Origin of the sequence: Flammeovirga aprica JL-4, assembly GCF_012844305.1 — a bacterium.
GTDB lineage: Bacteria > Bacteroidota > Bacteroidia > Cytophagales > Flammeovirgaceae > Flammeovirga > Flammeovirga aprica.
In genome coordinates, this window is record NZ_JABANE010000039.1 from 1 (window position 1) to 57671 (window position 57671).

General features: G+C 35.9%; 31 protein-coding genes and 1 pseudogene (1 of these 32 running past the window's edge). 12 read left to right on the top strand and 20 right to left on the bottom strand.

Annotated features, from left to right (window positions below):
- Positions 1-102 precede the first annotated feature (102 nt).
- The 7 genes and pseudogenes from HHU12_RS15065 to HHU12_RS15095 form a co-directional block, all read right to left on the bottom strand.
- Positions 103-645 carry a transposase gene (locus HHU12_RS15065; RefSeq protein ID WP_169657575.1) on the bottom strand — a complete coding sequence of 181 codons (543 nt, stop codon included), beginning with the start codon at positions 643-645 and terminating at the stop codon, positions 103-105.
- Between the two features lie 242 nt (positions 646-887).
- Positions 888-1703, bottom strand: a complete 816-nt coding sequence (locus HHU12_RS15070; protein ID WP_169657576.1) for a hypothetical protein — start codon at positions 1701-1703, stop codon at positions 888-890.
- An 8-nt stretch (positions 1704-1711) separates the two neighbouring features.
- The gene (locus HHU12_RS15075) at positions 1712-5149 is read right to left on the bottom strand and encodes a hypothetical protein (RefSeq protein WP_169657577.1); all 3438 of its coding nucleotides are present in this window, start codon (positions 5147-5149) and stop codon (positions 1712-1714) included.
- A 10-nt stretch (positions 5150-5159) separates the two neighbouring features.
- On the bottom strand, positions 5160-5573 hold the full coding sequence (locus tag HHU12_RS15080; RefSeq protein WP_169657578.1) for a hypothetical protein: 414 nt from the start codon (positions 5571-5573) through the stop codon (positions 5160-5162).
- The gene (locus tag HHU12_RS15085; RefSeq protein ID WP_169657579.1) at positions 5563-6531 is read right to left on the bottom strand and encodes a hypothetical protein; all 969 of its coding nucleotides are present in this window, start codon (positions 6529-6531) and stop codon (positions 5563-5565) included. The genes HHU12_RS15080 and HHU12_RS15085 overlap by 11 nt, the downstream gene beginning before the upstream one ends.
- Positions 6532-6605: 74 nt before the next feature.
- A pseudogene (locus HHU12_RS15090) lies at positions 6606-7250 on the bottom strand (ATP-binding protein); the annotation flags it as partial.
- A 10-nt stretch (positions 7251-7260) separates the two neighbouring features.
- Entirely contained in the window at positions 7261-8088 is an 828-nt protein-coding gene (locus HHU12_RS15095; RefSeq protein WP_169657580.1) for a hypothetical protein, read from the bottom strand.
- Positions 8089-8430: 342 nt separating this feature from the next.
- Here HHU12_RS15095 and HHU12_RS15100 point away from each other — a divergent pair, with 342 nt between their 5' ends.
- Genes HHU12_RS15100 through HHU12_RS15110 form a run of 3 tightly spaced genes read left to right on the top strand, consistent with a single transcriptional unit; the run spans position 8431 to position 9770 of the window.
- A complete protein-coding gene (locus HHU12_RS15100) occupies positions 8431-9126 on the top strand; it encodes an SDR family NAD(P)-dependent oxidoreductase (protein WP_169657581.1) in 696 nt (231 codons plus the stop codon).
- A gap of 6 nt (positions 9127-9132) precedes the next feature.
- Positions 9133-9294: a Lacal_2735 family protein gene (locus HHU12_RS15105; RefSeq protein ID WP_169657582.1), complete on the top strand. Its 162-nt coding sequence runs from the start codon at positions 9133-9135 to the stop codon at positions 9292-9294.
- Positions 9295-9296: 2 nt separating this feature from the next.
- Positions 9297-9770 (top strand): SRPBCC family protein, encoded by a 474-nt coding sequence (locus HHU12_RS15110; RefSeq protein WP_169657583.1) that lies wholly within the window; start codon positions 9297-9299, stop codon positions 9768-9770.
- Positions 9771-10058: 288 nt separating this feature from the next.
- On the opposite strand, the gene HHU12_RS15115 is transcribed toward HHU12_RS15110, so the two are convergent.
- Positions 10059-11165, bottom strand: coding sequence for an aldose epimerase family protein (locus tag HHU12_RS15115; RefSeq protein WP_169657584.1), 1107 nt, complete (start codon positions 11163-11165; stop codon positions 10059-10061).
- Between the two features lie 258 nt (positions 11166-11423).
- On the opposite strand from HHU12_RS15115, the gene HHU12_RS15120 reads away from it, so the two are divergent.
- The 3 genes from HHU12_RS15120 to HHU12_RS15130 all read left to right on the top strand — a co-directional run bounded on the left by HHU12_RS15120 (position 11424) and on the right by HHU12_RS15130 (position 13577).
- Positions 11424-12224: an SDR family NAD(P)-dependent oxidoreductase gene (locus HHU12_RS15120; RefSeq protein WP_169657585.1), complete on the top strand. Its 801-nt coding sequence runs from the start codon at positions 11424-11426 to the stop codon at positions 12222-12224.
- Positions 12225-12252: 28 nt separating this feature from the next.
- Positions 12253-12825 carry a Crp/Fnr family transcriptional regulator gene (locus tag HHU12_RS15125; protein ID WP_169657586.1) on the top strand — a complete coding sequence of 191 codons (573 nt, stop codon included), beginning with the start codon at positions 12253-12255 and terminating at the stop codon, positions 12823-12825.
- Between the two features lie 158 nt (positions 12826-12983).
- A complete protein-coding gene (locus HHU12_RS15130) occupies positions 12984-13577 on the top strand; it encodes a hypothetical protein (RefSeq protein ID WP_169657587.1) in 594 nt (197 codons plus the stop codon).
- 190 nt (positions 13578-13767) lie between these two features.
- Here HHU12_RS15130 and HHU12_RS15135 read toward each other — a convergent pair whose 3' ends face one another.
- Positions 13768-15444 carry a RagB/SusD family nutrient uptake outer membrane protein gene (locus HHU12_RS15135; RefSeq protein WP_169657588.1) on the bottom strand — a complete coding sequence of 559 codons (1677 nt, stop codon included), beginning with the start codon at positions 15442-15444 and terminating at the stop codon, positions 13768-13770.
- Positions 15445-15473: 29 nt separating this feature from the next.
- Positions 15474-18623 (bottom strand): SusC/RagA family TonB-linked outer membrane protein, encoded by a 3150-nt coding sequence (locus tag HHU12_RS15140; protein ID WP_169657589.1) that lies wholly within the window; start codon positions 18621-18623, stop codon positions 15474-15476.
- A 662-nt stretch (positions 18624-19285) separates the two neighbouring features.
- Between HHU12_RS15140 and HHU12_RS15145 the strand changes: the two genes are divergently transcribed.
- The 3 genes from HHU12_RS15145 (at position 19286) to HHU12_RS15155 (ending at position 34751) form a co-directional block, all read left to right on the top strand.
- Entirely contained in the window at positions 19286-20335 is a 1050-nt protein-coding gene (locus HHU12_RS15145; protein ID WP_169657590.1) for a PorP/SprF family type IX secretion system membrane protein, read from the top strand.
- A gap of 21 nt (positions 20336-20356) precedes the next feature.
- Positions 20357-33985 carry a T9SS type B sorting domain-containing protein gene (locus HHU12_RS15150; protein WP_169657591.1) on the top strand — a complete coding sequence of 4543 codons (13629 nt, stop codon included), beginning with the start codon at positions 20357-20359 and terminating at the stop codon, positions 33983-33985.
- A gap of 163 nt (positions 33986-34148) precedes the next feature.
- The gene (locus HHU12_RS15155; protein ID WP_169657592.1) at positions 34149-34751 is read left to right on the top strand and encodes a DUF4382 domain-containing protein; all 603 of its coding nucleotides are present in this window, start codon (positions 34149-34151) and stop codon (positions 34749-34751) included.
- Between the two features lie 94 nt (positions 34752-34845).
- Here HHU12_RS15155 and HHU12_RS15160 read toward each other — a convergent pair whose 3' ends face one another.
- Entirely contained in the window at positions 34846-35859 is a 1014-nt protein-coding gene (locus tag HHU12_RS15160) for an alpha/beta hydrolase (protein WP_262889398.1), read from the bottom strand.
- A 673-nt stretch (positions 35860-36532) separates the two neighbouring features.
- Between HHU12_RS15160 and HHU12_RS15165 the strand changes: the two genes are divergently transcribed.
- The gene (locus HHU12_RS15165) at positions 36533-37249 is read left to right on the top strand and encodes a hypothetical protein (protein WP_169657594.1); all 717 of its coding nucleotides are present in this window, start codon (positions 36533-36535) and stop codon (positions 37247-37249) included.
- Positions 37250-37333: 84 nt separating this feature from the next.
- On the opposite strand, the gene HHU12_RS15170 is transcribed toward HHU12_RS15165, so the two are convergent.
- The 9 genes from HHU12_RS15170 to HHU12_RS15210 form a co-directional block, all read right to left on the bottom strand.
- Positions 37334-39883 carry a carbohydrate-binding protein gene (locus tag HHU12_RS15170; protein ID WP_169657595.1) on the bottom strand — a complete coding sequence of 850 codons (2550 nt, stop codon included), beginning with the start codon at positions 39881-39883 and terminating at the stop codon, positions 37334-37336.
- A gap of 228 nt (positions 39884-40111) precedes the next feature.
- Complete coding sequence (locus tag HHU12_RS15175) at positions 40112-45862, bottom strand: Ig-like domain-containing protein (protein ID WP_169657596.1); 5751 nt, start codon at positions 45860-45862, stop codon at positions 40112-40114.
- A 1060-nt stretch (positions 45863-46922) separates the two neighbouring features.
- On the bottom strand, positions 46923-47534 hold the full coding sequence (locus HHU12_RS15180; protein ID WP_169657597.1) for a MarC family protein: 612 nt from the start codon (positions 47532-47534) through the stop codon (positions 46923-46925).
- Positions 47535-47636: 102 nt separating this feature from the next.
- Positions 47637-48203, bottom strand: a complete 567-nt coding sequence (locus HHU12_RS15185; RefSeq protein ID WP_169657598.1) for a hypothetical protein — start codon at positions 48201-48203, stop codon at positions 47637-47639.
- 395 nt (positions 48204-48598) lie between these two features.
- Complete coding sequence (locus HHU12_RS15190; protein ID WP_169657599.1) at positions 48599-49219, bottom strand: hypothetical protein; 621 nt, start codon at positions 49217-49219, stop codon at positions 48599-48601.
- Between the two features lie 12 nt (positions 49220-49231).
- Positions 49232-49753, bottom strand: coding sequence for a hypothetical protein (locus tag HHU12_RS15195; RefSeq protein ID WP_169657600.1), 522 nt, complete (start codon positions 49751-49753; stop codon positions 49232-49234).
- Between the two features lie 125 nt (positions 49754-49878).
- Positions 49879-50868: a helix-turn-helix domain-containing protein gene (locus tag HHU12_RS15200; protein ID WP_169657601.1), complete on the bottom strand. Its 990-nt coding sequence runs from the start codon at positions 50866-50868 to the stop codon at positions 49879-49881.
- A gap of 405 nt (positions 50869-51273) precedes the next feature.
- Positions 51274-51792 carry a hypothetical protein gene (locus HHU12_RS15205; RefSeq protein ID WP_169657602.1) on the bottom strand — a complete coding sequence of 173 codons (519 nt, stop codon included), beginning with the start codon at positions 51790-51792 and terminating at the stop codon, positions 51274-51276.
- A 294-nt stretch (positions 51793-52086) separates the two neighbouring features.
- Positions 52087-53499, bottom strand: a complete 1413-nt coding sequence (locus HHU12_RS15210) for a DUF4919 domain-containing protein (protein WP_169657603.1) — start codon at positions 53497-53499, stop codon at positions 52087-52089.
- 548 nt (positions 53500-54047) lie between these two features.
- Here HHU12_RS15210 and HHU12_RS15215 point away from each other — a divergent pair.
- Both HHU12_RS15215 and HHU12_RS15220 read left to right on the top strand, forming a co-directional pair.
- Positions 54048-55964: a cyanophycinase gene (locus tag HHU12_RS15215; protein ID WP_169657604.1), complete on the top strand. Its 1917-nt coding sequence runs from the start codon at positions 54048-54050 to the stop codon at positions 55962-55964.
- 21 nt (positions 55965-55985) lie between these two features.
- On the top strand, positions 55986-57671 hold the 5' portion of the coding sequence (locus tag HHU12_RS15220; protein WP_169657605.1) for a SusC/RagA family TonB-linked outer membrane protein. It continues 1281 nt past the right edge of the window; 1686 of the gene's 2967 nt are visible here — the first part of the coding sequence; it begins with the start codon at positions 55986-55988; its stop codon lies off the right edge, out of view.

Here is a 57671-nt window from a genome sequence, read left to right on the forward strand (position 1 = left end):
CTATGACCATTTTTCACTATATCGTTGCCTTCACAGTGAGGACAACGTATTTCTTTGTAATGTCTCATATACATATAACAAAGAATCAACCTAAATCATCCATTACCCAATTTTTAATGCATAGGCTCTACCAAATTTCCCATTAGAGGTTATTTCTAAAGCTACATTGATAAGCTTTTTATCTCCTTTGGCTCTACCTTGACTGCCAGCGTCATACCCACCTACAGCAAACTCATCTACTTCAACATACCCCTTCAAAGGATGCTGTAAACTACTTTGCATAGCATATTGTACTTTACGTCTGAAATTTAAACAGCTTTGATAACTCAAGGACAGTTTCTCACTTAAAGTTAAAGTGGAGATACCTTTCTTATCACAACTAACTTTAAATATGAATTCAAAAGCAGTTAGAATTGAAAACTTAAGCTTATGAAATAGGGTATGAGCTGTAACAGACTCATCATATTTACACTTTTGACAACGTCTGGAATGTAACTTTTTACCTTTCATATATTTTGTATGTTCACATTTCCTACATTTGTAATGATCACTCCACTTTAGTGTCGATAAATATTCAAGACAATCTTCTTCTTTTTGAAATGTTGAATAAAATGTTCTATCGTCAAAACCTTCAAAATTGATCATAATACATCTAGTTGTTTGATTACTTTTACACTAATGTAAATCAGTTAACCGTAACAGAAGTACGTTTTATGATTTAGGGCGATCTAAGTTCATATACCTATAAAAATATAGTCCATTCCATTAAGAATAAAACTTTCAATATCTTTTATGCTTATGGATGATGAGAGGTTGAAAATTAAAAAACACTTCCTAAAGTAACTCAAGAAGTGTTCTTATTATTCTACAATGAATATCTTTTTCGTTTATAGCTGAAAACGCTCTTCCAAAGGTGGAATCATATCCTCTTTTTCCAACTCCAACATGGCTTCTCTTAAGTAACCATAAGTCTCCCTAAGAGATTTCATACTTTCATCTGATTCATAATTATAAAAATCCTTATAGGTATGTAATTCGATCAAATTATAATCTCTTCCATCAACTTGTTTTAATAGAGTGGTATTATATAAAGCAGGCGTTTGGGATATTTTTTCAAAAGTGTAATCCTCATCAAACTTCAATTCTCCTAAGATCATCTTCCAACATATTGATATTCCTGTAAATGGAAAATCATTTAAATGACGAAACATAATTTCATTAGTATATATACCATTTGTTGTTTCATCATTAATTAAAGTTCTAAGATCATATCGAATAGGTACTGTTAATTCTAAGAATAAAGGTTTATAATAATTGAAAAGTTCTTCAAACTTATCCTCATTCAAGGCTCTTTTATCAAAATATAAATCAATGGAAGTATTTGAATATTTTTTATCATAGTCTCTTTCATCTTTGTCATCATTATCTCCTAACTTTGTAAACTGTAAGAAAAATAAATCACTTCTCAAATGAATATTAATATTACATTTTTTATACTCATCTGAACTTAAGAAGTTGATAATAGTATTAAAGTCAAATTCTTTGTTAATTACTGTTACAAATTCTCTATCAACTTCATACTTCAATTCCATAGTCTTAAATTCTTCAACAAATGGATTAATAAACAAACCTTGAAAATACTCTTCTTTGAAATGAATATCATCTAATTGTAACCCTATAAACTGCAATAAATTTTCTTTCATATCAATCTTTAATTAATTATATGTAACTGACCTTCATCGTCAAGGTAATTCACTCTAATTAGTTTATTTTCTATCACTTCAGCTTTCTTTTTCTTAGCTACCTTTTTAATTTGATCATAAGCCTTCTCCGCCGCCATTCTAGCATTATCACCAGCTTTTTTACCTACTTTATGTTCAATAAAAATATAGTCCATTCCATTAAGAATAAAACTTTCAATATCTTTTATGCCTGCGGATGATGATAAGTTGGAAAGGATTTCTTTATATCCTTCTTTTTTCTTTAATATCATATCTAAAAGGATTATATAATTTTCAATTTGTGTTTCTGAAATCCCTCCATTAGTATATCCCGCTTTCACTTCTATTAAAAATGAAACAACATTTTTATGTTTATTTCCACTAATGAAAGAACTAAATAAACCATCAGGCTGAAAATTAACTGTATTCCCTTTTAAGTTTTTGAAAGTTTCACTCTTGTCTAATATTGGTTTAATGATATTCACCTCAATATTCTTAGGAATCTTATACAATATTCTTATAATTTTTTCTTGCAGAATATAATGTTCTGCAACCGAACCAAACCCTTGTCTAAATGGTTGTAAAAACTCCGTCAATAATGATGGTTTATCGGGTATTATTTGAACATAATGTGCGTAAAACCCTTTTCTGAATTTTGACTCCACATCTCCAAGATTTTTATATTTTGAAAAGTCAAAATCATCTAAATATTTCAGTAAATCCCTGTACTTTTCCTTTACCATGGAACTTGGCAGCTTATTCTTTCTTATAAGTTGTACCAACTCGGGGTTCGTTGCCTCTATAAGTAACAGTCCCTTTTCTCTTTCAGATTTAATTCCTTTAAAAAGGTCTGTTAATGGAATATCATCTTTTACTCCGTTTAGAAATTTTTTAAGTTTTTCTGGATCTTTGATTACTGCCTCTACACTACTGATAAATTTTTTAGCCTTTATATCTTGTAATTTTTCTCCTTCAAACTTTTTTAAATATTTAGGTATATCTTCTACTGCTATCGTTTCAAGATGTCGAATAATCTTATCTATATCATCAAAATCTAATCCACCCGCTCCTTCTGAAATATTAATAATCAATTTATGGAAAATCGCAGAAAAGCTGACTTTATTTTGTTCAAATTTTGAATTTTCAATAAGCCCCTCAAAAGCTTTAATACACCTTTTCACTTTTTCATTATCAGCATTTTTTAATGCTATAGTCAGTTTTTCTATTTTATAATTAAACTCTAAGAATACTTCTGTGATGTGTGTTAATACATCTTTTTTCACATCCGCTTTAAGTAAAAAGTTTATAAAATCAGTAATACTTTCTTTATCATGCTTAATTAAGAATTCTTGATGTTTCTTCACCACTTTTTTAAATAGTTCAGCTGCTTCCGCACTAAGTCCTTTACAGATTTCATCAGTATCATCAAGAAGATTATGTTTGAGAGTGAAATATTGGCTTCTCTCCAGTTTATTAAGTAGTACATATAACTCTTCTTTAATAACCTGAGGGGCTTTCTCTTTTAAGATATATTTTAGTGTATCTTGATAAGCACTTCTCCTAACATTTACCTTATGTAAAAGTTCTTCAACAAATTCTGATACATTGTGTATCTTACCTTTATCTTTTAATACAGTACCTAACTCTGTAAGTTCACTACTGATTGATTTACCACTTCTTAAAGCTTTTGATAATTTAGGCAATACCTTGATGACATCATATAAATCTATAATGGCACCTGCATAAGCCACTAAAAGCCAGCCCAGTGCTGGATCTTTTTGACTTAAAGCTAGTTCTGGGTCAATTGACGTATTGGCGATTGCTTTATCTTCAAAATACTCTGTATGAACATAATATAGGTCTATACCAGTTACTGCAAGTGAGCTAGCTCCAAGAACTCCTGCCAAAACTGGGTAACCTGCACCTCCTGTGTATGCCGTTAATATTCCTGCTCCAATACTTAATAAAGCTAACCCAAGATCTCTAAATAGTTTATCGTCTTCAGCATTCTGAACTTGACTGTCTATATATTCATTATAATGACTTAAGTTTGTAAAATTACAATTGAGTTTTGCCTCCTCAATGACAAGTTCCATTGCTAATACTTTCTCAGGTTTAGAAAGTACTGTTTCACGAACATCTTCTATATTTTCAAGGCGTTCAACAATATGTTCTTTAAAATGCTGTGCTAATCCCTGAGAAGAATTTTTATCTTTTACATACTCTTCATAGAGGCTCAGAAGATTAATTTTAGGATCAAGAAAAATTGGGTGGTTTGAAGCCAGTTTATTTCTAATGCTATTACTGTATGCTATGGTATTTTGTTTTGCTTTATGATACAGTTCATCAGCTGGATTATCCTTAGAAATAGAAGTACCATATGATGAGCTTCCTCCATCAATAAGTGCTTTAGTCCAGAAATATTTATTTTCTATACCTTTTAATTCAGATAAGTGTTGTAACTCTTTTTCGTAAGAGCATAAAGATTCGAAATGATTTTGAGCATTATTCTTTATGATCCCATTGTATTCCTGAAGTAATTTACTTTCACTTTTAGCTAACCATAGCTCAACTATTTCTACTGCTTTTGGAAGGAAAGTTCCATTATAAAATTTTTTTGATGTCTTTACTAAATGTTCATTGAATGCATTTTCATTAGCAAAACCTTGATCATTTAAGGCTACTTTATATTTTTGCTTTACTTTTTTTAGTTCCTCATGTGATGCACTTTTACTTGCTTTATCCTCAAGATCATTTTTAATTTCGAGTAATTCAGATATATCAAGGTCCTCTTCTAGTTGTTGGTCAACTTTTTTATTCTTAGTTATCACCGATGCATAAGATTTTGTAGAAAGATCTTTTAAAAAGAATTTAAGTTCTTCCTCCTCGAGCTCTCTGTCATAATCAAAACCAGCACACTTCCTTTTAATAACCTCCACATTAGGATGATTCTTAATCAACTTTAAAAATAACCAATAAGGTATTTCACCTTTGACTTTTAATACCCAATATACTTTCTGCATTAATGAAATTGTCCTCCAATCTTGAATTCCAATAATAAACTCCTGAGTATTTAAATTTTGCACAACATATCTTACTAAAGATATATCATTAAAAAAATATTTTTCATCATTAGGGGTAAATAAGCGCATTACTTGAGGAGCTATTTCATCAAAATCAGAAAAGAAACCATGCTCATCAATTAGAACTTTTTTTAATTCATAATAGAAAACAGGGGAAGCCTCAAACTTAGCGTCATTATTCTGAGATTCTAACAACATCCCTTTTAATCTATCCAACCGTTCTCCATTAACTCTTCTATCATTTGCCAAATATTGCTCTTTTGACTTTTGGGATATCGGCTGGCTATCATGATTATTATCTTCCTCATGTTCATAATCATTACTCTGAGATTTATATTTTTGCATGTTAGTTCATTTAATAAAGTTTAAGCATAAAAAATGATATAGCTAGAGTATCATTAATAGTAATTAATTCATTTGGGAATGAAATTACCTTCACTTTACATTTAATGGACTCATCAATAACCTTTTGAGAACAATTAGATAACGAATCAAAATAAGGTCTACCATGTTGATCGAGGATAGCTAGTACTTCTCCATCTTTTTCTATAAAACTAAGCCTAGTGATATAAAGTGTTGATCCTGCTTTTTGATCAATATGTTTTATGCAATTTGTATAAGTATTCATAAAATCAGGTTGTAACACAATCTGAGCATACAAGTTTGTATTAGTATCATCAAACCCAACTTCAACTTTTCTAATATGATCTTGACCAAAAACTGAATAGGTTGTTAGAAATATAAATAATAGGAATACTCTATTTTTCATTATTTGCGAAATTATTATAAGCTTTGGGTACCTTAGAAGAAACATTTCCTTTGTAAAAAGGATTGTCCTTGTTTTTATTATAAAATGATTTTAGATAATTCTCAAAACTAATCCAATAGTCTCCATTTTTCTTTATTGATTTATCACCATCATGAAAATTTAATAAGTAAGACAAAGACCCCTTTTCCATACTAGGAATCGCAAGTTCTACCATATAATCAGGAATTAATGATAATTGTTTATCTGCTGAATTTATTAGTAACATGTCAAATATCTTAGCTTCTGCTTCAATTTCTGCTGTGCTTCGGGGAGATGTTCCTGCTTTTTTATTCTCTTGAGTTATCCCATAGAGATAAAACTGATATTGGTGAAATAACTCTTCACCTATAGCCATCAATCTTTCACTTAAAAAACCTTCATCCTCATAATTATTCATTGGTTTAAAAACCACTAAACCTCCATTATTACTTTTTTTATCTTCATAGGGTGCCCTAGCCATAGCATTTCCCTGTCCTTCAGTAACGTTCAATATTGCATCAATATTAATAGCTATATTAACTTCAAAATCTTGGAGGTTTTCCAATGTAGTATATAGATTATCAAACACTATTGATTCATTTCTATAATTATGAATTACTGTTAGTAACTCTTTATAATGCTTCTCATTAAGATCCGCACTTCCAATAATTCGAGCATTATTATCTACTAATACAAATTTTATATTAGATTCATTATCAGGATTTTGTTTTATATTTTTATTAATACTCTGATTACTTTGCTTTTGTTTTTGAAAAGAAAGTAATTCTTCTTTTAATTTATTCAGCCGTTCTCCATTGACTCTTCTATCATTAGCCAAATATTGCTCTTTTGATTTTTGGGATATTGGCTGGTGCTGGTTCTCATGATTATAATCTTCCTCATGTTCATAATCATTACTCTGAGATTTATATTTTTGCATGTTAGTTTTGTGTTATATCAAAGCATGCTTAAGTAAAATAAACATTTCCTAAACATGCTTTCCATTATTTTAGTCTACATTCTTTTACCTGAATGTACAGAAGACCTACCTAATCGTTGTTCCATAAGTGCTGGAGCAGGTGCTGAATCTCTACAAATAACAAACTGTGAATCACGCTTAAAATACTCTTTTTCAAGATGTTTTTCTACAATAATTTGGTCCACATCATATATATCTTTGTCAAGGCACTCTATCATAACATTAGACATACATGATGCTATGTTTGCTCCTGTAACTTGAAATTCTTCAGCCAATTTCTCCGCAAGATTTTCTTTATACACAAAAGGAGGTGAAATAGCGTTTTCCCATAATTTTAATCGCTCATTTTTAAGAGGAAATCCAAATTCTATTATTTCAGATACCCTTCTAAGCATTGCTTTATCAAAATGAGTTCTTATATCTCTAACATTTGTTGCAAGAATCACAATACCATCAAATCTTTCTACCCTTTGCAAAAGATAACTCATTTCTTGATTTGCATACTTATCCTTTGAATCTGTAATTTCTTCACTACGCTTTGAGATGATAGAATCAGCTTCATCTATAAATAGGATAGCATTTTGACCATGCAGCTTTTGAAAAACTTTTTCCATTTGCTTTTCAAAATCACCAATATATTTAGATACTACTCTAGAAATATCAAGAGTATAAGTATCTAAGCCATATTTCTTACCTAAATGTAGTTGCTGTTAGCGTTTTACCAGTACCTGGGGATCCAGCAAAAACATACATCTTATTTGTTTTGATCTTCTTGAAAAATGGTTGATCCTTTTGCTGTTTAATATTTTGACATATCCTTAACCAAGTGACAAAAGGTTCTAAATTTTCTAAAGTTCCAGAAGTGAGAACTACCTCTTCAAAATCCATCTTAGAAGTCGTTAAGTTTGCAGGAAACCCAACTTCACTGTCTAGAGGTGGATATCCCCCTCCATTAAGGTAAACTAAGAAATTTTCGCTAAGTTTTACAACTTTATTTCTAACACCTAAAACATCACCTTTTGTAACAACTGATTCAAATGTAATTACAGCATTTTTTATTAGAGGATGTTGAGGATCTGTAAAATAATTATACATTACCCAATGACTATCAGGATAATACATAGTCAAAAAAGTATGAAATGAAGGGGTAAACCTTTTCTTTGTCGATTCTAAATGTCCCTGATACTTTGCATGTAATGATACATTATCACCATGAATAAAAAAAGGAGTGAAAATTTCATGGTAGTTCTCCCAAGCATAGGCGAAAACAACAAGTGCTAGATCATCATGACTCAATGATAACCTTTCAATTAATTTGTATAGGTTACTGCTTCTCAACCCTTGCAATATCATATCGAATTGATATGTTTCCAATCGAAGAACACTAGAAGAAAAATCACCTTCATTCACTTCCAGATCAATAATGCTCTTGATATGTAGATCTAAGACATCAATTATTGGTCTAAGATCATTTTTTTCTGCTTTTATATCAAGAGTCTCGTCAATAGTTGTCTTCATTTAAATTGTTCAATAGTTTCATGCTTTCACTAAAAATAAATTCAGTTTGAGAATGTAATGTTAGTTTAAGCTAAATTTTTTAAATTGAAAAATAGTTCCCAAATATAGCTATTTTTGTTAATGTATCTATACATAAATTGTGTTTTATCAATTGACAATTAAAACTTACTAATATAGATATCATTAATACAATTATCAGACCATCGACTATTTACAGATTATTTCTCAGCTAACCTAAAATCTATAATTAAATATTCTTTGTAGGTGTTTTTTTCTGATTTAAATCGAAAACAAAATTTTCTTTTCTGTGTTATCCAATTAACATATTACAATAATACAAAAATGAAAAAAATTTTAGTGATTGGTGGTTCATCAGGAATCGGTAGAGCAGTTGTAGCACAGCTTTCTAGTCAAGGACATGAGGTTTTTGCTACTTATAATAGCACTGCCCCGGTGGATGATTACAGCAATGTTCATTTCTTTCCCCTCAATATTCTAGACGAAACACTTGACTTTTCTGTTATTCCTAATGAATTAAATGGATTGGTTTACTGTCCGGGGGCAATTGATCTGCAACCTTTCTCTAAAATAGCACCACAGGCATTTATTGATGATTTCAATTTGCAGGTGGTGGGTGCGGTGAAAGTGATACAGGCCAATATTAATGCACTCCGAAAAGGAACCGGTTCTGTTGTGTTTTATTCTACAGTGGCCAATCAAATGGGTTTTAAGTATCACAGTTTAGTCGCCGCCTCCAAAGGAGCAATTGAAGGACTTACCAAGTCGTTAGCTTCTGAATATGCACCTAAAGTTCGTTTTAATGCTGTGGCACCTTCATTGACTTCTACCCCACTCGCTTCTAAGTTTTTGAACAGTGATGCCAAGGTGGAAGCAAATGCTAAAACACACCCTTTACAGAGAATTGGCAGTGCAGAAGACATTGCTAATATGACCACTTTTTTATTATCAGACCAGTCATCATGGGTTACCGGACAGGTGATGCATGTGGATGGTGGTTTATCAACCCTAAAAATGTAAAAAGCTATGTTCGGATTATTTAAAAAGAAATCGAAGAAAGAAGTTCTAGAGAAAAAATATAGAAAACTGTTGGAGGAATCACACCGTCTGTCGACTGTCAATAGAATAGAGAGCGACAAGAAAATGTATGAAGCCAATCAAGTTTTAGAAGAAATTGAAAAATTATAAATATGGGATTTTATCAGTTTAAAGCATCACAGGATATTCCTGCATCTGTAGACGAAGTTTGGGACTTTATTTCTTCTCCCAAAAATCTTAAAGAAATTACACCCGATTATATGGGTTTTGATATCACTTCTGAACATGCTTCCGAAAAAATGTATCAGGGCATGATCATCACTTATAAAGTAAGTCCGCTTTTAGGTTTAAAAATGGACTGGATGACAGAGATCACACATGTGAGAGAGGGCGAATATTTTGTAGACGAACAACGTGTGGGGCCTTATAACCTATGGCATCATCAGCATATTTTGGTACCAACTGAAAACGGCGTTACGATGAAAGATATTGTCACTTACGCACCTCCTTTTGGACCTCTTGGTGATATTGCTAATGCGATCATGATCAGAAGTAAGTTGAAAGAAATTTTTGCTTACAGAAAGAAAGTGATTGAAGAGAAATGGGGCGTATTATCTGCCGTTTAGATTAAAAAAAATAGCATAAGAAGCTAAGAATTCATTCTTACTTTAAAGAAAATCATAATTGTAATTATCCTCTGTTTAGGAGACCATAATTAATTATTTCTTGACCAATAATTAATCCCTTGTTGAATACTTTTTCTCCAAGGGATTTTTTGTAGTATAAGGAAATAGAATAATGATTTGCTTTGTATTATTTGTGGTGATTCTTAAGTCACAAGGCATTGTGCACTACAGGTGTCGAAACCTTTCTAATTTCAAGCTACCTCCAAAATATAAAACAAACGGACCACCCTAACTCTTAACTCTTAACTCAACCTCCTCAACACTCACTTTATAGATTGTAGAATGCTGATATGTTTCTTCAGGTTGTAAAACTACACTTGGGAAGTTAGTATGCTGTGGTGAATCAGGATAAAACTGTGATTCAAAACAAATGGATTCTCTGGCTTTGAACGCTTTTCCAGTATCGCTTTTATCATTTCCAGAAAGGAAGTTGGCGGTATACACCTGAACTCCAGGCATCGTGGTATGCATTTCCATTTTAATTCCAGATTGCGGATCTATGGCTGTTATTAATGGTAATTTATCGTTCTTCTTGACAAAGTTGTGATCAATGCCATTCGCTAATTTGATTTGTGCATCTGAAGTATCAATAGCACTTCTTACTGTTTTCATTGTTCTGAAGTCAAAAACAGAATAATCTACCGCTTTAATTTCGCCAGTTGGCAAACCACCACTGATTAAAGGTGTGTATTGATCTGCATTAATTCTTAAGTTCAAATCTAAAACACTGCCGTTTCCTGCTCCTTTTAAGTTAAAGAAAGCGTGATTGGTAAGGTTCACTACAGTTGCTTTATCAGTTACGGCATTGTAATTCATTTTCAGCTCATTATTTTCTGTCAATTGATACTCAACCACCACTTCCAAATTTCCAGGAAAACCTCCTTCTCCATCTTTTGAAAGGTATTTCAATTTCACACTACTTTTAGTTACAGCTTCAATGGACCAAAATTTATCATGAAACCCTGCCTTCCCTCCATGCAAAATAAATTCATCTTCGGTCAAGTGAATCTTTTTTCCTTCTAATTCAAAATTCTGAAGACGATTAGCATATCTCCCAACGATGGCACCATAATACTGGGCATCTGCATTTTGATATTGTTGTAACGTAGAGAATCCTAAAACTATATTTCTCAAGCTGTCATTTTTATCTTTCACATACCAAGACACCAACCTTGCACCATAATTGGTAATTTCCACTTTACAACCTTGCTCGTTTTTCAACTCTACTATTTTAAAAGCATTGCTTTCTGTTCTTATTTCCTCTTGTTTATGTGTATGAGTAGTGCCACATCCTATGATAAATAGTAGCAGGAAAGATAGTAGTTTGTTTGCCATAATTTTATTTTAAAAATGTATATAAGTAATGTTTAAAGCTAGCGGTTTACAGTAAATAGCAGGGTGGGCAAATTGGGCAAAAAAAGAGGTAGTTTCAGATATTTCATCAAATAATATGATCTTGAAGAGTGGGAATTCAATTTTGTGCTATTTTTTTAATATGATATCATAACACTTTGTAAAATCATTTGATAAAAAGGAGTTTATAAAGTAGATTAACAATAGAAATCCATTATGGAATCATTTTAAAACTAACTGATGAAATATTACTCCAATAAAAATGTCTTTATTACTGGTGGAACAAGTGGCATAGGCTTGGAAATGGGTAAACAACTCTCTTCTTTCGGTGCGAATGTGGTCCTTTTTGGACGGAAAAATTTAGAAGAAACACTAGATGCGGTAAGTGATGCGGGAACTGGAAATAAAGTGCATGCTTTCTTTATGGAAACTACAAATTTAGGTACGGTGCAGCTTGGGTTTGAACAAGGTATTCAAACGGTAGGACTTCCTGATATTGTAATACATTCGGCTGGTGTTGGCCGTTGTGTTCCTTTTGAGGATTTTTCTAAAGATGAATTTGAGCAGGTTACAAATGTAAATATCTATGGCACCCGCAATGTGGCGGAAGTTGCTTTTCCTTACCTCAAAGCGACTAAAGGGCAACTTATGTTTCTGATTTCATTGGCAGGAATAGTGATCAACTATGGTTATGCGGCTTATTGCACTTCAAAATATGCTACCCTGGGTTTTGCAGGGGTGCTACGAAGTGAATGGAAACCTTATGGTATAGGAATTACTGCTGCTTGTCCTCCTGAAATTACAACACCTTTAGTGGAAACTGAAAATCTGGAATCTCCCGAAGTGGCCAAAGTATTGAAAAACTTTGCTGGTAATTTACCATTAAAATCCGCATGCAGGTATATGCTTAAAGGACTTTCAAAAAGAAAATACATGGTTATTCCTGGTTTCAAGGCAAAGTTTGTGGCCCTAACACAGCGCTTCGCTCCCTCATTAAATAACTTAATTAGTGATTTAATTATCGCTCGATTTATCAAATAACTAAACACATCTATTCTTCAATATTAATATGCTTCAACAACTCCTAGAAGAACTTAACAGTATCTCAAAATTAAATGAGCAAGAACAACTATCGATCAAAAACCTTATTTCTGTCAAACATCTGGATGAAGGGGAATATTGGTTTTATGAAGGGAAAAAAACGGATCAAGTGGCTTTTGTGGCGAAAGGATATTTAAGAAAATACTTTATGGTTGATGGAAACGAAAAAACAGATTTTTTCTATTTCGAAGGGTCTTTTACAGGTGATTTGCCTTCTATTATTTCCAACAGGGCCTGCAAATCTTTTAATATTGCTATGGAACCCACCACTCTATTAACTCTTTCTTATTATGAAATCGATGAACTGGCAAAAAAATCCATCAATATTGAACGCTTATTAAGAAAGGTGACAGAAAGTGGTTTTGTTATGTATTATGAAAAAGCAACCTCATTTGTATTACAGTCTCCAAAAGAGAGATATGATGAGTTATTGCGTCAAAACCCTAAAATAATGGAGAAGGCAACACAGTATCATATCGCCTCCTATTTAGGAATTACCCCTCAGCACCTTTCAAGGTTGAGAGCGTCTCACCGAAATTAACAAATGTGAATGCGTAAGAATCTTTCATAGTGCTTCTTTGTGATAAAGATTTTGAATTGAGAATGTAGAATTAAGATAATTCGTCAACAGCATAAACACCACACGAACTATTGAAATTCTTCATTCTGATTTATTCATTTTTCAAATAAAAAAACATCATGAAGCACTATTTTCAATACGCAAAAGACAGAAATATCACTACACTATTTTTTATTTTCTTAGCCTCCTACTTATTTCTAAATGTGGGGCATCACCCCTTTTCTATTCCTAGCATCGTCAAATTATCAGGTGGTTTTAGTATCCTCAATGTCATTCCTTATTATAATGCTGAAACTGCTTATGTCTATTTGAATGCTTACAATGAAACGGCAATCGCCATCTATAATAGAATTCTAATTTTTGATTTTCTTGTTTTAATCCCCGTTTATGTTTCCTTCTTTTCATTATCCCTTTTCTTTCTTTTAGAAAGATTGACAGATCTCAAGAATTCAATAGTCCAAAAAATTGCATTGCTTCCGTTTATTGCTGGATTTTTGAATATGGTAGAGGATATCATTATTGCATTATTGCTATATACCCTTCCTGAAAAATGGAATTTCTTAGCTGAAATATGTGGGATTTTGACCTCTTCTAAGTCATTGATTACAGTGATTTGTATGCTCGCCATTTTTGGGCTTTATATCGTTTTGGGGATAAAAAAAGTACAAAAGAAAAGGGCCAACTCCTATCACAAAGCTGGCCCTACAAACTAAACTGATCGCTAAAAATTGTCTTTTTTGCTATTTCAAAAGAGGTTGAATGATGAGTTAAGAGTTAAGAAAAATAATTGGTGTTGTGATCCTATTTAATATAAATACCATTGGTAGAGACGAAATACTAAATCGTTTTCACATACTACCTTAACTCTTCATTCTTAACTCTTAACTTATTTCACCCTATTGATTAATAGCCGTCATTTTGTTTAAATCCTGCATTGAGGTCTAGTTCTCTCTGCGGAATAGGTAAGAATTTACGTGTCCAATTAAAAGGTACTTCATAATCTGAAGGGACACCCACGTCACCCGTTAAGTTTTGATTATTTCTGATGTAGATAGGATCATCATGTGTTGGAGGCACCAACTCATAATTAGTTACTGTTAATTCCTGATCTGCATATCCGTTTCCTCTTCTGATCACATCAAAGTAACGGTGGCCTTCCATTGCTAACTCCAATCTTCTTTCAAGGTAGATATCATCTAATGATACCCCTGATTTTGGAGTAAGACCTGCTCTGTTTCTGATCATATTCACATACTCATCAGCTTTACCTTGGTTGCCAGCTTGTAAGTACAGTTCTGCTGCAATCAAGTAGATATCTGCTAAACGAATATAGTGGTAGTTTTGATCGTAGTTCAATTCAGGAGTACCGTTGTCCGTTCTTCTGTAAGCATGCGTTGTATACTTATAAGTAAACATGCCTGTGAATGTATAATGTGCTTCTAATGATGGGCTGAAGTCTTCAGGGTCATTACCCATTTCTAAGTGATTTTCATACTCTTTGTCTACCAATTCTTTTGCATAGATAATAGTAGACGCTTTTCTTATATCACCTGCAGTAAATAAAGACTCAAGCTCTCTTGTAGGTCCACCAAAACCCCATCCTTGTGCAAGAATATCACTGTTATGACCTCTTGGGCCAGCCATTGTACATTGGTAGTTACCTAGCTTATTATGTGACCAGTCACCAGTTCCAGTGTTAGCGAAAGGAATTTCAAATAATACCTCTGCGTTATAGTTGCCATTTTCGTTGAATAAGTCTTCGTAATTTGCCAACAAGTGAGCTCCTGAGTTCAAAATGATGTCTTCTGCCAATTCAATTGCATCTTGCTGTGTAAATTCTGCACCGTCTTCTACAGGTAAAGATGATTTGTTGTAAACACCTGTGTAGAACATATAGACCTTTAACAACTCAGCTTTTGCCGCATATTTTGACAATCTACCTAATTCATTTTCTGGCAATTGATCCGCCATCAATGGAATCGCATCCAAGATATCTTTCGCTACAAAAGCATATACCTCTTCTGGTGCAGACTGCAATACATCCTCCCAGTTTTCACCTGTCAGTGTCTCTCTGATCAATGGAATGTTTTCAAACAATCTCAATAACTCAAAGTAATAGTGCGCACGTAAGAATAAAGCTTCACCTTCAAAATTAGATTTGATATCTTCCTCATTTGATCTGAATTCAATCTGCTCATAACTACCCAAAAGCGTGTTGGCTCTTTGGATACCCACATAACATTTCTTCCACGTTTTTTCACCTTGCATACTCACTGATCGAGCATCAAAACGCTGCATCTGTTGCCAGCCCAACATATCTGTGTTGTTCGCTCCACCTGTGTACACATCATCTGACATCACATCAGCAGTCAGTGCTTGAGGCATAGCTTGCCAGTCCAAATTGTCATTTCTCAACATCTCATAAGCACCCATCAACGCTTGGCGTGCCTCTGTTGATGTACGGAAAAACGAATCTTGATCTTGTGAATCTTTTGGAGTAATATCCAGGAATTTTGAACATGAGCTTGCTCCAATGCAAAGCATCAAAAGTGCTCCTATATATAAATTGATTTTTTTCATTTCTAGTAAGTTTCTGATGGATAAAAGAATTAGAATGTTACGTTAAGTCCTACTAAGTAAAAACGTGCTTGAGGGTAAGATCCCATGTCAAATCCTGAACCCATTGCACCACCATGACCCATTTCAGGATCTAATCCTGAGTAATCAGTGAATGTTAGTAAGTTGTTGCCTGACACATACACTCTTAAACGTTGTGTACCAATTTTCTTTGAGATATGACTTGGTAAAGTGTAACCTACTTGTACGTTTTTCAATCTTAAGTAAGAAGCATCTTCAATATGTACCATATCATTCATCCACAAGTAGTTGTTGTTCGTATCATCATGCGTGAATCTTGGCATTGAGTTCGAACCGTTTTCTGGCGTCCAGCTGTTTAAGTAACGCGTGTCATAGTTTTGATCACCTAATAAGTCTCTACGCGTAGAAGCATTCATCATCTTACCGCCAGCTTGTCCTTGCCAGAACATCGAGAAATCAAATCCTTTGTACTCCGCACGGATCGTTAAACCATACGTCCAGTTGTGCACTGGCGTACCAATATCAGTACGGTCATTTTCATCAATTACACCGTCTCCGTTTGTATCTACAAAACGAATATCACCAGGTTTTGCATTTGTACCGAACATTTCATTGTAACGGTCAGCTTCTTGCTGGTTTTGGATTACTCCGTCAGTTTTGAAACCGTAGAAGAATGGAAGTGAATGACCTGTAGCCATTGCCATGTTACCTACTGTATTGTGCAGACCGTCACCGAAGATAAAACCATCTGTGTTGTTTACTGCTGTTACTTTGTTGTCATTGTAAGCAACATTACCTGTGATAGAGTATTTGAACTCTCCTTCATTATTCTGGTAAGTCAATGCCAATTCAATACCTTGGTTTCTTACTGTACCTAAGTTGGTGATTGGATCTTCCTGACCTGTGTAATCTGGCACTGGCTTGTTACCCAATAAATCTTGTCTTTCTCTTGAGTACAAATCAACATTGGCTTGTAACATGTCATTGAATAACCCAACGTCAATACCTAAGTTGAATTCTGCTGCTGCTTCCCAACGTAAATCAGGATTGGCCATTCTTGTAATACCGTAACCCGGCTGTGGCACACCACCTGGCCCTAGAGGGTAAGAAGCTGTTGAACCGAAAGCAGACATGTAACCGAATGGAGGAATGTTTTCGTTACCTACTTTACCCCATGAACCTCTTACTTTTAAGAAGTTAACTGTTTCGTTGTACTTCAAGAAATCTTCGTTTGAAATCACCCAACCTGCTTGTAATGATGGGAAGAAACCAAACTGATGGTTAGGACCGAAGTTAGAAGATCCATCATAACGCATAGTTGCGCTGAATAAATACTTCTCTTTGTAATCATAACCCAATCTACCAAAGAATGACATCAAACGGTGATCATAGAATCCGCCATCTGTTTTTTGAGTGTTATCATCAGCACCGTTGCCGATATAACCATAATCCCATCCTGGAAGCTGTAAGCCATTACGCATACCCCACATATCTGTACCAGTACTTTGACGCATTGTCATACCGCCTAATACTGAAATTTTGTGATCCTCATTGATTTTCTTTTCATACATTGCTGTATTCTCCCACTGCCAAGTGCTGTATTCGTTCATACTTTGATTGACAGAACTATTGGCCACTTGATTTACAGAATTGTAATATACTTCAGGACTGTAACCTCTGTTGGCCCATGAACCTACGTCCACACCAAAATCCGTTTTCATTGTCAGACCTTTGATACCTACAGGCTTCACTTCTACGAAAGCATTACCAATAAATTTATTGGATAAGTTAGTTTCATACGTATTATGGATTCTTGCCATTGGGTTGACAATCTCTCTTAGTTGTCTTTCAGAAATACCATAGTAAGCACCATTTTCACCTGTTAAAGGATTGTATACACCTGGATTGTAAGCAGGTCTTACTGGGTACGTATCATATTCAGCATTCTTATCGTAAGCATATACTGGCGTTAGAGGATCGTGCAATAATGCATTTTGGATTGCACCACCAAACTGTTCGTGCTCATTGATACCTCTTCTTTCTTCTCTTACAAAAGTAGCATTCACACCCACTTTTACTGATTCAGAAACTTTATGCGATGTATTCAAACGGAAAGTATAACGCTCGAACTGTGATTTTTCAGGGGCTACAATACCATCTTGTCCAAAATAACCAAAACTTGCTAAGTAATTTGAATTTTCATTTCCTCCCGATGATGAAATACTGTGATTCTGGATCGGAGCACTTTGGAATAATTCGTTCTGCCAATTTGTATCATGAGCAGGATTGGCAATCTGAGCATCACTGTAAATTGGACTTTGCCCTGCGTTCACAGCTCCTTGGTTATGCAATGTCATGTACTGTTGTGCATTTAATAACGGTGACTCTCTCCATGCATTCTGAACACCATAGTAACCATCATAAGTAACCGTTGCTTTGCCAGACTTACCTTTTTTAGTCGTAATCATTACTACACCATTGGCACCTCTTGAACCGTAGATTGCTGATGAAGCGGCATCTTTCAGTACTTCCATCGACTCAATATCGTTTGGATTTAAGAAGTTGATGTCGTCCATTTGCATTCCGTCAACAACGAATAACGGAGAGTTATGTCCGTTTGAACCTGTACCACGAATACGGATATCCACACCTGCACCTGGCTGACCTGATACGTTAGTCACTAACACACCTGGCGTACGACCTTGAAGCGATTGAGCGGCGTTTCCTACAGGTGTTTCAGTAATTTCTTCTGATTTAACTGATGCAATAGCACCCGTTACCACACTCTTCTTCTGAACACCATAACCTACTACAACAACTTCCTCTAGTTGTTCTACATCTTCTACTAGTTCAATTGTAATGTTACTTTTTGAGCCCGCATTGACTTTTTGAGTGACGTACCCTATAAAAGAGAATACTAGTGTTTTCGGCCCATTTGTCTCATCGATCATCAGTGAGAATTTTCCATCAAAATCAGTAATGCTACCGATTGAGGTCCCATCAATAGAGACGTTTACTCCGGGTAAAGCGGCACCATCTTTTGCGTCTGTTACAATACCTGTAATTGTTCTTTCCTGTGCGTGGACGTTCGAAATAAATAATAGTCCCATTAAGAAAAACAATCCCAGCACCTTAGTTAATTGTATTGGTTTTGTTTGCATAAATGTAAGTTTAGATAACAAATTAGATTTAAGTTTCACATGCTAATCAGTAATATTTCTGCAGAAAAAATTAGGTTTTAGCTTCATTTCATAGTGCAATACTAAAGGGATTAAGTGTAAAACAAAACATTGTCAAATATCCATCAATATTTGTTTATACTGTTTAATAAAATCAGTAGAATACTAATTTTCAGCCTTTTGTTTTTAATGTGTTTTTTGTTGGATTTTAATTTTATCAAATAAATAAAAATAGGATTTTAACAAGAGTTATAAATAAGGGGTGCTTTTTAAGAATTTTAAAAGAAAGTTAATAAGTTTCATGACCTGAAAGAAATACAGAAAAATGAAATGCAAACACTTAACACACTATACAACAAAGGTAAGTTCATCATACTTTATGATAAAATAGATATTATGATCCTAGTATTTGTTGTATATTTTGTTACGTTACTATTTGAATAGTTAATGCAAGATTCAGAGTATACTATAACTATTTTAATAAAAATTATAACTATTACATTTTCAGGGTAAAACTTACATCTGTTAGAACTTTTTTACAATTGGTATTTTTTCAATGGCTTATTGGCATGAATTTATCGTATACCAATATTAGACTTTTTGTACTGACGATAACTTTTTACATTAGAATAATGCAATACCCCATGCAGAATAAGGCGTTATTAATTTTATTAATAATTACCTTTTCATCATTGGTAGTGCAAGCTCAAGACCCTCAATTTTCTCAATTTTATGCTGCACCCTTATATCTAAATCCGGCTATGGCTGGAAATACATATGATGGTAGGGCAACATTTAATTATAGGAATCAATGGGTAGGCTTACCTGCCAATTTCGAAACATATATGGTTGGCTACGACCAATTCATTCCAAGCAAGAATATTGCTTTGGGTGGTACTATCCGTCAAGATCGATCGAGTATCAATGGCAATAGAAGTTTCACGAATACAAGCGTGGAAGCTATTGGGAGCTACTTATTAAGCATCAATAAAAATTTGAAAGTCAATTTTGGACTTCAGCTTGGTGTGATGCAATCCTCATTGGCCTTTAATGATATTATATTTAGTGATCAGATTGGTCCTGGAGGTGGAATTAGTGGCCCTACGGCGGAAAGACTTCTAAATGAAAATGCTTTTGTACCTGATATATCAGCAGGTGTTCTTGTATTCGGTAGAGGTTTTTGGGGTGGAATGTCCTTCCATCATATCAACTCACCTAACGTAACTTTTATGAATGGAAAGCAAAATTACCCTATGAAATTTTCATTAATGGGTGGATACGTTATTCCGTTAGAATATGTAAACAGAAGAAGAACTGTAAAAGGCTATAATGGTAAATCTATTTCCCCAGTGGCTTTATTTATGCAGCAAGGCGGTTATTCTCAATTGAGTCTTGGTGCTTATGCCAATTTAGAGCCTATGCTATTTGGATTATGGTATAGAGGTCTGCCTGTCATCAAAAATAATGATGCCCAAACCATAAATCATGATGCTATTATCGTGATGGTTGGTACAAAAATCAAAGGTTTTAAATTCGGATATAGTATGGATTGGACATTGACTCGCCTTCCCCAAGTGGGTGCAATGTCACATGAAATATCTCTAGGCTATGATTTAGATATATATAAGGACTATCGTAAAAAGAAAAAACATAAAGCTGAACTACTACCATGTTCTACTCCTTGGGTAAACTAATTTTTTGAATTGAAAGACATTATGAAAAGATACTTACTGTGCATTTTTATCATTTGCGTTACTAGCTTACTATTCATTAATGAAGCACAAGCTCAGCCTCCTATTGAGATTGATGATATTTTGCTTTGTGGAAAAACAAATAATGGTAATGTAGATTATGAGATTCCTAATTATGATGGCAATGGCTATAATAATGATGGAAAGTCTTACAATTTCTTATGGACGATGGATGTCGTTGAAGGAGAGATTGAAGTTAAAAACGGAGAAACTACTCCTTCTGTAAAGATTCAGTTTAAAAAACAGATTGGAGGTTTTGCCATTGCAAATCTTACTATTGAAGTTTGGGAAGATGGCTGTAGTTACACACCAGGAACACCCAATGCATGTTATAATACCAAAGAAATAACGGTTGGTTTTTATGTTGCCCAAGCCTTTGGTTTAAGTGTTTTGGAAGATCCTATTGATCAATGTGCACCTGCTACCCAAACCATTAATGCTGGTTTTGATAACCTTCCGATCGATGTATCTTTTGATCCACAATGGAATTTAGAAAGCACTACGGGATTGACCGTAACTAAAGTTTCTGACCTTACCAACCAAATCAATCAAGCCACTACCAACAAAGAAACAGATCTACCTATCACGGTGGAAAATATAGATTTTGAACCCACTGCAAATACGGCAACGATAACACTTACAGCGACCTCAGCTTGTGGTGGTACTTCTGCAACATCAGATCCTATTGTCTTAACTTTTTACAGAACTCCAGAAATCACAGTTGGTGCTTTAACCGAAGTCTGTGCTACTAACGGTCAAAACTTAGGACAAGTAATTGCAGAAACGACTGATCCATTTACCTACGCTTGGGATATTGGAGGAGTCAGTTCAGGAACAGTGAATTTGACTGGAGGTTCATTTACTTTCAATACTTCTGGCACAAACAACAGTGGATTAGTAGTCACGGATGTACAATTCGATACCGATGTTTTACAAATGTCTGCTACGTTTGATATTTCTGCCAGTGGTGCATTAGGAGGTTGTGGTGGAGCCACAGATCAAATAGTCGTTACGTTTATCAATAGTGCTTTAAAAACCGTTACTTCTCCTTTTTGTTCACTTCAAAATGGTGGAAACTTTACAGTAGCAAATGAAAATACAGCCTCTTACGGTTATGATTATCAATGGTCCATCAATTCGATGACAGCAGGAGCCAATGTGGATCTTGTGGCTTTTGGTAATGACAACTCAGGTTTACGTTTAGATAATATCGTTTTCAATGGTGATGAATCAGTCATCAACCTTACTTTAGATCTTACAGTTAGTGGTTTAAATACGACATGTAATACTCAATCCTATAATGTTGTCATCAATAGAACTCCTCCTCAATTATCAGAATCAGACATTACTTTTTGTGCATTGGATGGTAGTTCTGGAAATGCGGGTGTAGCAGAAGACGCTTCTCCTATTAATGGATATACTTACACATGGAGTAAAGTAGGTACACCTTCTAACGGTGATTATGATATTGTTCCAAGTGCCAATGGTACAGGATTTACGATTGACAATGTTGCATTTAATAATAAGGAAGAGACAATCACTGGTGTTGCTCGATTGGATATTACGGGCTTGGATCCAACGTGTGGAGACTCATTCGTAGAAATCAATATCACAATCAATAGACTACCTTCTGCACAAGGTTTGACTTCAATTGTCCTTTGTGCGGATCAGAATGGAAGTTATAATGTAATCCCTGCCAATGATCCTCAAGATGTAGTCAATGGGCAAACGTATAATTGGAGCTATACATTAGATGATCCTTCATTAGGTTCTCTTACTTTATCTCCAACCACCAACTTAGATCAATCAGGGCTTGATTTTAATAATGTCACTTTCAACGGTTCCAATACATCACTTACGGGTTTTGTTCACCTTCAAGTCACAGGATCGATTTGTGGTGCGACCAATACTGATATTCCATTTACGATTTATAGAAGACCGAGTGTGTTGGATATTACTTCGGTTGAATTGTGTGCAACCCAAAATGAATCTTTATTAGAAATCATCACTGCACATACTGATAATTTTAGTGGATATGATTTCAATTGGACGGTAGGTGCAATCAATGGTGGAAACATTACACCAATTATTTATGGAAATAATAACAGCGGTGTTCGTTTTGAAGATGTCGTTTTTGATCCTAATTCACAGCAAATCACTACCACCCTCGATTTAGTCATCAATGGACTAGCTTCTGATTGTGGAAATACAATGTCGATTCCAGTAACAATTGATAGAAACCCTGATGTTTTAGCGAACCTTACGGATTTTACCACTTGTCAATTGGACCTTGCGACTCCTGGTATTTTTGTCGTGACACCTTACACTGAGGATTTCCCAACTATCGAATACGATTGGATCAATAAAACAGAAACAGGTGGTACTACTACCCTAACGAAAACTGGAAACGACTTTAGTGGATTACGCTTAGATGATGTTGATTTTGATAATGGGTCATCAGTGATCAATGGTAGTATTGAGGTAACAGTTACCGGAGCTGGGGCAGGTTGTACGGCAACTACTCAGACTTTAAACTATACGATTTATAGAATTCCTGATGGTTTACAATTTACGGCTCCTCAAGCTTGTGTGACCAATGGTCAAAATAATGTAGTGCTTATCCCTGCCAATACGGAAATCGTTTCAGATTTTAATTACACATGGCAATTATTAAGTATCAACAACGGTACAGCTGATTTTAGTGGAATTGACGCAACTGACAACTCAGGTTTATCAGTAAGCAATATTGCATTCAATACCAATCAATCTCAGATCACAGCCACAATTAGAGCATCTGTAACAAATGTAGATGGAAGTTGTAATGCCTCTTCCGTGGATTTTACAGTGACCTTAGATAGAACACCTCAAGTCACCAATATTGGTGATCAAACCTATTGTTTTGTAGAAGGTGTCATTGATCAAGAAGTTTCTCCTGAAATCTTGGATGTACTAACAGGATATACTTATACATGGTCTATTAACAACATTACAAACGGTACACTGATAGGAACAACTTTCGGTAATCAAGACACCGGTTTTAAGCTGACAAATGTGACATTCAATGATAATCAAGAAACTGTCACTGCCGACGTTGATGTAGAAGTACAAACGGCTTCTTGTGGATTAGTAACGCATACCATCCCTGTAACGATCAATAGAATTCCAGATATCATCAACCAAAGCAATATTGCACTTTGTGCTTTTGACCTAGAAACTAATGTTCAAGCCATTACTGCAAATGCAGGAACTGATGTGATCACAGGAGCAACTTATAGCTATACAGTCAATACAACTGACGGTGTGATTACTACTTCTCAAAATGGTAGTGATAATTCCGGTTTGGTGTTTACTTCTATTGATTTTAATGGAAATAATACAACGATCAGTGGTACTATTGATGTAGAAGTGACTTTACCGCAATGTGGTACGGTAACGAATAGCATTCCATTTGTGATTTATAGAAAACCAGATCAACTTGCTTTAACAGCAATTGATTTATGTGCTGAAAATGGTTTAGCTTCGATTACTGCTGTCACTGCCAATACGGATTTCTTTGCTGGCTATACTTTTGATTGGACACTTACCGTGAATTCGGGTGGTACAATGGGTATGACCACCAACGGAAATAATGATAGTGGAGTAGATTTTACTTCTATTACTTTTAATGCCAATTCAGAAGTCATCACAGCCACATTGGATTTAGAGGTTGTTGGCTTGGACGCAAGTTGTGGAAACACAGTGAGTATTCCAGTCAATGTCTATAGAATCCCTGATGTATTTGCCAACCTTACGGACTTTGAAACTTGTATTCTAAAAGGAACTACAAGCGTAGATGTCGTGGGTACATCAACGGAAGATTATCCAAATATGACTTTTACTTGGACAGAAAAAGTAGCTCCAAGTAACGGAAGTACCATTACTTTAGATCCTTATGGAACGGACGGTGAAGCCTTACGTTTTATCAATGTTGATTTCGGTAATGGAGAATCAGAAATCACTGGAACAATCACACTAACGGTTAATAACCCTGCAGGAGGATGTGCTACTACCAAAGATTTTAATTACATCATCCACCATCTTCCTGACGGTTTGCAGATTGGTGATCAATTGATTTGTGCATTAAATGGCGATACCAATATTCAGTTACAAGGCTTAAATGCGGAGATTGTAGACAATTACTCTTACCAATGGAGTATCAGTAATTTTACAGGCGGTACGGCTACTGTTTCTTCTACTGCAGTTGGTGTAGGATCAGATGGATCTGATTTATACCTCAACGATATTAATTTCAATACGGGTTCATCTACGCTTACTGCAACGATTAGAAGTACTGTTATTGGAATGGACAACAGTTGTGCAGGTGCAACAAAAGATATTACGGTCACTGTTCATCGTATTCCAGATGCCTTCAGATTAACGGACCAATCTTTCTGTTTGCAAAATGGTGCAGTGACAGAAACATTAGCTTCTCCTGAAACCGATGTGATTGCAGGTTATACGTATACTTGGACACACAGCGTTACTGGTGGTACAATTTCTACTTCAACAACAGGGACGAATAATTCAGGTTTAGACCTTACCAACGTTGCTTTTGATCCTTCAGCGACTCAGATTACAGGTACGGTTACTTTAACAGTAGCAGGTATTGATGCGAATTGTGGCACAAATTCTCACTCCTTCACTGTCACAATCAACCGTTTACCGGATAACCTTAGTACTTCGGCTGTCAATCTATGTCAATTGGATGGAGACACTGATGTGAATGTTTTCAATCCAAATGCTGTTGCGATAGGTACTTTTGCTTATGTATGGGAATGGGAATCGATCTCAGGAGGAACAGTTACATTGAGTGGCTATGGGAATAACAATTCTGGTTTAGAATTCGATAATATTACTTTCTCAGGAAGCTCAAATATCATTCAAGGTACTTTAAAAACGACTGTCAATAATGTAGATGCTTCTTGTAGCCCTACCCCGATTTACACTACGGTGGAAATACATAGAGTACCTGATCTGACAGGGCATACTGGACCTATTGAGTTTTGTGCCTATCAAGGCGATACAGATCAGTTAGTTTTAAATGAAATTGCTCAAGCAATAAATGGTTATGATTTCAATTGGAGTATTGATAATATCAGCAATGGTACTATTGTTTTAGATCCTAGCGGAAATAATAACAGTCAGTTGGAGTTTGATGATATCACTTTTGATGCCGGTGAGGTATTGATTAATGGAGATTTATTGTTGGAAGTGAATAATGTAGATGCATCATGTGGTACTATTTCACAAACGGTACCTTTCTCTATTCATCTACTTCCTGATGTATTAAAACTTACTGGCTACAGTATTTCCCTTTGTTCTTATGCGGTAAATATAAATCAGTTGATTGATACTGGAAATGACACTGCACTTAATGGATATACTTATAATTGGAGTTTTCAAACTGCTCCTTCAGGAGGTACATTCGACTTACCAACTGCTACTGATCATACCAAAACAGATCAGTCTGACCTTAATTTTTACAATATCAATTTTGATGCAAGTAGTACTGTCATCAATGCTGTAATCCGTTTGACGGTCACAGGCCTATCAACAACTTGTGGTATTACGGAGAAATTGATTCCTGTAGTCATTGACTTGGAAGCTGATGATCTTAACCTAGTAGATCAAGTAGTTTGTGCTGAAGAGGGTGAAACTAACGTAATGGGTTATGCTGAGGATCTCAACCTATTTGCTGGTGTGACTTCTACATGGACGATTTCGAATGTATCGGGTGGTACTATTTCAGGCATTACACAATACGGTAATCTTAATTCGGGAGTATTATTTGATCAAGTCAACTTCGATGCTGACTCTGAACAAATCACTGGTGAATTGACTTTAGTACAGATGACACCAAACTGTACAGATAAAACAGAAACCATTGATTTCACTATCAATAGAACCTTCGACCTTGGAAGCTATACTTCTATTGAGCTTTGTACAACGGTTAATGATACAAACACCACTCAGATTTTTGCTCCTATTAGTGATAACTTCCCAACGATCACTTACGCTTGGGCGAAAAATGGAACCTTTATTGATGGTGATTTCGAATTAGTACCTTCAGCCAATAACACTGGACTTTCAATTAGAAATATTCAGTTTGACGATGGAAAATCAATCATCACAGGTTCGGTTACTCTTAAGGTTACGACTCCTGATTGTGGTGTGATTACTCAAGACATCCCTGTCAATGTCACTAGAAAAGTAGAATTGGCAGATGTTACATTAAATGATCTTTGTGTAACGGAAAACTCCTCAGGACATATTTTACATGATGAGGTTTTAGAGAATATTGCAGGATTTAGCTACGATTGGAATGTAGTGACTGCAACTGTAAATGGCGGTACTTTTGATTTGGATATTTCAGGTAATAATAACTCCTTATTGACGGTCAATAACGTTGTATTTGATAATAATTCCATAGAAATCACAGCCGATATTACTTTAAGAGTAAACGGTTCTTGCGATAACAGCACAGTTACAAAACAAATCAGAATCCAACGTATTCCTGATCTTACAACTTTGACTGATGTAGTGATTTGTGCCTTGCAAGACACCGATGGAGAAACGATTGTTATTGAAAATACAGAAGATTTTGGAAGTGGTGTTACTTACAATTGGAGTATTGCTACTGGAACGCTATCAGGTGGAACGGTCACTTTAGTACCAAGTACTACCAACAACAATTCTGGTCTAGTGCTGGATGATATTCACTTTGATGATAGTATTGATCCTTCTTCCTCTTCCATTTCCTTTACGGTAGATTTAGAAGTGACAGGACTTTGTCAAACCTTGAATCAGTCCTTCACCGTTCAGATTGACCGTGCAGTGGACATGAGTATTTTCCCTGCCTCTATCACAGAATGTCAATTGGATGAAGCCACTGATGTAGAAGTAATCGCCGTTACCACTGAAACGATTGATAACTTTAATTATACATGGAGTATCGTTTCTATCAGTGGAGGTACTTTCAGCTTAGATCCTCAAGGAACGGACGCTTCAGGGTTACAATTAGATGCCATTCAATTTGATGATTCAACGACTCCAAGTTCAGCGACAATCAATGCAGTAATCAGAGTTCAAAACACCAATGGTTGTGCGATTGATTCTAAAGATATTCCGGTTACTATCAACCGACTTCCTTCTATCAATGATGTTGTTTCCATTGAAACTTGTGTGGAAGAAAGTGCTACGGGTGTATTGTTGATCGATCAAGCTTTTGATGAAATAGACGGCTATGTATACTCATGGTCTTATGATAATACGACATTTACAGGTGGTTCTGCAGACTTTGCAGGTGCCAATACGGATGGATCAGGTTTGGAACTGACATCGATTACATTTGATGCCAATAGTGCTACAGTTTCAGGAATCGTTACAGTCAATGTTTCCAACTCTTGTGGTATTGGTGACAAAGACATTCCATTTACTTTACATCGTATTCCTAATACCGCCTCAATCACTTTAAATACAGCTTGTGCTCCTTCAAATAACGGTACAGCAACTTTATTCAACGGACTTTCAGAAACACTTACTGATTGGACTTTTGAATGGGATTTAATTGAAGGTTCAGTTAGTGGTGGTTCATTGACATTAGGTGCAACTACTACTCAGAGTAACGAAGCATTAATGGCTGAGAATATTAATTTCGATGCCAACGAAAAAACCATCACAGGTAATATTACTTTAATTATCACATCGACATCATGTAATGATCAATCGATCACACTTCCATTTACTATCAACAGAGAAATTGATTTGGATGCGATCATGTTCAATGAACTTTGTGTGGTACAAGGAAGTACATTGCAGATCTTGAATGCGGAATCTACTGAAACACTTGATGGTTATGCTTACAATTGGACTAGCCTTAATATCATAAGTGGAGGAAGTTTTACAGTATCATCTGATGGAAATAATAATTCAAGACTATTGGCTAATGATATTACATTTGACGCCAACTCTTTAGTCATCAATGCAGAAATCACATTGGATGTCACAGGTAGTTGTAATACTGCTTCAAGGACGATTCCGATTACAATCAATAGAATTCCAGACCTTTCAAGCATCAGTAATCAATTCCTTTGCTTGGTTCAAAATACCACTGACGAGATTTTGGTCACTGCATCTACAGAGACCTTAGAAACTATCGATTATACTTGGACGATTGATGCTTCAACATTAACAGGAGGTTCGGCTACTTTACAAGCCTATGGAAATAATAATTCAGGAGTAAGACTTCAAACGGTCACTTTTGATACCAATTCTGATGAAATCACCTTCACTGTCTATGTTTCATTAAGTAATGCTTGTCAAGGGAGCACTACTTCATTCAATGTGACGATCAACAGACAAGTTGACTTCTCTTTATTCCCAGATACCATAGAGGAATGTTTGGTAGACAATAGTACGGGCATTACAGTGATCGATCCTCAAACGGAACAAATCAACAATATCACTTTTGATTATGAAATCGTCACTGCATCATTAAATGGCGGTAGCTTTACTTTAGAAATGAGCGGTGCTGACAACTCAGGATTGATCTTGAATGACATTCAGTTTGACAATACTTCTGATCAGATTCAAGCCAATGTAAGGGTATTTAATGAGGCAGGTTGTTCATTGGATGATAAAACAATTGCGGTGACGATCCGAAGAATGGCAGATCAAACGACCTTAACAGGCGTGAATTTGTGTGTAGAAAATAATGCTACAAATACTGAAGCCATTGCTGAAAACGAGTTTGCGATTGACAACATGGTCTACAGCTATCAGGTCATCAATGTAGTCGGTGGACAGATTCCTTCATTTACTCAAAATGGCAACAACAATTCTCAGTTAGTATTAGATCAGGTTATTTTTAATGCAGATCAAACGAACATCACAGCTGACATCGTACTCACAGTCAACAACTCTTGTGATGCGACTCCTGATACTATACCATTGAGCATCGAAAGAACAGTAGATTTATCGTCAATCACACTCAATGAACTTTGTGCTACTGATGAAGATGGAAGCACGATGGAATTATACGCAGAAAGCACTGAAAACCTTCCTTCATGGTCATATACTTGGACTTTGCTATCAAGTACCATGACAGGTGGTTCATTTACTATCGCTCCAAAAGGAAATCAAAATAGTGGTCTTGATGCTTCAGCAATCAACTTTGATGAAGGAAGCAACGAAATCACTGCTTCAGTAAACTTGACTTTAACAGGAAGTTGTAATGATGCTACTCAAACGCTTCCGATTACGATTAGAAGAAATGTAGATCTTCAAAGTATCACACTCAATGAACTTTGTGTGATTCAAGGAAGCACAGCACAAATTTTAAATCCAGAATCAACAGAAACAATTGCCGGTTATACTTATAATTGGACAAACCTTACGATCACCGACGGAGGTAGTTTTACAGTTTCTTTTGACGGTAATAACAATTCTAGACTGTTAGCGAATGACATTACATTTGATGCCAATTCTTTAGTGATCAACGCTGAAATTACATTGGATGTCACAGGAAGTTGTAATACTGCTTCAAGAGTAATTACGATTACCATCAATAGAATTCCAGACTTGTCGGTGATTAGTAATCAAGTACGTTGTTTAATTCAAAATACGACGGCCGAAACATTGATTACAGCCTCTACAGAAACTTGGGGTACGATTGATTATACTTGGACGATTGATGCATCAACCTTGACGGGTGGTACAGCCACTTTACAGGCTTATGGAAATAATAACTCAGGTGTAAATCTTCAAACAGTCACTTTTGATGAGGGGTCTGATGTAATTACTTTCACTGTCAATGTCACACTAAGCAATGCTTGCCAAGGAAGCAACACTTCATTTGATGTAACAATCAACAGACAAGTCGATTTCTCATTATTCCCAGATACAATTGATGAATGTTTGGTGGACAATAGCACAGGCATTACGGTAATCGATCCTCAAACGGAACAAATCAACAATATCACTTTTGATTATGAAATCGTCACGGGATCATTAAATGGTGGTAGTTTTACCTTAGAAACAAGTGGTGCTGATGACTCTGGACTTATTTTGAATGCTATTCAGTTTGATGACACATCGGATGAGATTCAAGCCAATGTAAGGGTATTTAATGAGTCTGGTTGTTCATTGGATGAGAAGATCATCGCGGTGACGATTCAAAGGGTTGCTGATCAAACGACATTAACAGGAGTAGATTTATGTTTGACAAATAATGCGACCAATGTTGAAGCGATTGAGGAGAATGAATTTGCGATTGACAATATGGTTTTCAACTATCAAATCATCAATATCAATGGCGGACAGATTCCATCCTTTACACAAAGTGGCAACAACAATTCTCAGTTGGTATTAGATCAAGTTATTTTCGATACGGATCAAACCAATATCACAGCAGACATCGTACTCACAGTCAACAACTCATGTGATGCGACTCCTGACACAATTCCTCTGACAATTAATAGATCAGTAGATGTAGCGTCTATTGATTTGAATGAGTTGTGTGCTTTTGATGAAGATGGTAGCACATTAGAATTATGGGCAGGGAATAGTGAAAACCTTCCAGCATGGACTTACACTTGGATTCTTTTGGATGGAACAACAGGAGGTTCTTTTGATTTATCAACAAAAGGAAATCAAGGAAGTGGTTTGGATGTTTCATCTATTAATTTTGATGAAGGAAGTGATCTCATTACAGGTTCAGTGACTTTAAATACAACCGGAAGTTGTAATAATATCGTCCAGACCTTCACAATTACAATTAGAAGAAGTGTAGACCTTTCGAGTATCACGGATTATGAAAATTGTGTGGATGGTTTAGAAGACCTGGAACTTTATACTTCCAACGATGAAGAACTAGCGTCTATCGATCATACTTGGACTTCATCTGTAACAGGCGGTTCATTTACATTAATTCCAACAGGAAATAATAACGCCGGTCTTACTTTACAAGACATCACATTTGATAATAACAGCTATGCCATTACAGGTACGTTGACCATCAATCAAACGGGTTCTTGTGACGAAAGAAGTCAAACCGTCGATATCAATCTTTATAGAGCACCTGTATTTACCAATAGTGATACGTTGGTATACTGTCAAGATGAAATCAATACTATTGAAGGAATTTCTTCTGATGCAGGGGTATTTAATATCCGATGGGAAGTGGCTTCAATTGATGGGGCAAGTGCATCGGGTATCAATAAAATCAATGCCTTCAACAATTCAACTTCAAATACGCTGACCAATGTTCAGATGACGAAAGATGATTTCGACGCTTCATCTGGCTTGATCACGGTGACATTCAACCTTATCACGAGTAATTCACTTTACAGCAGTTGTGAAAGCACTCAGGAGGTGGTAGTACAATTTACTCGTATTCCTGAAATTACGATTCCTGATGCAGAAGCAGAAGGTTGTTCAGCTGTTCCGGTAGTGCTTATGCCTTTTGGAGGTGAAGACTTCTCTGAAGATTACAACTATGAGTGGAATTTGGATGTTGCTTCATTGGTTGGAACTTCAGCTGATGGATCTACAAGAATTCAAGGTTTAGTACAAAGCTTTACAGGTCAAAACTTATCGATCACGCTTGAGGATACGGATTATAATAATGTCAATACACAGCAGATCAATTTTGATGTGACACTGACAGTAACGAATAAAGTAAATGCAACTTGTAGCAATACAGGAAGTACGAAGACTTTCAGTTTTACCATTCACCGATCACCTTTGGTTGGTCTTCCTACAGATACTTTGGCCGTTTGTAAAGCTGAAACGATTTCAATTCAGTCGTCTTATGATGAGCAAAGCAATATTGATTACAGTTGGGAAATCTTAAATGTGGTTGGTGGTCAGCTGTCCAATGACGGTGTGAATCAATACAGTGTTAATGTACACTCCCCTGTATTTGATAACGATGTTTATGATATTTACGCAGACGTTGTTTTAACGACAGTCAACAAATTGGTTCCAGATGTTTGTCCAGGTATTGATACTGCAAAAGTTCATTTCCAAAGAACACCAACTTCGAATTTTACTATTCAAAATACGGTGGGTTGTGCTCAGCAAGTATTGACATTGGATGCTTCAACTTCAGGTATTCCAAACGGAGAAAATACTTACGAATGGGATTTCAATTACAATGGTACTTTCTCAGCTGATTCTTCCTCTACCCTTCCAACAATGGATAAAGTTTATGAAGGAGAAGGCACGTATACCATCGCATTGAGAATCACATCAGTACTTGGGTGTACAAGTAGTATTTACTCTGAATCAATCACAATTTACCCAAGTCCTGTCGCCAACTTCAACATTCCTGATCTGATCTGTTTGGATCAAGAATTTGAAGCACTTAATAATGGTTCAACTGCAGGAAATCCTGATGGGGAAATCACTTGGGAATGGTATATGGATTATGGTGGAAACAATACCGTATCTCAAGGAAGTAATTCGTCAATCAATTACAGCTATCCTCAAACGGGTAATTATCAAATTGCCTTAGTGATCACGAACAGTTCAGGTTGTCAAGATGTAATGATCAAGGAAATCGATGTTATAGGACTTCCTGAAACGACTTTTGATCCATTAGTCTATATATGTGAAGGTGAAACTGCCACACTTAGCATCTCTGGAGGTGAATCATGGGAATGGTCTACAGGTGAAACGACTTCCACAATCAATGTTACCCCAACTGAATCTCAGAAATACGGAGTGAAGAGTTTCAATCAATTGGGTTGTTTCAAAACAGACTCAATTGAAGTGGTTGTTCTTCCAAACGGATCAGGAAGCTCAATTATAGAAGCTTGTGATTTTGCAGAAGTGACCCTTTCAACTATCATTGATGACCCTGCCGTAGTAAAAGGTATTGAGTGGAGCACTGGTGAAACTAACTCTTCAATCATCGTTACTGAAGCAGGCACATTCACTTATACTTTACTTGTACAAAGTGATCCAAATGCTGATCCATGTACCTATACGCACAGTATTACGGTCAATAGAGATCCAATTCCAGGTACACTTCTTCCATCAGATACTACGTTCTGTTTTGAAGACGATGCAAGAATTGAATTAGTAGCTACTAATGATCCAAATGTTGTGGTGGTATGGGAAGATACAGAGGAAACAACGCCAACAGTGACAAGAGGTGAAGAAGGCATTTATGCTGTAAAAATCATGGATACCTCTAAAGAAACAGCTTGTTTTGAAGAATACGAAATCAATGTTGTAGAATTATGTCCTCCAAGAATTTCAGCGCCAACAGGCTTTACGCCAAACGGTGATGGATTGAACGACACTTTCTACATTGAGGCTTCTGATTTATTCAATATCACTTTGACGGTTTATAACCGCTGGGGAGAAATTATTTTCTACAGAGAATATGCGGATGAATATGAACTTAGAGATCCTAAAAAAGGTTGGGATGGTACGTATAGAGGTCGAAAGGTGTCGATTGGTGATTATGTGTATACATTGACTTACGAAAGTGAATTGTACCCTGGTGAGAAGTTTAGAAAGGATAGTGGTATTTCAGTCATTTATTAATCCATCGTCAGTCCATAATTAAATTATGGGCTGATGATGTGAGGAAAACGACATAATTAACACCTCCATTAGAATTTTTTGAATTAATTTAATAAAACGGTTTGTCCATATTACTCGGAAAACTGTCATCTTTGCAAGACTGTTAAAACGATAATTTACTATTATGAATTCAAAATTTGTACTTTACTCATTACTAGCTGGAGCTATTTGCTTTGGCGGATGTAACAATGATGATGACAATTCTACTGCCTCAGCAAGAGCTGACGTAAGCTTAAGATCTGGTGGAATTTCAGACTCAAATTTAAGAACTACAGCAACGGATATCCCCGGCGTTGACTCAGTAGTTGTATCAGTGGCTACACTTACAGTACAAGTAGGTGATCAAACGGTAACTTTCAACAAAGAAGAAGGAAAAGGTTATGTAGATTTACTACACTTCGAAAGCAAGGATACACTTATCTGGTCTGATGAAACACTTCCTATCGGCGAAGTAGAAAGTGCTATTCTTGGTTTAGATAAAAACGAGGACAGCTATGTGATCGAAACAGGTTCGGACACTCCTGCTAATTTAAAAGTAGCACACAAAGAGTTATCTTTTGATGTAGAATATGATTCTGCTTTAGCTACTAACACTAAATATATCCTTAAGTTGGATATGGACGGTAGCTTAAGATTAGTGGCTAACGGAAACGGCGACTATGTACTACAACAAGGTACAGCTGGTGCTCCTAAAGAAGGTGTTTTATATATCGAGAAAGTGCAGTAAGCTCACTTTTTTGACATAAAGATATTTTTGAAGTCCCTCTTTCATTGATTCAATGGATGAGGGACTTCTATTTTTATAAGAGATACTGCCTATTTTATTTTGAAGATTTATCCACTATTAACTGTTGCTGTTCAACAATAAATTCATACGATAAGTCCGCTAAACTTTTGCCATTTACAGTTGCTTTCCAAGCACCATGCCCTGCTCCTTCTAAAGGAATTAATTTTGCTGTTAATCCGTTGGCGTCATACGTTTCTTTTAGTGCTTCGGCTTCACTAAACAGCGTATTTTTATTCTGATCTTTGGTACCATGCAAAATCAACAAGGATGGATCTTCACTATCAAAACGGCTTTTCCCATCTAGTTTTTCAAGAACATCTACCACCGCTTTTGTTCCCCAAAGATCAATGATCGTATTCACTTTGTATTCTTCATCAAGATGAGTAGTCGATAATGTAGGGTCTGTTTCCAATCTAATTTCTTCTTTATAATCTTCAAGGTTTGAAATCCCTACACCAACTGCTGTCAATGCTCCCGCTGATGCTCCTCCTACAGTAATATAATCTGTATTGATTTTATACTGTTCTTTATTAGCAATGACCCAACGCATCGCACTTTTTGCATCACGTAATGCAGGGTAAATAGCCAATGCTTGTGCTCTTACTTGTTGAGGGTATTTTTGGGCGACCTTTACCCACTTTGGAGGCACTGTACCTTTATCTTTCAGTACTCTATAATCTGCCGAAATAAATACCCATCCTCTTGAAGCAAAATACTTACCCATCGTCTCAATATGTACCATCTTTCGAGAGCCTCCTTTAAAGCCTCCTCCATGGAAAAATAGATAGACAGGTCGATTTTTATCTTTATTTTTTGGTAGATAGACATCCAATTTTAAGGGAATAGTTTCTGCATTTTCACTATTTAAAGTTTCGTGACTGAGTCCTTCACCATAAACAATATCTTCTTTGATTTCTACCTTATAGGTCGCCTCTGATTTTACTGAGGGCGTTTTATCTTTTCCGTTGAAAGACATCAGTAGAATAAAAAATAACGGAAGGAAAGAGAGTTTATATTTCATACTTTTTTTGTTATGTAGTAAGTACATTGTAAACTAAATCATCATCAACTTTCATTCGATCTTTCTGCAAGACTTTTATGTTCTACTTCCAAGCTTCTTTCTTCTTCATTTTTCCATTGATGAAAAACGAAGCAAAAAATCTAGGCTTTGAAGTCAAAAGCTAAATTCCATTCCTTTCGCCTAAATGATTTTAAACTCGCTGCGCTCAAACAGCAAAATCATTTTTAACGGCTCAATACATGAAATTCTTGACGCTTTTCCCTTCAAGGCCGGGGAAGTGCTACCAAACGAATGAGGTAGAAAGCCCAATGGCGTAAATGTTAAGCGTTAGCGTAATTTGTACCCTAAAGATCATCAAGGATCTCCTGATTTCTAAATGCTTTAATTTGCAATAATTTAATTTACAATGTAGTAATCTTATCCAATAAAGTTAATACAATGGATTGGGCTTTGGTAATTTATTCAATAAAGGGTCCCCTATTTTCAACGAATGAAAATTTCGACATAATTTATCTCCCATCGATAGACTCTATAAAAACCACTGAAGTACGTTGTTATTATAACACTATACAGAACCATATTTCAACCAAACTTAAATTCTTGTGAATGAGTGAAAAAATAAATAGATTTGTGTGTTACAAACGTATTTTGATGACTAAGTAAACTTATAATGAATTCTCGAATACCGATAGTTACCAAGATGGTATTAACCCTCAATGGTATTTATGGTATAATCGCAATTGTATCTTTTCTTACTGCCTTTTTTGCCTCCTACAACACTTTACGAACTTTTGACCTTAAGGCATTTTTATATCTTCAGAATGATATATCCACTGGCAATGGAGAAATTATCAATGTGTTTTATACTAATACAATTGAAAACGGTGTACCTATATACAGATATGATTATATTTTCCATTCAAAAATGGGTGATTTCAACTGGTCTTCCTATCATAAAGCAGGATACTATAAAGTAGGCGATAAAGTGATCATTGAATATCATAATCAAAAACCTCATATCAATAGAATTAAAGGAGTAAATCATTCTGGTATTGATCAGCTTTTCATTCTTGCATTAATTGTTACTGCATTTATGTTGTTTATTAATTTTTGGATTGGAAATAACCGGATTAATATACTATCTGAGGGAGAAATCACTAGAGCCATTCTATTAGAAAAGGAAAATACTTCAAATCCAAAAAGATGGTTGAAAAGAATGCAACTATCCTATATTACAAGCAACTGTCAAATTCGTCAAACTTCAAGGTTCGTCTTAAACCAACCTTCAACAACTGAATACACCTTGATCTATCATAAGAGTAAACCCAAAAAGACAATCATAGTGGAACATCTACCGTGGTATATTCAAGAAGATGTGAAAGACATTTATAACCTCTATTCTTTAACAAAACAGTAAAAAACGAAGCCAGAAGATCCGACTCCGTTTATTTTTACTTGTATGATATTATACATTATTTGAAATTACCAATTGTGGTAGGTACTAGTTCGTCAAAACCACTTTTATCTTATCCGATTTATCATCACCAATAATATTGATGAAGTAAATTCCTTTAGGTAACGTACTCAAGTTCAATTGATGTTTATAGTTGAAATCTATTGTTGTGTTTTGTACTTCTTCTCCATTAAGGTTATATACCAAAATCGTATATTTTCCTATTTCTAAACCATCTATATTCACTACTCCTGTTGAAGGATTAGGGTAAGCGTTTACTTTTTGGAACGTCTCATCATTGGAAGCTATAATTTCTCTAGCTCCACTTCCTGTTGAAAAGTTGACTTTATCTAAATTCCATTGCCAATCATTACTACCCGATGCTGTAATTCTGAAACTGTGTAATCCTGATGAAAGGTAAACGGATGAGCTTGCCGTCAATGCTTCGAAATTATTCCATCCTCCATTGGCAGGAACAGCATCCGTTGCCACTACGGTTCCATCTACTGAAAGCTGAATTCCTGTACCCGTTGTCATGGGAGTTGAGATCATATACTCAATGTTATAATCACCTGCATTAGGAACATTGACACTGTATTCTGTCCAGTCTCCACCATTGACGTAGTTAATACCTACACCTGTCATAATGCTTACTCCATAAGGAACGAATGCGTCATTAAATGTTCCGCCTGTGTTCGTAAAATCTTCGGCTTCTATACTGAAGTTGGAAGATGTTGGAGGGATAGTCACCTCCTCTTCAGGAGTGAAGACTAATTTATCTAAGTTCCATTGCCAATCATTACTTCCTGATGCCAATATTCTCAAATTATGATTACCACTGAAAGTAACCGTACCTGTGGCTGAAAGTGATGTAAAATTGCTCCAGCTTCCATTATTCGGAACATTGGTGGTGTTTACCGTAACGCCATCAACTAAAAGGCTCACTTGTGTTCCTGATGTCATAGGTGTTGAAATCAGATATTCTAAGGTGTAAGTACCAGTCGCATTGATCGAATATTCTGCCCAGTCACCCGCATTTACATAATTCACGCCTCCTGTCATAATATTCATACCGAAGGGTACTTGACCATCATTAAAAGTACCGCCTGTATTAGTAAATGATTCTGCTTCTACTGTAAAAGCTTCTCCTTGAACGGGAGGAGTGGATGAATTGCTTACGGTCACCGTTGAAGTAGCTGTAAATCCACCATCAGTTGATGTGGCAGTAATCACCGCCGTACCTTCTCCTACTGCTGTTACCACACCCGACTGATTTACAGTAGCCACATCCTCATTATTAGAAGCAAAAAGCATTGTTTGATCCGTAGCATTGGCAGGAACAACTTGACCGGTAAGATTACCTTGAGCACCTGTTTCTAATGCCAAAGCGGAAGGTGTCACCATAATATCAGTTACGCCTACAGTTCCTCCACTGGGCACCGGCTTGTACACTCTTACCCAATCCACTTCCATTGTATTTTTTGAATCAGCTAACAAATCTGCATTTGAAGGTGTTTCACCTCTACTTACCAACCAACTTTGCGATTCTACATTAATGATAATGTCCATCTCTTTTGTAAATCCATTACCATTTTGGTAAGCTCCTGGATCAATCACATTGATGCCATTTGAATTATCACTTGCTGATTGTAATGTATTCATATTAAATGAAGTACTTGTAGCGTAAAGCGTTACTTCAGAATAACCGTTTGAAGCATTGACAGGCATTCCACCCACATTATTTCCCCATGAATCCACCGTATTGGCAGGATGCTGACTGTTGTAATACGTATACTCCCAAGTGCCATTCATTAAAGTGGCAATGGCATTATGATACATCACTCTCACTAATTCTCCATCGATATAATACTCAAAATGATTTGGTGTTTTCCAATAAACGCCCAATCTTAAATACCTACGATCTCCATTGTTCCAAGCCCAATCACCCCAACCGTAAGAAGTATTTACACGGCTATCAGGCCACCAACTGTTCCAATCTCTTGGCTGATAATCATGAAATGGACTTCTAATAAAAGAGTGATGAGAAATGTGCGTCAAGTGCTTAAAGCCATTCACTCCACCGTAGTTTTCGATGATGTCAATTTCCTGCGTATCATCTGGACTCAATAACCAAAAACATGATGCTAAACTGATATTCGCCACGCTAATAGCAGATTCCACATAAACAGGATATTGCACTCTCGCGTTGGAAGTCACACAACCTGAGTTCACCCCATTATTCGGCAATCCCATTTTTGGAGCATTACCATTCCAAGGGTTGGCTTGATTGTTTTGATCCCATCTTGAAGCATTGATAAATAAGCTCCCGTTTTTCACAGATACATTTTGATATTTCCAATAGGTAGTACCCGGACCATCCCAAGCATTATGGTAGAAATTGTACCATTTTCCATCTCCAAAGTTGGTCTTTGCATTGACAGGGTTAAAAGTATAATTAAAGTCATCTGATACGTTGTCTTGCAGTTGCCAAGTGTTTCCTGATCCCGCATTGGCAGGGACGGCAATACCGCTCCAATCCTGTGCTGAGGTATTGAAAAACACCAAACAACCTAAAATTAGTAAGAGTAATTCTTTCATTTCTATAAACTAAATTGATAGTAAAAAATTTGATTTAAGGGTGTATTGATAGGAATGAAGAATGCAGAATGAAGGGTGAAGATTAGATCCAAAATGTAATTATAAAACGACTTCATAAATTACATTACAGACCAGATCATTCTTCACTCTACATTCTTAATTCTTCATTCCTTCAGATACTGAAAAAGTGCAACACTTCCCGAAGGAAGCATCACACTCCTTTTATCTTTATTTCATCACTGAAATTCTTACATTTTTCTCCACGCCTTCCCCTACAATTCTCATAAGGTAAATGCCTGAAGTAAGAGCTTCTACATTCAGTTGGTGAATGTATTTGAAATCAATAGCTTTATAATCCACCAATACACCATTGATGTTGTACAATGCCACTTGATAAGCACCGTTAGGTAAACCTTTAATATTGACAACATTGGTCGATGGATTTGGATAAAGTGATAATTCTTCTGCTAGATCTACTTTAGATTCCACTTTTCTTGCTGTTGAAGAAGCAGGGCTGAAAGTCACTTTATCAAGATTCCATTGCCAAGCGTTAGTTCCAGAAGCAATAATTCTTACGGTATGAATTCCTGCTGAAAGATTGGCCGTACCTGATGCTGATAGTGGTTGGTAATCATCCCATTGTCCATTGTTTGGAACGGCATCTGTTGACACTACAATTCCATCAATCTCTATTTGGATAGCCACATCACCACTCGTTGGCGTTGAAATTGAATACTCCATCTCATACTCACCTGCACCTTCTACATTCAAACTGTATTCAGCCCAGTCACCTGAGTTCACCCAGTTGATTCCTAATCCTGTCACACGATTCACACCCAATGGCACATTGCCATCATTGTAAGTACCGCCTGTGCTTGTGAAGTCTTCCGCTTCAATCACCAATCCGCTAGGAGGCGTCACAACATCTGTGACTGTAATTGTTGAAGTAGCTGTAAAACCGCCATCATTTGAAGTGGCAGTGATGATCGCCGTACCTTCAGCAACTGCGGTTACTAAACCGTTATTTACAGTAGCAACTGATGCGTTATTTGTGCTCCATGTATAAGAAGCATCTGTAGCATTGGCAGGGAGAATAGAAGCCGATAATTGTGCTGTTTCATTCACTAATAATGCGACATTGGCAGGAGTAACATTGATACCTGTTACAGGAACGGTTGGAGACGTTACTGGCGTTAATACCACTTTATCCAAGTTCCATTGCCAAGCATTGGTGCCAGCCCCCACAAGTCTTAATGTATGACTTCCATTGAGTACAATTTGATGTGCTGATTTTAAAGGCTGATAATCATCCCATTGTCCATTACTTGGCACATTATCTACACCTACCGAACTGCCGTCTAAGACTGCTTCAATCGAAGCTCCTGACATTGGCGTTGAAATGTAATAAGTCACTTCATAGGTACCATTTCCACTTACGGTATATTCTGCCCAGTCCTCACTGTTTACATAATTGATACCGATATTATCTACTTTATTTACTCCCAATGGAACAACACCGTCATTGAATGTACCACCTGTAGTTACAAAGCTTTCTGCCTCAATCACAATATCACTACCTTCTACTATTTCACTAACAGTCACTGTCGTCTGCGCTTCAAAACCACCATCTGCAGTAGAAACTGTAATAGTAGCTGTTCCCTCTGCCACTGCACTGACCACACCATTATTTACAGTGGCCACTGATGTATTAGAAGAGGTCCAAGAAACATTCTTATTCGACGCATTGACAGGAATAACCTGAGCCGTCAATTGAGCAGTGTTATTGACATATAAACTTAAAGTAGATGGCGTCAACGTTACACCCGTTACAGCTATAATATTGCTTGTTACTGTGATATCAATTGATGAAGTAATACCATCGGCTGTTGCTGAAATAGTTGCTGTTCCAACACCTATTCCTGTCACTACTCCACTGTTATTGACCGTCGCAACATTAGTGTTATTACTTGACCAAGAAATCACTTTTGGACAAACATTAGAAGGAAGAAGTGAAGCCGTTAGAGCCACTGTTTCCGCTTCTCTGATCGTTGTTGTGGAAGCATTGACCGTGATACTTTGCAGGTTTTCATCACAAGTAATTTCTCCTTCAAAGTTCATTTGGAAGTAATCCAGGTTCCATTGCCAATCCGATGTTCCTGCGCCTACTAAACCAATCGTTACATTTCCTTGAGGGAGATTAACTCTTTGCCCCAAAGCAACCGTTGCATAAGCATCCCAATCGTTCATTGGCACCTTCACGGAACCTTGGCTTTCACTATTGACGAACATCTCAATCACACCATCTTCTACAGCTGTTCCTGCAAAGAAAGCGACTGAATACTCCCCTGCTTGAGGAATAAATACTTCGTACTCTACGAAGTCGCCAGCCTGTACATTATTGATGCCTTGACCGCCTGTCGGAATATCATAAATAGCGATATCACCTACAGTTCCGCCCATATTGCTGAAAGATTCCGCTTGAATCACCAAAGTAGTTCCCACCGTAAGGTTACTTGTAGCCACCACTGATGCATTGGAAGCAGAAGTTGCCGTTAATGTCAGTGTACCTTCTGTTGTTGAAGCTGAAATTAAGCCGTTCGTATCCACAGTAGCCAATGCAGAATTGCTTGTTGACCAAGTGATGTTTTTCTCTGTGGTCCACTCCGGCACATACATAGGCGTCACTTGCATATTTCCGCCAGGGAAAACCGTGATGTCCGATGGAATAATGATTTGCGTAGGCTGTACCACCACTTGTGATTTCACACTTACATTGGCCTCAGCATACAAACCACCATCTTGAAGCGTACCTCTGATCACTGTATTTCCTAAGCTTACACCCGTCACCGTACCGTTGTTATCTACAGTGGCAACACCCGGATTCGTTGAAGACCAAAGTACTGTTTTATCAAAAGCATTGGTAGGTAAAACTTCTGCCGTTACAGGCAATGTTTGTCCAACTTCCACCTCTCTTAACCAATCCACCAAAGTGATGCTTTGCGGTCTGATTCTGTCCAGAATTGATAAATCAGAAGCACATTGACTGATGATTTGATTTCCGTTTAATGCAGAAACTCTTAATGAATAATTCCCTACTGCAGGTACATTATTCAACACTAAATCCACTGCTACAACATCTTTTCCTTTCACTTCTGTAGTGGTCGTTCCAGTTCCCAAAACAGTGTTTCCTTGCATTAATTCTACCTTGAGTGTTCGTGTACCCAAAAGATTCACAAATACATCAAAAGTATAATTGGTATTACCAGTGACCTCACTCACCATGGCATCACAATACACTTTTTCTTCTCCTACAATTCCCACATTGACAGTTGTAGAAGCAGTGATTACATTGCCATTATCATTAATTGTCGCTGTAATTACCGCTGACTCACCAATCGCAACACCTGTTACACTACCTGATTTTGGATCAACTTGTACTGCTTGATCATTCGAAGAAGACCAAACTGCCTCTTGATTTGTCGCATCCAATGGTAAAATATTCAATGTTAGAGGAGTAGTAACATAGAAATCCACATCTACACTGTTTCCTTCTTCAATCGAAAGACTTGCTACAGGAGTATCAGCATAAGGAATTGCTGAAATCACAAATGAAGAAGAGATGGTTCCATCTGTATTTGTAGCGGTAATTGTAGCAGTTCCTGAAGAAGCCACACCTGTCACCACACCGTACTCATCTACAGTGGCAACGCTTGTGTTATTAGAAGTCCATACTAACGCTTTGTCAGTTGCATTTACTGGAGAAAGTACTGCTTTTAAAGCCTCTTTTTGACCTTGCATTACTTCCGTATCTCCTTCAATTGAAACGCTATTTAACGCCACTGCATTTAAACCTTCACGACCTGGAGCTTTTGAGAAATCCCATACTTGAATTTGAGTCGTTGCCCAGTCCGTTGGTGCATTCGTTTTACATTCAATCGTATTTGAAGCCTGTAATAAACCTGCTGGAATATCTACTTCCAAAGTACCTAACCATTGGTTTCTTAGGTCTCCCATTGAACCTCTCCAATTACCATTGTGCTCTAATTCAACACCATTTAGCTTTACAACTACTGAACCTAAGTGCGCTTTAAAAAAGGCTCCTGAAACTCTTAAAGTTGCTTCATAATCTCCACTTGGAACTACAACACCATTGACTGAAGTAGTCAATGTAGGACTTGTTGTATGAATTAATTCACTTCCAAATTCATGGTAACCAGAACCAATCTTTTCACCCATAAATTTCGTTTCTTCAGAAGTTTGATCTAACGTCACAGCGTTTTCGAAAGTATACTCTAATACCATCGTAGCATCTTCGCTTAATGTCACCGATCCAGGTGCTGTAGCTACTGTAAACTCATCCAAAGCAGGCTTACCAAACTGCCCTTTGTTGCTATCCAAGTAAAGGTTTTTAACTAGCACGCTTTGAACAGGGTTTTCATAATCATCGTAAAATGAAAGGTTGATGTCTTTTGTATTATTTTCTAAGTTATTCAAGATCAAATAGATCTTATTACCATCTACATAAGCATCTACCTGTACATCACGGTTGGTTGATTTTGTATCGATACGAGTACCTTTTACATTACTCCATAGCTCAAAGAATTTGATGTACTCCGACCATTCCCATTCACCATCACCGTTTTCATCACGCATCATTGCATAAGGATAACGTAGGTCTTGATCTGGAATATCTCCCCAAATCGCTTTGATAGGTGTAAAAGGCATTGACTTCGTGATGTAATCCGGACGCTCCAAGAATTGCATAAACATAGCATTGAATGGTTTCAGGTTCTCCCAGTCCATTCTTTGCTGATCATAAACTCCCGGTCTGTTATTGTCATTGTACTGACCATTTACAGCTCCAAACTCAGAAACGATCAACTCTTTACGTGTTCCTGTTTTATGCAAATCATACCATTCGATAATATCCAACATCGCTTCAGTATGACCACCTGATCTCGTTGCAGAAGGGGCATCATTTGCATTCAGATTCCAACCCGGCCAATCATAAATGTGAATCGAGTAGAAATCCATGTTCGGACCACAAGCATCCATAAAACCTTGCCACATAATATCCCACTGATACCAAGGGTTAGATCTGTAATTGTTCGCTTCAGAATCCATCATGTTATGGTAAGTGATATACCCATCACCGTCCAGCCATTGATCCAAATAGTTTTCATCATAACGAGAAATACCATCCGGTAAGTGGAAGTCATGTAAACCCCAAGTCATACCACCGATTTTAGGGCGGTAAGGGTTATCCGCACCAAAACGCTCCTTTACGCCTTGAGCAACGAGGTTATGATATTCCCAGATTTTCTCTTGAGAAGTACACGTCATATGCCCTGTCATCATTGGCATATCAGGTTCGTTGATCACTTCCCAATAACCAGGTAACGGTTCACCTTGTCCACCTTCTGTTTTTCTAAAGAACATGTCCAGGTAATTCACCACCCATTCTGCAGAAACATCCACATCCATCGGTTGCCAACCTGTCCAAGTGACACCGTCGCCATTCCAAGACAACGTAGGATATGTAGGGTGAGGATTGGTACCGCCGATCAGTTCTCGGCTTTTTTTCTCATACTGATGTGTGAGATAATCTTTTTCATATTCCCCTTTTAACCAAGTCCCAAGCTCATTCATGTGCTCTAAACTAGGGCGGTTAGGACGATTGGGGTCTTCTTCAGTAGCACTGAATTTCCAAGTAGCAGAACCTGTATCTCTACCAAAATACGTATCGAGTTTATTTAAGAGATAGTCAAGTTTGTCTTCTTCTCCGTCCCAGTCCGTTTCGAAAGCGGTACCATGAAGGGTCATGTATTTTTCCCTTTCAAATTCGGATACACCGTTGACAGAGTGCTTGATATTTAAATTGACATCCACGTTGACGTCTTGTGCTTTACTGAAGTAAGCACATGAGAATAGTATTAAAAAAAGGGAGAGCCTTTTATTAATCTGTAAAAAATAGTTCATTTTTAAAATTTCATTTCATTTGATTTAATGTGTCGGAACTACAGTACTTAAAATAAGGCTACTGCAGTATCAAAGGACACTTAACTAAGCTTGGTTTCTTCACTACCTCTAGCTGATAAGGCATGAAGATGCATTTACACTAGAAAAAATCTAGAATAGATTAGAGATTTAATAATAATTCATTCATATTGCAGTTTGAAGTTGAACATAATTTCAATTTAGAGTCTACCACGATTAAGATTGCCGTCTTGTTGGTAGGCTCTTTTTCATTTAAAAGGAGGGAAGTAAATAAACACTTGTGGTGTTTGGTTTCGCGTTCACTAGTTATAAAAAAAGTGGTCACCACAAGTGTAATATCTACATTAGCAAATATGGAGAGTTCAAAAATCGGAATCAATTTTTCCGACTAGACAAAAACTGTATACCAGCTTTTTATTCTCAACAGCAACACCATCGCGAATCGTAAAATTTTACTAGACATTCAAATAAAAAACTAGACAAGAACTGTATAAAACTGGGCAATTGACACTACATCAAGAGTTTTTTGATGTTTTTGTTTAAGATTTGACTATTCAAAAACTGAACAATCAAAACTCCAAAAAAATAAAAATCTCCCCTAAAAAAAACGCTATTTATAGACCTTTTTTCTTTATTTCTACCAATTTCCCAGAAAAATATACAATTGTTCAATATTGAAATATTGATATCAACAACTTTACTTTAACTTACAAGGCATAAAAAAACACCTTGACGATATCATCATCAAGGTGTTTCATGAACTTAACTCTCTCAATTTTTTTTATCACTTATCTACTAAGCGCATTCATCTAACTTCTGATATAATAAACTGATATTAGAAGATTTTTGTTTCAATTCAAACTAATTTAATTCAAAACGATTGTTAAGAGTGTTATTGTTCGGTATTGAGTTAAGATTAAGAGGGAAGAATTAAGAGAAATATACCTGATTGTGGACCGTTAAATCCTTTTTATTCGGGTTATTTTGAAATAAATCAATTCGTTATTAAAAGTCATAATCCTTAATTATATTCTTAATTTGACTAATGATTAAAAAATGCACTCAATCCCATCAATATATGATTGACTGCTACAGCCGACAGAATTAAGCCCATTACTCTACTTATTAATGCTGCACCACTGTTTCCTATTTTATGAAATATTTTTGTGGAGAATAACATGAAAAACCAGGCAATTGCCATTACAGTAAGCATAATCAATGAAGTGATGAATTGTTCCTGAATGCTATATTTGCTTTTTTCTGTTAAGAGCATAACTGCCAAAATCGCTCCCGGACTAGCCAAAGAAGGAATAGCAATGGGAAAGATGGCCATATCGTCTTTGTTATCTACATGAGAAAGTTCTTCTTCTGGTTTACTTTCTCCAAAAATCATAGTCAATGCAAACAAGAAGAGAACGATCCCTCCAGCAATTTGGAAATTGGATAGAGGTATCTCTATCACTTCTAAAATCACCTCTCCTACAGCAATAAAAAACAGTAATACTCCACTTGCGGCAAAAGTAGCTTTCTTTGCAACGGACACTTTCTGTTCGTTCGTCATATTGGAGGTCATTGCTATAAAAACGGGTATCGTACCAATGGGATCTATGACTGTAAAAAAGGCAATGAATTTGGTAAAAAATAGTTGAAACATATATATTTTTAATAAGTATAAAATGGAAAGAAAACTACAGGCTCAGTTTGAGTTTATCAAAAAATTACACCTGTAGTCTGTCTTCCTATCTTGATTGTGAGACTATTTTTGTAGTAAACTGATGTCTTTCATTCTTATTTCAGTATATGAATTGTCCTCACCCTTTTTGTAATAAGCTGCTGTCATTTTCTCTTCTTGCATTAAAATCACTTTGTAGATTTCATTTTGATCTCCTGCCTCTGCTGTAACTACAGACATCTTATGTACTTTGCAAGCAGGAATCACTTCAGTGTAATTTCCGATTATTTCTTCCGGAAATGTAAACTCATTATGCTCTGTAATTTTAAGAAACTCCTGTCCCATTGCATTGTAATACCTTGTCTCTATGGTTTCATCTAAGATAAGAAGTACCTCATACGCATCTTCTTCAAGTAAAAACTCTGACGCCTCTTTATACACTGAGAAATAATCTTCTTCTAGCTCCTCAAAATTCACCAAAGAAATACTTTCTAAATAAGCTGAAGGTTCAGTTTTAAAAATGCCCTCCGCAATCTCTTCTGCTATTTTTTCTGAATCGTTTATCTCTTCATCAGATAAATACCTTTTCTGGGCAAAAATGCTATTGGACAGCAATAAAAGAAGTGTAGTAATTTGAACTATCGTTTTCATAATGTTTAAAATTTGTTGTTGATGAGATTATAAACGATAGTGTGAATTCAATTTTATATAAAAAACAGTTTTAAACTACTAAAAAACAACTGCACTTTACTGTCATTCCAACTACTCAAAACAAATGAATAGAACTTTAATAACTCAATACAATTATTACTGCTTACAAATAAAAAAGTAACCGAATCCTATGAGGAGACGGTTACATTATTCCAACTAAATGTGATCTGCTTTTATTATCAGTACCAAAACTTTTTCGGGTTATTGTAAGTACTAGGACAAAAGTAAAGGTACATTTTATCTTATCTTTTTTATCCTACTCTTCGTTAGATTTTTATCGCGTAACTAAGGCTATGCTCTGCAAATCTGCCTCGATTAGAATAAAAAATATCAAACTAAAACCTTCCCTTTTCTTCTGTCCTAGTACTTAGTGGATATAAGAACATCATTCCGTTTTGATACTGTTTTTTTTTCTGGGATAAAGAATACGTTCCATCCTTATTTTCAGTCACTTGAAGACTATGCATAAAGTCGAGTTTGATACCATACTTCGATGAAGGTTCAATTTGTGTTTTAGAAAACAGCAAAAAGTCTAAACCTGATTTTTCCAACCTTAAAGGGTACTTCACTCCATTGACATCCACAAGGTAATTATTACCTAATTCTACCTCTAATATTCCTTTCCTATCCAATTTCCCACTTTTGACGGGCACCTCATTCCAAAGCACTGTGTCTTTTGAAACAAAGCTCAACAAATCTATTTTTTTATTTTCCAGAGGATAATACAAAGTGTCACCACTGACCGATAACTGAAAGGAAATAATGTTGATCAATACAGAATCGAAATCTAGAAATGCCTGTCGGGTATTTCCCCGAATATCTTTACTTTCCAAACCGGTCGATTGAATATCAATAACTACACCTGAAGCGGGAAGAATAAAATGTTCTTCTTCGTAAATTTTGCAAGCGTATGCCAGTAAAATGAATACAACTAATAGAGCATAAAATTTCTTCAAAACAATATGCTTTTAGAACTGAAATCGAACCATCAAAGCGAAATCTCCTGAATCAAAATAGGAATGATTGGCAAGCCACCAAGTAGGTCTCCAATCAAAGCCCACTACAATTGGTGCTCCCGAAAAAGCATATTGAATACCTAAATTACCGCCAATACCAAAAGGAGACCAATCTTCAAATCGAACAGCCATACCAGCACCACCATAAACTGCTAAACCTGGTGCAGAACTCACATTAAACATCCAATCATAGTACATGTTCAACTGGAAATTGTGAGTGAATGTACCTGTAAAATGAAGTCTATTTTTATTGAGGTTATAAGTCATATCAATTCCCACATCAGAAAGAAAACGGAGACCTAATTCTATTTTCCCTTTCTTTCCTGCATTGACATCAATGGTGCCTTGGGGAGTTTGAAACAAATACGTTTTATCAATTTCTCCTTCTACATTTTTCAAGTTCCCAATATCTCCTGCTTTCACAAAATGGACAACAGAGGTCAATAAAATTAATAGGGTAAATCTGATTTTCATTGTTATAGTGTTTTGTTTGAATGAATGAGTCACTACTGCTGAGTGACATTATTCTTAAACTCTATTTCTGATTGTCAGACTTTTAAAAAACAACTCTATTTCATCAAAAATTGGTTATTTGTATTTTAATGATCCCATAGATAACGGTCTTGTTTGTAATCTTTCGGTGTTACTTTGAATTTCTTTTTAAAGACCATTGAAAAATGACTTGAACTAGAAAAGCCCAACTCCATTGCAATCATTGACATTGATAGTTTCCCTTCATGTAAAAAATCTCTCGACCTTGTTAACCTCACATCTTGATGGTATTGATGTATTGTCGTACCGAATACTTTTTTGAATAAAAACCGCAAACGGCTCTCGCTCAAACCACATTCTCTTGTAAGAAAATCTATATTAACGGGGCGGTCTAGAATATTCAGCAGAATTTGCCTTGCTTTCATAACAGGCTCAATATTAAAAGGGTATTTATTGGTCTCTATCATGCTTTCCCTTTTATTGATATTTTCAAAATAATGCAATACGAGATTACTGGCAAAAACCTGTGTCAATTCTTGTTCAAAAATATCTTCTTTTTTCACTTCATAGATACGATGAAAAAGTAATTTCATCTGAGGATCAAACTCTTCAAAAATATAAAAAGTATCATCTTTTCTAAACAAGCTTTGCAAGGTTTCTGAACGATTTACCAATTCATTGAAATAATCTTTTTTTAAGCGAACACTTACAAATCTCAACCTCTTCCCTTTTGGATAGGTCCAGCTGATTTCTCTCTCTGTATTTGTACATAATGCCCCATTTGAATTGAAAGAATAATCTTGGGTAATTGCCTCCCCGTTTTCATAAGTCACCTCTTTTACCACATTATCCTCCACAGGTTCACCAAAAAAGATCGGCTGATATTCCATCGGAATCGTGATTTCATCTCTATGAATATGAAGAGGTTCTTTGAGTATAAAATTAAATTTGAAGATTTCAATAGTGTCAGAACATTTATATCCCCTCACTTCTCCTTCTCCAACTGTTTTATCCAAAATAATGACATCACCTCTTCGTTCGCTCTTAAATGCTAATGACCATAAATCTAAATAATAATCAAACTCGTATCTGCTCATTTTGTAATTGTTTTTGCAAGTTATTGCCTTCCGAAAATTGACAACTTAAACCTTTACTTTGCAGTATTTTAGGTTGACTATTTTCAGTGTTTTATATAAAATAATTCATCTCTTGAAAAAATAATTCTTTTGAGGATTTGAAAGACAAAATAATTCTAGTTTATCTGATAATGATGAAATTATCGTTATTGAATGAAGTTTAATTAAACAAAAAATCAGTTCCCAAATGAAATTATTTCCATTCAGAAACTGATTAATATTGAAAGGCAAAAAAGACTTTCGTTTAAAGCGTATTTGTAATATATTTTAGAAGTGAAAATTATTCATTTCTGGTTGTGAGGAAATTAATAAACTCATGTTATGAAAGGGTGGATTTTTACTAAAAGAAATATTTCAAACATGCGGTTAATGCTTCATTTTGAATCCTTTATTCGCTTGAACCAACGGTTTTTTGTAATAATTCTTTTCCCATCGCAACTGTACATCCGAAGGAATCAGTCTGTAGTATACCCGTTCTAAAGGCGCTACATTATGCATTGAAAAAGGCTCACCGATCTTAATACCTACCTCTTTCATCTTTATCAGCATTTCTTTATTTCGAGTCAATGTTTTTTTATTTTTCATGATCAAAGAAAGTTCTGTAAGGAATTCTTCTAGTGAAAGAGATTTTACCTTCTCTATTGGTGAAAGTAATATTGATGATTGTTGCACAAAGTTGATCTCACCCTGTTTCGTTTTTTTTTGATTCGATTTTTGAGAATAATAAAGCAACACAATTGGAAAACCATAATTATAGATCTCAGCAATTTTTTGGGCATTATCCGTTACCTGTTGAGTAGACTGCTGAATTTCCTTAAAAGCATTAAATGAAGTCAGCACACCTATAAAACCTAAGATCACGAACAACCGATTATTAATTTCCATGATATAAACCACATCGTTTAAAGATTAAAGCACCAAATATTGAAGAGAACAATGATCTGGTATGAGTTAATAAATAAAACGACGTTACCAAGTGTCCGTTTTTATAAATTCTGGTTTTATGTTATTAAAATACGGTTAAAGTGCTCAGTCCAAAATAATGAACTGCTTTTGGCTGAGCACTTATATATTAGTAAAATATTAGAATGAACGCTACATGAATATCTTAGAGAAATTCGCTGTTCAAATTATACAACTGACAGGAAGGGTAAAGCCCTAAAAGGCAAGTAACTGCCTCTACTTATTCTTACGCTTCTTCTTCTTTTTCTTTCCTTTTTTATCTGTTTCCGTAAATGAGGCATGCAGATTTTCCATTGGGATATCAATATTGAAATACACATCTTTCTCCTCACCGTCATTATAAGCGGTTGTCAGGATATCATAGCTATGTTCATCTTTATGTACTAAAGCTTGACTCGACGAATTTAATCCCATATAATAAATTACTTCATACTCATCAGAAGCAGATACCACAAGGTAGGCTGATTCGAATTCGGTACCATTACCTGTGGCTATAATACCTTCTAAAATACCAAAGTAAACCGCATAGTACTTTCTGAACTCAGTTATATTGCCTAATGCAAAATGTGCACTACATACTTTGAACAACTCTGAAATTTTCAATGGCACCGTATTGAAAATCTCATCATCATGCTTCACCAATTCTTTAAAATTCTCCTCTTTCCAATACTTTTCTATATTAGGGTTAGAGGCAGTAAAGTAAGGAGAAAAGCCTTTTTTGTGCTTTTGAGAAAGATAAAAACGTAAATAATCTTCTAAAGAAAGGATCTCTCCTGCTTTCACCCTCTTGAGGTATTGATTGTAATCCTCTTCCGTAATTCCAGCTAAAACTTCTTTCAGATTACTGTTGTTGTAATCCACGAACTTGTTTTGGTAGTCAATCTTACAAATCTTTTTGGGATCTGTTTTCTTGAGCATAACCGATTCTATATACAATTTGTTCAAGTCAAAATCAGTAGAATCAATTTCAAATGCTTCCTCACATGCTTTGATTACTTTATCATAATTACCTACTGCACTTTCTAAGGCACCTTCAAGGACATAGAAACTAATATCATCGGTTTCCAAAGCTTTACCTTTTGCTATAAAGGCTTGAGATTTACTGTAATCTTCCTCATAAAAGTACTCTTGTGCTAGCGTGTAAATTGCATAAAGATTGGTAGAATCAAGTGCATAAGCCTTATCATACAGGTATTTGACACTGTCTTCTTTACCTTGACCTCTAAGTGTATACCCCAGCCTTAAATAAGCATCCGAATCTGTGCTGTCTAGTGTAATATACTTTCTGAAGAAAATTTCAGCACTGTCCATTTTATTTTGTCGCTCATAACCATTGGCTAGATTGAAATAAGCATTTTTGAAAAGAGAATCCATCTCAATTGTCTTCTGATAGGATTCCATAGACAATTTCGGTTGCCTAGCATAGTGGTAACAGCTTCCTCTCAAGAAATACAATCTAGCACTTACAGAATCCATCGCAATCAAGCTGTCAAGTATACCCAGTGCTTCGGTATATTTCTTTTCGTCTCTCAGATCAGATACCTTGTCCAGTTCAAGCGTCAAATTCTGAGCAAAAGATAGGGTGGCAATAAAGCTATTCAAAATGAAGAGTAACGTGTATTTTTTCATATAAAGTTTAGTTTAGCTCTTTTGATAAGAGACCATTATAGTAATGTACTGTTTGCTTTAACAGATTATTTTTTAAGTTAAATCAACATTTTATGAATTACTAATTAAATAACAACAACACTCTTAATATTAGAATTATTTAAGTATGGAATTCTCATTGTGGTAAGAAAATGAAATTATTCCCAACAAATTATAATATGGAATTATCCGCCTACTCTATTCATTTACAATACCATACCGCTCATAAAAATGAATACATATTCAAAAACCTGCGTTTTAACAGAATAAAAATTAGATTTTAACAAGAAGTTATAAAAATTTAAAGGGGAGCTTGTTTCGTTAAATTTTATTTACTTAATTGCGATAAGCAACAGAGAAAATGAAATTATTTTTAATAAACATATCGCCAAAATGTTTGCCTTGTAAAGACCTCGGACTACAAGGATTACAGCCCATATTTAATTGCTGATTCATACCCCCTATCTCATTTTTTTAGATTTCATATTTTTTATAATCTCTCGTTTTTATCCTATTTCATAATTTGATTCATGAGACAGTATTACTATCTAATGCTTGCTGTCCTTGTCTCTTCTATATTTAATTCATCGTTATTCGCACAAGACATTCCACTTTTATTAGTTGGGGGTGGTAGTGAGATAAAAGGAGGATGGTCTGATGAACCGTATCAATGGTTTGTAGATCAATCTGAAAACAAAAAAGTAGCAATTATCTCTTATGCAGAAGTCGATGATGACTGGCTGAAAAATTACTTTCTTGCTTTAGGAGCTGAAGAAGTCAAGGACTTTAAAATTGATCGAACAAACGCCAATAATGCTGATTTAATCAGTGAATTAAGGGGTTATACAGCCTTCTTCTTTAAAGGAGGCGATCAAAATAAATATTACTCTTATTATAAAAACTCTAGCTTTCATCAATTATTAGAAGATAAAATTACAGATGGAGTAGTGCTTGGCGGTACATCTGCTGGCATGGCAATTCTTGCTTCTATTGTTTATACAGCCGAAAGAGGGAGCCTTTATCCTGAAGACGGCTTCAATAACATGGATGCCAAATATTTCACGTTCCAAAATGACTTCCTTAATGTATTACCTAATACTTTAGTAGATACTCATTTTGCTGAACGAGGTCGGTTGACTAGGCTTATGAGTATGTTAGCGTATTGGAATATTCACAATTCCAACGATAATCCTATAGGTATTGGTGTTGATGATAGAACTGCACTTTGTATCGACAAAACTAAAGTGAGTACTGTATATGGTACGGGAGCAGTGTCTTTTATAACACTCAACTCAACGCATAACATCGCTCCTTCATCACCTTTACAGCTCAAGAACAATCAGATTACAAGCTGTATTCATGGGCAACAATACAACCTTACGAATCAGTTGAAATTGAGTGCTGACAGTATTTCAAAATTGAACAATTCCAAGATACATCAGAATAAAGTATCATTGATCAACGGTGGGGAATTTGAGGATTATCTTCAAAATTCTTCCAAAAAAACAATGGTTATCTATGATCAAACAACTTCAATTGAAAATACTTGGGGAGAAAATGTTACGCTACTCAACTTAAAAGACCTCCCTACATCCCAGCTTGAAGATTTCAAAAAAACACTACAAGAAAAAGAAGAATTTCTATTACTCCCTTTTGGAAGTCAATACATCACTGACTTTTACGATGAAAATTCAATCTTGAATTGGGTATTGAATCAGATGAAAAGCAGTACAACGCAAGTATATGTTTTTGATGAGGCTATTCCATTCGCAGGAGCTATATATGCTTCAAATCTCTATGCTAATGCATCAGCCGCTTACAACGGTAACTTGAGTTACAAAGAAGGGTTAGGTCTTATAGAGAAAATGTTGATTGTCAATGATATTTTCAAAGAGAGTGATTATAGTGAGAATTTGCTTGGAGTTTTACAGGAAGGATTGATGACACAAGACCTTCAGTGGACAGTAGGAATCACTGAAAAGTCAGTCACTACTTTTCAAGTGAAAGAAAAGCAATGGGAAGTAGATTACAGTGGTGAAAGCTCTTCCATTGTATTCGAAAATCAATCTGACCACTACAGTTTAGCCAACAGCAAACGTGCAATAGTCGGTTATCCTTCTATCACGTCGCATGTTATTTTCAACAATACAACGCTCTTAAAAGAAGTTTCATTTGAGGAGTACAAACCAACATTCAATTCAATTATTATCAATGATTTAAAAGAGACGAACGGTATTCACTTCCAATGGAAAAATGATCAGTTGATCTTTCAAGATTTGGGTGATCGGAAAATTCAACTCATCGACTTTCAAGGAAGACTGCAAAATGAATTCATTAGTTCTGCTCAGTTTATTGATTTACCAATTCAGTCTAATATTCCAATGATTATCAGAGCCATTGATCTCAATTCTGGTGCTCAAAAAACATTGAAAATCAAAAGAAACTAAAGACACCCAAGTACAATTATTATGAAACATATTCGACTAATTTTTACTGCTATTCTAGTATTTAGCATAAGCTTAGCCTATTCCCAAGATTTTAAAATTGAAGGGGAAGTTATAGGTGAAGCTGACGGGTTACCGATTCCTGGCGTAACTGTTTTTATCAAAGGAACTACTCATGGTACGGTTACAAACCTGCATGGCAAATACTCTTTGTTGGTTACAGCACAAGACAAAGGTAAACTGCTCGTCTTTAATCATATTGGAATGGTCAACCAAGAGCATACAATTGGTGATCAGACAACACTCAACATCAGTATGGTGTCAGAATTAGAGGAATTGGAAGAAGTGACTGTGGTGGGTTATTCATCAACAAGTAAAAAGTTGCTTTCTTCTTCTTTGCAATCCGTGGACAGTGAAACTTTAAAAGATCTCCCAGTGGCTACTTTAGATGCTGCATTGGCGGGCCAAGCTTCTGGTGTTCAGATCAACTCCAATTCAGGAACTCCGGGTAGTGCGCTTTCCGTTCGTGTTCGTGGCGTAGGTTCTGTCAATGCGGCCAATCAACCGCTTTATGTGATTGACGGTATTCCTGTGATTACAGAAAACAGTTCACAAGTGAGTTTCAGTGGTCAAACGATCAGTGCTTTATCGGATTTATCTCCTTCGGATATTGAATCCATTACAGTGCTGAAAGATGGTGCAGGCGCGGCTATTTATGGTTCGAGAGCGGCCAATGGTGTGGTTTTGATCAACACCAAAAGAGGAGCTACAGGCAAAACAAAGATCTCATTTAATGCTTATGGAGGTATTCAGCAAGTATATAAAAGATTGGATTTACTAAACAAACAACAGTGGTTTGAATATAAAAATGATCAGCTAGGGATTGAGAAATACACGCAAGAGTATATTGATAACTTTCCGCATGATACGGATTGGCAAAATGAAATTTACAGAGATGCACCTATCGCTTCTTATGACCTTTCTTTGCAGGGTGGAAATGAAAAAACGAGCTTCTACTTATCGGGAAGTTATTTTGATCAGCAAGGTGTAATTAAAGGCAGTGGATATGACAGAACAAACTTAAGAGCCAACATTGACCATCACTTCTCTGAAAGAGTGAAAGTGGGAACGAGCTTGCAATTTGGAATGTCGGAGAACAACAGAATTGAAGGTGATCAATCACTCAACGCTCCCCTTCCCAATGCTTTATCATTACCGGCCATTTACCCTGTGTACAATGAGGACGGCACTTATAATGAAGACGGTCCGTATGCAAACCCTGTCGCTATTGGTAATGAAGCCATCAATAAAGCTTACACTTATAGAGGGTTAGGCAATGCTTACTTAGATGTAGCCATTATGAATGATCTGACTTTCCGCACACAGGTTGGTTTTGATTATTATAACCTTAGAGAACACAGCTATGATCCAGTAACCACACGCCAAGGAGCATCTTACAATGGTTTGGGTTTTAGTGCCAATAATACTTCCATCAACACTACCGTCAATGCAACTTTACAATATGTAAAATCAATCAACAATCACCGCTTTGATGTATTGGCAGGTTTTAGTTCTGAAAGCTATGAAAATAGAAGTAATTACATCAGAGCTCAAAACTTTTCTAGACCTGAATTTGAATACATTACTTCCGCTTCAGAAATCATTGAAGCCGACAGTTACGGTTTGGACCGAGGCTTGAATTCATTTTTC

Bases quoted from the DNA above. Each gene is read 5' to 3' on its own strand.
- HHU12_RS15185 (WP_169657598.1), bottom strand. From the start codon at position 48,203: ATGAAAACGATAGTTCAAATTACTACACTTCTTTTATTGCTGTCCAAT.
- HHU12_RS15135 (WP_169657588.1), bottom strand. From the start codon at position 15,444: ATGAAAAAAATCAATTTATATATAGGAGCACTTTTGATGCTTTGCATT.
- HHU12_RS15215 (WP_169657604.1), top strand. From the start codon at position 54,048: ATGAGACAGTATTACTATCTAATGCTTGCTGTCCTTGTCTCTTCTATA.
- HHU12_RS15065 (WP_169657575.1), bottom strand. From the start codon at position 645: ATGATCAATTTTGAAGGTTTTGACGATAGAACATTTTATTCAACATTT.
- HHU12_RS15165 (WP_169657594.1), top strand. From the start codon at position 36,533: ATGGTATTAACCCTCAATGGTATTTATGGTATAATCGCAATTGTATCT.
- HHU12_RS15120 (WP_169657585.1), top strand. From the start codon at position 11,424: ATGAAATATTACTCCAATAAAAATGTCTTTATTACTGGTGGAACAAGT.
- HHU12_RS15085 (WP_169657579.1), bottom strand. From the start codon at position 6,531: ATGCAAAAATATAAATCTCAGAGTAATGATTATGAACATGAGGAAGAT.
- HHU12_RS15080 (WP_169657578.1), bottom strand. From the start codon at position 5,573: ATGAAAAATAGAGTATTCCTATTATTTATATTTCTAACAACCTATTCA.
- HHU12_RS15175 (WP_169657596.1), bottom strand. From the start codon at position 45,862: ATGAACTATTTTTTACAGATTAATAAAAGGCTCTCCCTTTTTTTAATA.
- HHU12_RS15115 (WP_169657584.1), bottom strand. From the start codon at position 11,165: ATGGCAAACAAACTACTATCTTTCCTGCTACTATTTATCATAGGATGT.
- HHU12_RS15070 (WP_169657576.1), bottom strand. From the start codon at position 1,703: ATGAAAGAAAATTTATTGCAGTTTATAGGGTTACAATTAGATGATATT.
- HHU12_RS15100 (WP_169657581.1), top strand. From the start codon at position 8,431: ATGAAAAAAATTTTAGTGATTGGTGGTTCATCAGGAATCGGTAGAGCA.
- HHU12_RS15110 (WP_169657583.1), top strand. From the start codon at position 9,297: ATGGGATTTTATCAGTTTAAAGCATCACAGGATATTCCTGCATCTGTA.
- HHU12_RS15095 (WP_169657580.1), bottom strand. From the start codon at position 8,088: ATGAAGACAACTATTGACGAGACTCTTGATATAAAAGCAGAAAAAAAT.
- HHU12_RS15160 (WP_262889398.1), bottom strand. From the start codon at position 35,859: ATGTACTTACTACATAACAAAAAAAGTATGAAATATAAACTCTCTTTC.
- HHU12_RS15075 (WP_169657577.1), bottom strand. From the start codon at position 5,149: ATGCAAAAATATAAATCTCAGAGTAATGATTATGAACATGAGGAAGAT.
- HHU12_RS15150 (WP_169657591.1), top strand. From the start codon at position 20,357: ATGAAAAGATACTTACTGTGCATTTTTATCATTTGCGTTACTAGCTTA.
- HHU12_RS15170 (WP_169657595.1), bottom strand. From the start codon at position 39,883: ATGAAAGAATTACTCTTACTAATTTTAGGTTGTTTGGTGTTTTTCAAT.
- HHU12_RS15145 (WP_169657590.1), top strand. From the start codon at position 19,286: ATGCAGAATAAGGCGTTATTAATTTTATTAATAATTACCTTTTCATCA.
- HHU12_RS15140 (WP_169657589.1), bottom strand. From the start codon at position 18,623: ATGCAAACAAAACCAATACAATTAACTAAGGTGCTGGGATTGTTTTTC.
- HHU12_RS15205 (WP_169657602.1), bottom strand. From the start codon at position 51,792: ATGGAAATTAATAATCGGTTGTTCGTGATCTTAGGTTTTATAGGTGTG.
- HHU12_RS15200 (WP_169657601.1), bottom strand. From the start codon at position 50,868: ATGAGCAGATACGAGTTTGATTATTATTTAGATTTATGGTCATTAGCA.
- HHU12_RS15155 (WP_169657592.1), top strand. From the start codon at position 34,149: ATGAATTCAAAATTTGTACTTTACTCATTACTAGCTGGAGCTATTTGC.
- HHU12_RS15210 (WP_169657603.1), bottom strand. From the start codon at position 53,499: ATGAAAAAATACACGTTACTCTTCATTTTGAATAGCTTTATTGCCACC.
- HHU12_RS15130 (WP_169657587.1), top strand. From the start codon at position 12,984: ATGAAGCACTATTTTCAATACGCAAAAGACAGAAATATCACTACACTA.
- HHU12_RS15180 (WP_169657597.1), bottom strand. From the start codon at position 47,534: ATGTTTCAACTATTTTTTACCAAATTCATTGCCTTTTTTACAGTCATA.
- HHU12_RS15195 (WP_169657600.1), bottom strand. From the start codon at position 49,753: ATGAAAATCAGATTTACCCTATTAATTTTATTGACCTCTGTTGTCCAT.
- HHU12_RS15105 (WP_169657582.1), top strand. From the start codon at position 9,133: ATGTTCGGATTATTTAAAAAGAAATCGAAGAAAGAAGTTCTAGAGAAA.
- HHU12_RS15125 (WP_169657586.1), top strand. From the start codon at position 12,253: ATGCTTCAACAACTCCTAGAAGAACTTAACAGTATCTCAAAATTAAAT.